This is a genomic window from Paenibacillus baekrokdamisoli, assembly GCF_003945345.1.
GTDB lineage: Bacteria > Bacillota > Bacilli > Paenibacillales > Paenibacillaceae > Paenibacillus_Z > Paenibacillus_Z baekrokdamisoli.
Map to the genome: position 1 here is coordinate 288,358 of NZ_AP019308.1, position 57,671 is coordinate 346,028.

Annotated in this window: 55 protein-coding genes, 2 tRNA genes and 1 pseudogene (2 of these 58 only partly in view); 45 read left to right on the top strand and 13 right to left on the bottom strand. The window is 46.2% G+C overall.

Going from position 1 to position 57,671, the window contains the following annotated elements:
* Window positions 1-141, bottom strand: partial view of a GGDEF domain-containing protein gene (locus tag EKN16_RS01130; protein WP_125653323.1) — the 5' portion only. The gene continues 1,041 nt to the left of window position 1, outside the view; the window shows 141 of its 1,182 coding nt (coding positions 1-141); the start codon lies at window positions 139-141; the stop codon falls past the left edge of the window.
* Between the two features lie 471 nt (window positions 142-612).
* The gene (locus tag EKN16_RS01135) at window positions 613-1,173 is read right to left on the bottom strand and encodes a DEAD/DEAH box helicase family protein (protein ID WP_125653324.1); all 561 of its coding nucleotides are present in this window, start codon (window positions 1,171-1,173) and stop codon (window positions 613-615) included.
* A 251-nt stretch (window positions 1,174-1,424) separates the two neighbouring features.
* Here EKN16_RS01135 and EKN16_RS01140 point away from each other — a divergent pair, with 251 nt between their 5' ends.
* Complete coding sequence (locus EKN16_RS01140) at window positions 1,425-2,873, top strand: serine hydrolase domain-containing protein (RefSeq protein ID WP_125653325.1); 1,449 nt, start codon at window positions 1,425-1,427, stop codon at window positions 2,871-2,873.
* A gap of 36 nt (window positions 2,874-2,909) precedes the next feature.
* Here the strand turns inward: EKN16_RS01140 and kduD are convergent, their stop codons facing one another.
* The 4 genes from kduD to EKN16_RS01160 all read right to left on the bottom strand — a co-directional run bounded on the left by kduD (window position 2,910) and on the right by EKN16_RS01160 (window position 6,195).
* Window positions 2,910-3,659 carry a 2-dehydro-3-deoxy-D-gluconate 5-dehydrogenase KduD gene (gene kduD, locus EKN16_RS01145; RefSeq protein WP_125653326.1) on the bottom strand — a complete coding sequence of 250 codons (750 nt, stop codon included), beginning with the start codon at window positions 3,657-3,659 and terminating at the stop codon, window positions 2,910-2,912.
* Between the two features lie 89 nt (window positions 3,660-3,748).
* Entirely contained in the window at window positions 3,749-4,513 is a 765-nt protein-coding gene (locus EKN16_RS01150) for a DeoR/GlpR family DNA-binding transcription regulator (protein ID WP_125665716.1), read from the bottom strand.
* A gap of 30 nt (window positions 4,514-4,543) precedes the next feature.
* Complete coding sequence (gene kduI / locus EKN16_RS01155) at window positions 4,544-5,377, bottom strand: 5-dehydro-4-deoxy-D-glucuronate isomerase (RefSeq protein ID WP_125653327.1); 834 nt, start codon at window positions 5,375-5,377, stop codon at window positions 4,544-4,546.
* A 56-nt stretch (window positions 5,378-5,433) separates the two neighbouring features.
* A complete protein-coding gene (locus EKN16_RS01160; RefSeq protein WP_125653328.1) occupies window positions 5,434-6,195 on the bottom strand; it encodes an AraC family transcriptional regulator in 762 nt (253 codons plus the stop codon).
* Window positions 6,196-6,355: 160 nt separating this feature from the next.
* Between EKN16_RS01160 and EKN16_RS01165 the strand changes: the two genes are divergently transcribed.
* From EKN16_RS01165 to EKN16_RS01260, 19 genes and pseudogenes are all read left to right on the top strand, one after another.
* Window positions 6,356-7,273, top strand: a complete 918-nt coding sequence (locus tag EKN16_RS01165) for a nucleoside hydrolase (RefSeq protein ID WP_125653329.1) — start codon at window positions 6,356-6,358, stop codon at window positions 7,271-7,273.
* A gap of 277 nt (window positions 7,274-7,550) precedes the next feature.
* Entirely contained in the window at window positions 7,551-8,123 is a 573-nt protein-coding gene (locus EKN16_RS01170) for a TlpA family protein disulfide reductase (protein ID WP_125653330.1), read from the top strand.
* Window positions 8,124-8,427: 304 nt separating this feature from the next.
* Window positions 8,428-9,207 (top strand): RNA ligase family protein, encoded by a 780-nt coding sequence (locus EKN16_RS01175; RefSeq protein ID WP_331852364.1) that lies wholly within the window; start codon window positions 8,428-8,430, stop codon window positions 9,205-9,207.
* Window positions 9,208-9,259: 52 nt separating this feature from the next.
* A complete protein-coding gene (locus EKN16_RS01180; protein WP_125653331.1) occupies window positions 9,260-9,526 on the top strand; it encodes a hypothetical protein in 267 nt (88 codons plus the stop codon).
* Between the two features lie 3 nt (window positions 9,527-9,529).
* Window positions 9,530-9,940: a hypothetical protein gene (locus EKN16_RS01185; protein WP_125653332.1), complete on the top strand. Its 411-nt coding sequence runs from the start codon at window positions 9,530-9,532 to the stop codon at window positions 9,938-9,940.
* Window positions 9,894-10,616, top strand: coding sequence for a transposase (locus EKN16_RS33385; protein WP_221226645.1), 723 nt, complete (start codon window positions 9,894-9,896; stop codon window positions 10,614-10,616). Before EKN16_RS01185 ends, EKN16_RS33385 begins: the two co-directional genes overlap by 47 nt.
* Window positions 10,617-10,630: 14 nt before the next feature.
* Window positions 10,631-11,080, top strand: a complete 450-nt coding sequence (locus tag EKN16_RS33390) for a transposase (protein ID WP_269462741.1) — start codon at window positions 10,631-10,633, stop codon at window positions 11,078-11,080.
* A 97-nt stretch (window positions 11,081-11,177) separates the two neighbouring features.
* Entirely contained in the window at window positions 11,178-11,369 is a 192-nt protein-coding gene (locus tag EKN16_RS01200) for a hypothetical protein (protein WP_125653335.1), read from the top strand.
* Between the two features lie 273 nt (window positions 11,370-11,642).
* Window positions 11,643-12,233: a TetR/AcrR family transcriptional regulator gene (locus EKN16_RS01205; protein ID WP_125653336.1), complete on the top strand. Its 591-nt coding sequence runs from the start codon at window positions 11,643-11,645 to the stop codon at window positions 12,231-12,233.
* 78 nt (window positions 12,234-12,311) lie between these two features.
* A pseudogene (locus EKN16_RS01210) lies at window positions 12,312-13,131 on the top strand (SDR family NAD(P)-dependent oxidoreductase).
* A 265-nt stretch (window positions 13,132-13,396) separates the two neighbouring features.
* Window positions 13,397-13,810, top strand: coding sequence for a GNAT family N-acetyltransferase (locus EKN16_RS01220; protein WP_164522628.1), 414 nt, complete (start codon window positions 13,397-13,399; stop codon window positions 13,808-13,810).
* 101 nt (window positions 13,811-13,911) lie between these two features.
* A tRNA-Ala gene (locus EKN16_RS01225) sits at window positions 13,912-13,987 on the top strand.
* A gap of 70 nt (window positions 13,988-14,057) precedes the next feature.
* Window positions 14,058-14,567, top strand: coding sequence for a HEAT repeat domain-containing protein (locus tag EKN16_RS01230; RefSeq protein WP_125653339.1), 510 nt, complete (start codon window positions 14,058-14,060; stop codon window positions 14,565-14,567).
* Window positions 14,568-15,896: 1,329 nt separating this feature from the next.
* Window positions 15,897-20,639 (top strand): IPT/TIG domain-containing protein, encoded by a 4,743-nt coding sequence (locus EKN16_RS01240; RefSeq protein WP_232016147.1) that lies wholly within the window; start codon window positions 15,897-15,899, stop codon window positions 20,637-20,639.
* A 55-nt stretch (window positions 20,640-20,694) separates the two neighbouring features.
* Window positions 20,695-21,342 carry an S-layer homology domain-containing protein gene (locus EKN16_RS01245; protein ID WP_125653342.1) on the top strand — a complete coding sequence of 216 codons (648 nt, stop codon included), beginning with the start codon at window positions 20,695-20,697 and terminating at the stop codon, window positions 21,340-21,342.
* Window positions 21,343-21,418: 76 nt separating this feature from the next.
* Window positions 21,419-21,496: transfer RNA gene (locus tag EKN16_RS31985), tRNA-Ala, on the top strand.
* 328 nt (window positions 21,497-21,824) lie between these two features.
* Complete coding sequence (locus EKN16_RS32770) at window positions 21,825-26,273, top strand: beta strand repeat-containing protein (RefSeq protein ID WP_232016148.1); 4,449 nt, start codon at window positions 21,825-21,827, stop codon at window positions 26,271-26,273.
* An 11-nt stretch (window positions 26,274-26,284) separates the two neighbouring features.
* On the top strand, window positions 26,285-27,322 hold the full coding sequence (locus tag EKN16_RS01255; RefSeq protein ID WP_125653343.1) for an S-layer homology domain-containing protein: 1,038 nt from the start codon (window positions 26,285-26,287) through the stop codon (window positions 27,320-27,322).
* 378 nt (window positions 27,323-27,700) lie between these two features.
* Entirely contained in the window at window positions 27,701-28,150 is a 450-nt protein-coding gene (locus EKN16_RS01260; RefSeq protein WP_125653344.1) for a hypothetical protein, read from the top strand.
* A gap of 280 nt (window positions 28,151-28,430) precedes the next feature.
* Here EKN16_RS01260 and EKN16_RS01265 read toward each other — a convergent pair whose 3' ends face one another.
* Complete coding sequence (locus EKN16_RS01265) at window positions 28,431-29,318, bottom strand: fructose bisphosphate aldolase (protein WP_125653345.1); 888 nt, start codon at window positions 29,316-29,318, stop codon at window positions 28,431-28,433.
* A 324-nt stretch (window positions 29,319-29,642) separates the two neighbouring features.
* On the opposite strand from EKN16_RS01265, the gene EKN16_RS01270 reads away from it, so the two are divergent.
* From EKN16_RS01270 to EKN16_RS01320, 11 genes are all read left to right on the top strand, one after another.
* Window positions 29,643-30,857 carry a hypothetical protein gene (locus EKN16_RS01270; RefSeq protein WP_125653346.1) on the top strand — a complete coding sequence of 405 codons (1,215 nt, stop codon included), beginning with the start codon at window positions 29,643-29,645 and terminating at the stop codon, window positions 30,855-30,857.
* A 112-nt stretch (window positions 30,858-30,969) separates the two neighbouring features.
* On the top strand, window positions 30,970-31,398 hold the full coding sequence (locus EKN16_RS01275; protein WP_125653347.1) for a PH domain-containing protein: 429 nt from the start codon (window positions 30,970-30,972) through the stop codon (window positions 31,396-31,398).
* Between the two features lie 222 nt (window positions 31,399-31,620).
* Complete coding sequence (locus EKN16_RS01280) at window positions 31,621-33,690, top strand: bifunctional aldolase/short-chain dehydrogenase (RefSeq protein WP_125653348.1); 2,070 nt, start codon at window positions 31,621-31,623, stop codon at window positions 33,688-33,690.
* A 4-nt stretch (window positions 33,691-33,694) separates the two neighbouring features.
* Window positions 33,695-34,066 carry a sensory rhodopsin transducer gene (locus EKN16_RS01285; protein ID WP_125653349.1) on the top strand — a complete coding sequence of 124 codons (372 nt, stop codon included), beginning with the start codon at window positions 33,695-33,697 and terminating at the stop codon, window positions 34,064-34,066.
* Between the two features lie 20 nt (window positions 34,067-34,086).
* Window positions 34,087-35,349: an L-rhamnose isomerase gene (gene rhaA / locus EKN16_RS01290; RefSeq protein WP_125653350.1), complete on the top strand. Its 1,263-nt coding sequence runs from the start codon at window positions 34,087-34,089 to the stop codon at window positions 35,347-35,349.
* Between the two features lie 21 nt (window positions 35,350-35,370).
* Window positions 35,371-36,843 (top strand): rhamnulokinase, encoded by a 1,473-nt coding sequence (locus EKN16_RS01295; RefSeq protein WP_125653351.1) that lies wholly within the window; start codon window positions 35,371-35,373, stop codon window positions 36,841-36,843.
* An 83-nt stretch (window positions 36,844-36,926) separates the two neighbouring features.
* Window positions 36,927-37,691, top strand: a complete 765-nt coding sequence (locus EKN16_RS01300) for a DeoR/GlpR family DNA-binding transcription regulator (RefSeq protein WP_125665722.1) — start codon at window positions 36,927-36,929, stop codon at window positions 37,689-37,691.
* Window positions 37,692-38,160: 469 nt separating this feature from the next.
* Window positions 38,161-38,889: a (Fe-S)-binding protein gene (locus EKN16_RS01305; RefSeq protein WP_125665724.1), complete on the top strand. Its 729-nt coding sequence runs from the start codon at window positions 38,161-38,163 to the stop codon at window positions 38,887-38,889.
* Window positions 38,886-40,403 (top strand): LutB/LldF family L-lactate oxidation iron-sulfur protein, encoded by a 1,518-nt coding sequence (locus tag EKN16_RS01310; protein ID WP_125653352.1) that lies wholly within the window; start codon window positions 38,886-38,888, stop codon window positions 40,401-40,403. Before EKN16_RS01305 ends, EKN16_RS01310 begins: the two co-directional genes overlap by 4 nt.
* Entirely contained in the window at window positions 40,396-41,121 is a 726-nt protein-coding gene (locus tag EKN16_RS01315; protein WP_125653353.1) for a LutC/YkgG family protein, read from the top strand. Before EKN16_RS01310 ends, EKN16_RS01315 begins: the two co-directional genes overlap by 8 nt.
* 5 nt (window positions 41,122-41,126) lie before the next feature.
* Window positions 41,127-41,834 carry a FadR/GntR family transcriptional regulator gene (locus EKN16_RS01320; protein WP_125653354.1) on the top strand — a complete coding sequence of 236 codons (708 nt, stop codon included), beginning with the start codon at window positions 41,127-41,129 and terminating at the stop codon, window positions 41,832-41,834.
* A gap of 120 nt (window positions 41,835-41,954) precedes the next feature.
* On the opposite strand, the gene EKN16_RS01325 is transcribed toward EKN16_RS01320, so the two are convergent.
* Window positions 41,955-42,389, bottom strand: a complete 435-nt coding sequence (locus EKN16_RS01325) for an AAA family ATPase (RefSeq protein WP_125653355.1) — start codon at window positions 42,387-42,389, stop codon at window positions 41,955-41,957.
* A 2-nt stretch (window positions 42,390-42,391) separates the two neighbouring features.
* Window positions 42,392-43,129 (bottom strand): tRNA(His) guanylyltransferase Thg1 family protein, encoded by a 738-nt coding sequence (locus EKN16_RS01330; RefSeq protein WP_125653356.1) that lies wholly within the window; start codon window positions 43,127-43,129, stop codon window positions 42,392-42,394.
* Between the two features lie 171 nt (window positions 43,130-43,300).
* Here EKN16_RS01330 and EKN16_RS01335 point away from each other — a divergent pair, with 171 nt between their 5' ends.
* Complete coding sequence (locus EKN16_RS01335; RefSeq protein WP_375782097.1) at window positions 43,301-43,936, top strand: GTP pyrophosphokinase; 636 nt, start codon at window positions 43,301-43,303, stop codon at window positions 43,934-43,936.
* Between the two features lie 309 nt (window positions 43,937-44,245).
* Here EKN16_RS01335 and EKN16_RS01340 read toward each other — a convergent pair whose 3' ends face one another.
* Both EKN16_RS01340 and EKN16_RS01345 read right to left on the bottom strand, forming a co-directional pair.
* Complete coding sequence (locus tag EKN16_RS01340) at window positions 44,246-44,965, bottom strand: DUF1361 domain-containing protein (RefSeq protein ID WP_164522629.1); 720 nt, start codon at window positions 44,963-44,965, stop codon at window positions 44,246-44,248.
* A 98-nt stretch (window positions 44,966-45,063) separates the two neighbouring features.
* A complete protein-coding gene (locus EKN16_RS01345) occupies window positions 45,064-45,954 on the bottom strand; it encodes an AraC family transcriptional regulator (RefSeq protein WP_125653358.1) in 891 nt (296 codons plus the stop codon).
* Window positions 45,955-46,078: 124 nt separating this feature from the next.
* Here EKN16_RS01345 and EKN16_RS01350 point away from each other — a divergent pair, with 124 nt between their 5' ends.
* The 3 genes from EKN16_RS01350 to EKN16_RS01355 all read left to right on the top strand — a co-directional run bounded on the left by EKN16_RS01350 (window position 46,079) and on the right by EKN16_RS01355 (window position 47,921).
* The gene (locus EKN16_RS01350) at window positions 46,079-46,861 is read left to right on the top strand and encodes a phytanoyl-CoA dioxygenase family protein (protein WP_125653359.1); all 783 of its coding nucleotides are present in this window, start codon (window positions 46,079-46,081) and stop codon (window positions 46,859-46,861) included.
* Between the two features lie 107 nt (window positions 46,862-46,968).
* Complete coding sequence (locus tag EKN16_RS31990; protein ID WP_164522630.1) at window positions 46,969-47,106, top strand: hypothetical protein; 138 nt, start codon at window positions 46,969-46,971, stop codon at window positions 47,104-47,106.
* Window positions 47,107-47,129: 23 nt separating this feature from the next.
* A complete protein-coding gene (locus EKN16_RS01355; protein ID WP_125653360.1) occupies window positions 47,130-47,921 on the top strand; it encodes an arylamine N-acetyltransferase family protein in 792 nt (263 codons plus the stop codon).
* On the opposite strand, the gene EKN16_RS01360 is transcribed toward EKN16_RS01355, so the two are convergent.
* The gene (locus EKN16_RS01360) at window positions 47,918-48,520 is read right to left on the bottom strand and encodes a DedA family protein (RefSeq protein ID WP_125653361.1); all 603 of its coding nucleotides are present in this window, start codon (window positions 48,518-48,520) and stop codon (window positions 47,918-47,920) included. The genes EKN16_RS01355 and EKN16_RS01360 overlap by 4 nt on opposite strands.
* Before the next feature lie 174 nt (window positions 48,521-48,694).
* Here EKN16_RS01360 and EKN16_RS01365 point away from each other — a divergent pair, with 174 nt between their 5' ends.
* The 7 genes from EKN16_RS01365 to EKN16_RS01395 all read left to right on the top strand — a co-directional run bounded on the left by EKN16_RS01365 (window position 48,695) and on the right by EKN16_RS01395 (window position 54,096).
* The gene (locus EKN16_RS01365) at window positions 48,695-49,681 is read left to right on the top strand and encodes a Gfo/Idh/MocA family protein (protein WP_125653362.1); all 987 of its coding nucleotides are present in this window, start codon (window positions 48,695-48,697) and stop codon (window positions 49,679-49,681) included.
* Between the two features lie 22 nt (window positions 49,682-49,703).
* A complete protein-coding gene (locus EKN16_RS01370) occupies window positions 49,704-50,636 on the top strand; it encodes an aldo/keto reductase (RefSeq protein ID WP_125653363.1) in 933 nt (310 codons plus the stop codon).
* A complete protein-coding gene (locus tag EKN16_RS01375; protein ID WP_125653364.1) occupies window positions 50,612-51,415 on the top strand; it encodes an alpha/beta hydrolase in 804 nt (267 codons plus the stop codon). The genes EKN16_RS01370 and EKN16_RS01375 overlap by 25 nt, the downstream gene beginning before the upstream one ends.
* An 18-nt stretch (window positions 51,416-51,433) precedes the next feature.
* Window positions 51,434-52,426 (top strand): aldose 1-epimerase, encoded by a 993-nt coding sequence (locus EKN16_RS01380; RefSeq protein WP_125653365.1) that lies wholly within the window; start codon window positions 51,434-51,436, stop codon window positions 52,424-52,426.
* 205 nt (window positions 52,427-52,631) lie between these two features.
* Window positions 52,632-53,111, top strand: coding sequence for a transcription elongation factor GreA (gene greA / locus EKN16_RS01385; protein WP_125653366.1), 480 nt, complete (start codon window positions 52,632-52,634; stop codon window positions 53,109-53,111).
* 187 nt (window positions 53,112-53,298) lie between these two features.
* Entirely contained in the window at window positions 53,299-53,649 is a 351-nt protein-coding gene (locus EKN16_RS01390; RefSeq protein WP_125653367.1) for an ASCH domain-containing protein, read from the top strand.
* A 6-nt stretch (window positions 53,650-53,655) separates the two neighbouring features.
* On the top strand, window positions 53,656-54,096 hold the full coding sequence (locus EKN16_RS01395) for a hypothetical protein (RefSeq protein WP_125653368.1): 441 nt from the start codon (window positions 53,656-53,658) through the stop codon (window positions 54,094-54,096).
* Window positions 54,097-54,489: 393 nt separating this feature from the next.
* Here the strand turns inward: EKN16_RS01395 and EKN16_RS01400 are convergent, their stop codons facing one another.
* Complete coding sequence (locus tag EKN16_RS01400; protein WP_125653369.1) at window positions 54,490-55,347, bottom strand: helix-turn-helix domain-containing protein; 858 nt, start codon at window positions 55,345-55,347, stop codon at window positions 54,490-54,492.
* A 188-nt stretch (window positions 55,348-55,535) separates the two neighbouring features.
* Between EKN16_RS01400 and EKN16_RS01405 the strand changes: the two genes are divergently transcribed.
* From EKN16_RS01405 to EKN16_RS01415, 3 genes are all read left to right on the top strand, one after another.
* Entirely contained in the window at window positions 55,536-56,423 is an 888-nt protein-coding gene (locus EKN16_RS01405) for a sugar phosphate isomerase/epimerase family protein (protein WP_125653370.1), read from the top strand.
* Between the two features lie 26 nt (window positions 56,424-56,449).
* Window positions 56,450-57,463, top strand: a complete 1,014-nt coding sequence (locus EKN16_RS01410; protein ID WP_221226877.1) for a Gfo/Idh/MocA family protein — start codon at window positions 56,450-56,452, stop codon at window positions 57,461-57,463.
* 181 nt (window positions 57,464-57,644) lie between these two features.
* On the top strand, window positions 57,645-57,671 hold the start of the coding sequence (locus EKN16_RS01415) for an IclR family transcriptional regulator (RefSeq protein ID WP_125653372.1). Its footprint extends 732 nt past the window's final position; only the first 27 of its 759 coding nucleotides appear in the window; the start codon lies at window positions 57,645-57,647; the stop codon falls past the right edge of the window.

The window sequence follows — 57,671 nt, forward strand, 5'->3', positions numbered from 1 at the left end:
CACACATTTTGCAGCAAAAAACGTATTCACTATGTGATCCTTCGGATATTGACTCCGATACGCGCTAATTAGAATGACGGTAAAGAGATGACCAACCACAAGCGTGATCAATATCGTTTTCATATCCAATAATAAGTTCATGATCTGCCACCATCTTATAGTTAGAGTTACATCTCATTATATAATCAATACTTCTCTTGTAAAATGATTTTACTCGTAATAATTTGGTAAACTATTCTAATCGTTCATAGATCATTCCTTGAATGATGATGAATATTCCGGAAAACGGATCAATACTAATTAGAAGCCCTGTGCGTAGAAGCCCGCTGCGCGGACGGATCATTCTTACGATCGCTGTTGTCTCCCTATTTCCATATTCTATCCCTTAGGGGTAGAAATAAGGAGACAAAGGTGAACGCTATCACTTCTTCAGAACGATTCCGTCCGCTTCGCTAGGTTAGTAGTGGTTGCAAGCACTGATTATGGTTTAGAGCCATTATTCCTTGTGGTTATTGCGATTTCTAACAGAAAAAAGAGGTTAACCAGATTTAGTCGGTCAACCTCTTCCTATGAATCTGCCATATAGACTCTAACATTGTGTTCTGAGGGAGACTACTTTAAATCAAACTTTTCTTTAATGATTGCAGCAACTTCTTCCGATCTCAAATTTGTATTCGTTATTTTAATATAATTCTTCCTTGTGATTTCTCCCTCTATGGAGTTTAATCTGTATGTTTCCATGGTCCTTTTTAAATCAGATTCGGACCGTTCAATATCTCTTTTGGTAGGCTTATGTTCAAGTCTATGGGGAGTTTTGTTGCGTTTAAGTCTTTCTTCTAAATCCGCTTCTAGCTCTACAAAGTAAACTTGTCCACCTTTTGATTCGAAAATATTACAAATTTTCTCTATAAAATCGCAGTCTGCTTGCTGATCAAATGCCCATACATAAGTGAAGATCAATCCATATAAATTGCTTTTGGACACTGCCTCAAATATATCTACGCGAAATTGATCGGTTAATCTCCATAATTCAGAACCAAAACCGAAAATAGGATAAAGCATTTCAATGGTCATGTGGTTATGAAAAAGCTTCAATTCTGTTATCTTTTCTAATTCATGTCCAACGGTCATTTTACCGACTGCTTGTGGTCCAAAGATCAAAATGAAATTCATAGATATCCCCCTTAAAAGAAGTTTGGAGAATTATAACTAAAGACCATGAAAATGGCAATCATTTATTGCGTAAGCAGGCAAAGGCGAACGCTATCGCTTCTTCAGAACGATTCCATCCGCTTCGCATTTGTTTCGTGATGGTAAGCACCGATTATGGTTTTGAGCTCTTAATGGAGTGAAAATTGCTTGTTTATCCGCTATGAATCATCTATTCTTGTATCGTTAGAGTTACAGGAATCGGAGGGAATGGAATGTCTGAATCTCAACAATTACCGCGCAGTACTCCTGAAGAACAAGGTGTTTCACCTGCTGTTATAACTGCACTCCTACATGCTTGGGAGCGCACTGGACAAGAAATTCACAGCTTCATACTAGTTCGCCATGGGAAAGTAATTGCGGAGGGAGGATGGAAGCCTTATTCGCCAGATTTGCCTAGATTTCTTAACTCCGTTACGAAGAGCTTCACATCAGCAGCGGTTGGCTTCGCTGTATCCGAAGGAAGATTATCTGTGGAGGATACGGTTCTGTCGTTCTTCCCGGAGAAAGCGCCAGCGTATATAAGTGAGCACTTGTCTTCCATGCGAGTGAAGCATCTGCTGGCAATGGCTACAGGTCATACGGAAGATACAACCCCACACCTCCGCAGGGGAGAAGAGAGGGATTGGGTTCGGGCATTTCTGGGATTCCCTGTTAACGAAGAGCCAGGTACAAGATTTATATATAACGGCGGGGCAAGTCATATGCTCTCCGCGATCTTACAGAAGCTGACAGGAGAGACAGTTCATCAATACTTGCAGCAGCGCCTATTCGAACCTCTTGGAATCGAAGATACCAAATGGGATACTTGTCCAAGCGGAATTAGTACAGGTGGCTGGGGCCTGACGATTACGACAGAGGATATTGCCAAGTTTGGTCAGCTCTATTTGAACAAAGGTGAATGGGAGGGCAGGCAGCTGCTATCCGAGGAATGGATCACGGAATCGGTACAAAGTCACATTTCGAACGGTGATGACCCTAATAGTGATTGGGGGCAAGGCTATGGGTATCAGTTCTGGCGGAATCAGCATGGCGGATATCGAGCGGACGGGGCATTTGGCCAAGCTGCATTGGTGATGCCTGAGCAGGATGCGGTATTAGCGCTAACCGCGGCAGTAACCGACTTCGGCGCCGTACTCGATCAGGTATGGCGCGTACTTCTTCCTGCATTGGATGCCAGCAGGAGCCCGCTCCCAAGCGATGATGCAGCAAGAGAAGAGCTTGCTGACAAGCTCTCTTCACTTTCGATAGAACCGCCTAGGCACGAGGATCACTCTATCAAGGAAGATGATTATTCCGGCAAAAGATTCGTTAGAAACGAACAGGGATCTGTCGCTGACTTCGACTGCATATCGTTTGATTTTGAAGATGAACAGGTTGTGATGACATGGAGTTGGAAGGATAAGAAGGAGACACAATCAATCTTGTGCGGACTTGGCGTATGGCAAGAGAATCAATTGCGGCAAGAGGATGACATTGTACGTGCGGTAGCAAGTGGAACATGGCAGGATGAGACGACCTTCGTTGTCTCTCTACGAATCTTGGAAACGGCCTATCAGGATACTTATCAATGTCGATTCGAGGGAAACCAGCTTCATGCAGTCTATTCTCGCGCATTTAATGTATATCCTGATAAAGCTTGGGCGGCTAGCTTTGAGTCCTAAGACGATCGCAAAAAGGTAATCAGCTGATGAATGGGCCTATCTCGCCAACCATCCGCCATCTACGCATAACACATGCCCATTCATGTAATCGGATGCTTTGGAGGCCAGGAATACGGCAGGACCAACTAAGTCTTCGGGGGTTCCCCAGCGACCAGCGGGAATACGCTCAGTAATTGAAGTGTAACGCTTCTCGTCCCGAATGATGGGAGCTGTGTTATTGGTCTCCATGTAACCTGGCGCAATCGCGTTAACCTGCAGTCCTTTACCAGCCCATTCATTCGCTAATGCTTTGGTAAGCCCAGCAACCGCATGCTTACTGGCGGTATAGCCTGGCACATTGACGCCACCCTGGAAGGAAAGCATCGAAGCGATATTAATGATTTTGCCGCTGCCTCGCTCTATCATATGTGTACCAGCCAGCTGGCAGAGGAAGAAGACGGAATTCAAGTTAAGATCAATCACATCATACCAGTCCTGCTGAGAGTGGAGAGCGGCTGGCGTACGGCGAATGATACCAGCATTGTTAATTAAAATATCGATCTGACCGAAGAAACCAACTGACTTGGCAAAAACTTCATTCAACCCTTCTGCATCGCTTAGATCGGCAGATATTTGTTCGATCTGACCACCGTTGGCTCGGATAAGCTCGACTGTGTGATCACTATTAGAGGAAGAAATAGCGACGATATTTGCGCCCGCTTGTGCAAGTCCCACAGCCATTGCTTGTCCAAGGCCGCCGGAGGTACCGGTTATTAGTGCAGTTTTGCCCGTTAAGTCGAATAACATCGAATGCCTCATTCCTTTCGCAACAATTAAGTATTTGTACTAGGACGTTCATTAGCATGTTGCTCCTATGAATCATGATCTCATGTCGCTTATATCTTAGCGCTGCATTCCAATCGAACCCCAGCCTGACGGAATTGTTCGGCGGTTTCGGAGGATAATCCGTTGTCGGTCAGAATGGCTTCAACCTCAGATAAGCCGGCAAAAGTAAGCAAGGCAATTTGCCCGAATTTATGATGATCGACCACCGCATAAGCGGTATGCGCGGAGGCCAGGAGCGCTTGCTTGAAATCGATCAGATCACCTGTATAGATGGTGAAGCCGTATTCTGGATGAACGGCCGTTGCCGATAAGAAGGCCTTCTGGATATTAAGCTTCTTAATATAAGCGGTGGCTTCAGGTCCAGCGAGCATGTTGCGCACGCGATAACCGCCAGGCACGACTAAGCGGATCTCACTCTTGCGAGCAAGCTCTCCAATAATGAACACATCATTCGTAACGACCGTCAACGGCTGATTCTCCAGCCGCTTGGCGATTTCAAGTGTCGTGCTGCCGCCATCCAGCGCAATAATGTCGTTAGGTTCAATAAGCCGTATCGCAAGCTCGGCGATTTCTTCTTTGGCAGAGGCGTTCTTAATAAGAGGTTCCTTCTGCGAAAGAATACCCAGCTGATCGCTTTGGGCAAGGACCGCCCCTCCATGAACCCTAAGGAGAAGCCCCTTCTCCTCCAGCTTGGCAAGGTCTTCACGGATCGTCTTGCCGGTAACCTGAAGCGTTTCGCTCAGATCAGCGACGGTGACTTCCTTTTGCGCTAATAATACTTCCATAATTTTTTCGTAACGACGTAAGGAGCTCATTGCATTCATCCGTTCTTCGTAGGTTACCTCTTATAATATCTCTTTCATGGCTACCGGGTCCATATCGTTGAAAATTTGATTTTCTCCAGCCATTCCCCAAATAAACGTATAATTGCTCGTTCCTACACCACTATGAATCGACCAGCTTGGAGAGATAACCGCTTGTTCGTTGCGAACGACCAGATGGCGTGTTTCTTGAGGCTCACCCATAAGGTGGAAGACAACCCCATCCTCAGGCATATCAAAATAGAAATAAACCTCGGAGCGTCGGTTATGCGTATGACAGGGCATCGTATTCCACATGTTACCGGGCTTCAGCAACGTCATGCCCATAACCAGTTGGCAGCTTTGAATGCCTTCGGTATGGATATATTTGTAGATGGTCCGCTCGTTTGAGTTCGTGATGCTGCCGAGATGGTTAGGTGCCGCTTCACTGATTGCAGCCTTCACAGTCGGATACGTTTGATGTGCAGGCGTAGAGTTCAAATAATATTTGGCAGGAGACGCCGCGTCATCACTCTCGAACAAAACCTCTTGAGCGCCTAGCCCAACATAGAGGCAATCCTTCGGCTCCATGACGTAAACCTCTCCATCAACAGTTATTTGACCGCGTCCCCCCGTGTTAATAATTCCAATTTCTCTACGTTCCAGAAAGGTATCCGCACCGATTGTTTGGACATCTGCTTCCAGCTTCACAATGCTGCCAGCAGGAACGGCGCCCCCTACAATGAACCGATCCACATGTGAATACACCAACGTAAGCTCGCCCGGAACGAATAAAGATTCAATATGAAATTCCTTACGCAGTCGGGAGGTATCGTACGCTTTGACTTCATTGGGGTGAGACGCATAACGGATTTCCATGATTGCATTCTCCTCTTAGGTTCTTATAAGTTCATTTTAGTTCTTATATGTTCATATTAAGGGATGCTGTGGGCAAAAGCAAGCCGGAACTTGCGTGGGGAATGTCCGGTTTCTCGTTTGAATAGGGAGCAAAACTGGGCATCGTTAGAAAAACCAGCTTCCAGCGCGATATGCGATACGGGAAGTTCGGTTTGCAGAAGAAGAGTACGGGCATGCTCGATTCTTTTGCGGAGTAGATAGGCTTGAGGGGAATGCCCGGTTATTTCCTTGAATAGATGCCGGAATCGATCATAGCTGTAGCCTGCAAGAGCAGCTAGGTGGGCGATATCTGTCTTTTGCTGAAAGTTTTCATTCATATAATTACGGACGTAGAGCAGCTTCTCTGTCGTTGGGTTATGTATCAGGGCAGGCTGGTGGGATCGCAGAAAATCAATAACAAGCTCACCCATAAGTAAATCCAGCTTATCTGCGTATAGCGATTGCTTGTCTGTAAACTCTTGCTTCATACGGAGCAGCTGCTCCAGTATGGAATGCAGCGCGTCATCATGAAATAAACCGCAGCTTAATGAATGCTCCGGTGGAATATGAAAGCCGATGAAGATGACATTCGAGGTTATACTGTGTTTCTCATCGTGAAGAGTGGAGGGAGGAATGATCGTGAAAGTATGGGGCTGGAAGGAATAAGACTGCCCATTTATCGTAGTTGTGCCCTGTCCGTCCAAATAATAGACGAGCTCATAGCAGGCATGCTGATGCATATGCATATACCAGTCTTTTTCTCGTACTGCCGCACAAAATATGGTCAATTTGGTCTTCATCGCTCGTCAAATCCTTTACTTAGAAGATAGCCAATTCCTATAAAAAAGCAGCCAGATCCAGATAAATAAGTAGGAGATAAATTGATATTGTGAATAGAGAAAGAAAAGCTAGGCGCTTTCATCATAGCCGAATTATATAACTTATTAGGAGGGCATGCGAATGAAATTTCCACAGCTGACAATGGAAGAAAGAATACGGAGACTAGAACCACCGAAGGGGAAAATAAGAGCGGTGCTCGATACAGACACCTACAACGAAATAGATGATCAATTTGCCGTTGTCTATTCGCTCTTATCACCGGAACGAATGCAGATGGAAGCCTTCTACGCGGCACCGTTCTTTAATGATTTATCGACGGGACCGAAGGACGGGATGGAGAAAAGCTATCTGGAGCTGAAGAAGATCCTAGCTCTTATGAAGAGCGATATTCCAGCTTATGAAGGGTCAACGATGTATTTGCCAGATACGCATACACCGGTTGAGAGTGCTGCAGCCCGTAATTTAGTCGAGCGTGCGATGGCCTCAACAGAGGAGGATCCGCTTTATGTAGTTTCAATTGGAGCGATAACGAACGTAGCTTCTGCCATACTCATGCAGCCTGAGATTATTCGCAGAATCGTCGTCGTGTGGCTGGGAGGTCATTCTTTTCAATGGAAGGATACGCGTGAATTCAATTTGTTCCAGGATCTGCATGCATCCCGGACGATTGTAAACAGCGGCGTTCCGCTTGTGCTCATTCCTTGTATGGGAGTAACCTCGCATCTGCTGACGACACTTTCTGAAATTCGGGACTATGTAAAAGGGCAGGGAGAAATCGGGGATTATTTGTATGAAACGTACTTGAACTGCGTCGATGATCATTTTGGCAGATCGCGGGTCATCTGGGATATCTCAACGATTGCCTATTTGAATAATGAACAGTTCACACCAAGCGTGCTGCTGCCCAGCCCGTACCTTTCAGAGGAGTTCCGCTGGAGCTTTGATGCATCCAGACATTTGATCCGTTATGTGAATCACATTCATCGAGATGAGGTGTTCCAGGATTTCTTTAGGAAACTGCAGCAAACCAACCAGTGATCAGGGTATGTGATTGCGTGGTAAGGATATACCGTGAGGATTAGAGCTTTATATACTCTTTACTGAGTGGAGTTAATTAGAAAATAAAGTAGAGAACTTCCTTTGAAAGGGGAGGTTCTTTTTTTACACATTTTCACTCGTTGATATACTACTTTGGTGAATGTTGGTATTATAATTATATTGATATAACTTACCGAACATGAAGTGCATTATTCCAAAAATCGATGATTTTATTATTTTAGAAAGCAGCTATTAACTTACAGTGAGGAAGTATAACTTGAAAATAATAAGAAGAATCGTTAGTTTAGTTGGTTTCCTTTTGATATTATGTACACTCGTGGTAGTTGTTACAAACAACCTACAAAATAAAGACAAAAAAACAGAGGTCATTTTGAAGGATGTGAATGGTGTTGTAAATACAATGGTATCTAATGGGAAGCCATCGGTATTACTATTTTTTACATCGTGGTGTCCATATTGTAATGAAGATGCTCCAAAAATTGTTTCTATGTATGAAAAGTATAAAAATGATATTAACATATATGGGATTAACCTTATTCATAGAGATGATGTCGATGAAGTGAAGAACTACATCAAAAAATATAAAATTGAATATCCAGTATTGTTTGATGATGATGGGAAATTATATGACAATTATGGATCTCCAGGCTTCCCAACATTAATTTTTCTTGATGAAAATGAGCAGGTGACTGAAAGGATAGTTGGTTCTACTGAGATTGGCCTTTTTAAGGCAATGTCCCGTTTGAACGATAATGCTAAAAGATGTGTAATAGCAATACCAATTGAGTTTAAGCGAGGCTTTCAACAAAGGATGGATAACATACAATAATTTATGAAGAGACTATTAATTAGTTTCCCTGAATTTAGGGTTTGGTTTTAGTGTTATATCGTTTATTCCAGCATTTCTTACATCTGGTCTAGGAGTTATGATTACTATCGCATTGGGAATCATAGGAATCGTTTTGGGAAAAAATCGCTAAAAGAAACGAAAACTCACAGTTTAGCCCTTGCAGGAATTATTCTTTCAATAATCTCATTATCAATTTCTGCATTGATAATTTTAATGATTACCATATTAATATTTGCAGTAAACAGATAGACAATAAAACAACAATTTATACAGGAGTTGAGTGATGATGGATTTCAAAAAAATTAATACGATAACTAAATATCCAAGTATTCTTACATATCACCAATTAGGAGAAAGAGGACGATTAACCGAAGCATTATCTGAAGATAAGGGGTTCCAAGATTCTGATGATGTTTTTGTCTATGAGAAGGTTGATGGTGAAAATTCAAGAATTATTTTATTTAAAAATCTTTATGGTGAAATCGATTATTTAATTGGCTCAAGAGAAGAATTGCTCTATGCAAAAGGAGATAGAATTGGTAATCCGTATGGTAACATTGCCGAATTTTTAAAACCATTAGCTAACAAATTTATTGAAAATAATTTCACAAGCAATGATTGGGCTTTAACAGTTATCTATCAAGAATCATATGGTGGAAAGACCAAAGCATCCAAGAATTATACGAACAATAAAATTCAAGGTTATAGAGTTTTTGATGTTTTTGATTTGAATCAGATTGAATTAAACGAACTCTTAGCTTTACCAGTAGAGAAAATAGCAGAGTGGCGCGATCATGGCAATCAGCCTTTTTATAATGAAGCCGAGAAACTAAAGTTTGTAGCAAAAAATGATCTAGAATATGCCCCACTACTTGCAGAAATTAATGGTTCAGAGTTTCCCGAGACACTTGAAGACACATTTAAATTATTAAAGAATTTTGAGAAAACCAAAGTTGGTATTGATTCTACAGGAAAATCCGAAGGGGTAATTGTTCGTTCGTTCGATAGAAAACAGATTAGAAAAATTCGATTTGAAGACTATGAAAGAACCTTTAGGAAATAATTGATTGCTTTTATTCTCATTAGATCTGACTTTTAGTGATGAGGTGACAATAATGGGACTTAAAAATAAGATGCCAGTAATGATCTCTGAACTCATGTGTTTATCTTGTGGCAGTTATTTTCCTATTCCAAGACCGCTACATCAACTTAGAGAAGAGAATCATATTAAAACTATCTGGTGTCCTCATTGCAAAGAAGAGACACAACATGTTGAGAAGTTAAAAGATAGAATTGATTTACGGAACCCTAGAAGCGCTTTAGATAAAGAAGAGTTTATTGACGAGGACACAGACTGGGAGAGTTTGTTCGGTTTGAAGTAGTTTATGAAACAAATTGGAGCCATTGGCGTTCTTGGTGGTTCACTTTTAACGACTTCAACTGTCGTTATTACAAACAGTTTTACATATAGAAAGGAAGTGAAAAAAGCGGAAAGAGAGAGGGCATGGCTACTTGAAGATAAAGCTAGAGAAACCAACAAAAAGAAGGAAATTAAAGAATTCAAAGTTTACAACGAAGCATTAAAAATTGACGGAGAATTCCAGTTTGTACACTTCAACGATGATAATGGCATGAAAGAGTTTTCAATTGCCCAGTACAAAGAAAAAATGAGACCAATACTTTTTATTGATTTTCATTTACTTAATCCTGAGGTTAGAAATTTAATCAGAAAACTTGATGATTATGCATATGCAGATATACATTATGGCACTTGGGTGGACCCCAATAAGCAATAAAGATAACCTGATTGCGGATATGTTTAGAATAGCGTTAGCGCTTGAAGATCCTTGGAAACTGACGCATATTGAATATGATGATAAGGATGAAGCTTGGCATCTATTCCTAGACTTTGAACGTGGATCCCTGTTTGCTTGTCCGTCGTGTGGTGCATCGTGCAAAGCTTATGACGCTGAGAAGAAAGACTGGCGTCATCTGGACTTTTGGAACTGGAAAACCTACATTCATGCCCGTGTGCCAAGAACGGACTGCACAAACTGTAAGAAAGTGACCCTTGTGCCTGTGAAATGGTCCCGTCCGATGTCGCACTTCACGTTGCAGTTTGATGCCTGGGCGATGCGGCTTATGGCTGAAATGCCAGTTAATGCTGCAGCTAGAGAACTCCGGGAGCATGACACATGCATGTGGCGAATCTTTCATCACTATGTGAATCAAGCGATGGAGCAATTGGATTTGACTGCGGTCAAACGAATCGCCGTAGACGAAACGTCCTCGCGCCGCGGACATCGTTATATTACATTATTCGTTGATGTGGACACCAAGATTGTCTTGTTTGCAACAGAAGGGAAAAGCAAAGATACCCTGGCTAAATTCAAGCAACATATGATCAGCAAAGGCGCAGAAGCCCTACAAATTCAAGAAATATGCAGTGATATGTCTCCGGCCTTCATTTGAGGCATTGAAGATCAATTTCCAAAAGCGGAGATCACTTTGATAAATTCCACGTCATGAAGCTGGTCAATGAAGCGGTGGACGAGGTTCGCAAAGAGGAGCAAAAGCAAGCACCTGAGCTTAAACGAACCAAATATCTCTGGTTGAAAAATGAAACAACTTTAAAGAACGAACAGAAAGAAGAGTTGAACCTGCATCTGAAGGATAGTCATCTGAAAACAGGCAAAGCGTATCGGTTGAAGCTGGCGTTACAGGATCTCTGGAGCAAGCCTCATCTATTAGCGGATGTCTATTTACGGGAGTGGATGGCCTGGGCTAGACGCTCTCAACTCGAGCCGATGGTGGAGTTAGCCAAGACCATCAAGCGACATGAAGAAGGAATTCTTCGCTGGTTTCACAGTAGAATGACCAACGGGTTGCTGGAAGGTATTAATGGGTTTCCCTTCTCCTTTATACCAGATTTTTAGGAAACTCTTAAAACCAACGAAACTATTTCTCTATTCAGACTGGAATTACCCATCCGGTAGAGCGAAGAGCCTTTTTTTACACATGAGGAAGTATAACTTGAAAATAATAAGAAGAATCGGTAGTTTAGTTGGTTTCCTTTTGATAGTATGTACACTCGTAGTAGTTGTTACAAACAACCTACAAAATAAAGACAAAAAAACAGAGGTCATTTTGAAAGATTTGAATGGTGTTGTAAATACAATGGTATCTAACGGAAAGCCATATGGAATTAAGGCCGCATTTACCTAAAATATATTGGAGAGAGCTCAAGCTGGAACATTGCTTGGGCGTTCTTCTTGCTATAAAACCAATATTCAACTTTTACTTGAGTAAGATAGCTTGAAAAAAGCTGAGGATAAAGATCAGCATATGTAAATTACTTTGCTCATAACCATATCATAGGTAGTAGTGAATTTGAATACAATTATGGAAAGTTTGTGAGAAATCGTAAATTATGTTGTATTTGAAGTTCCTTTAAATTATTATTAATTAGAACGATCGTTCAGTAAATAAGGATGGCAGATTATGAAACGACACTACGATAGTGATCTAACACGGAAGATCATTGCGGAGAAAGCGGCGCGACTTTTTTCGCAAAAAGGTTTCGCTGGAACATCGGTTTCCGATATATCCAAGGAAGCGGGCTTTAGCAAAGGGCACGTATATTATCATTTCGAGAACAAGGAAAAGCTGTTCGTCTATTTGGCTCAGGAAGGTATGCGGGAATGGGGCGAAAAATGGACCGCCCTCTCGCCGAACTATCCGTCTGCTACAGAAAAGTTGTATGCGATGGCGAAGTTTGTTTTAAACAACTATAAAACGCCGCTGCTCAAGGTTGGTCAAGAACTGGCGGTCAATCCTTCCACGAATCCGGAAACTGTGAAACAATTGTACGGACTTGCAATAATACCGATGCAAGCGTATGCGGCAATTTTTCAGCTAGGAATGGATACTTGCGAATTTAAGATTGATGATTTGGAATCGACTACATTTCTGTTTGGAACTTGGCTTGGGGCGTTATGTCAGCACATATTTACAATGGATTATGATAAGCTGCTCCTCATGTTCCACCAAAGCGTGACAATTTTTCTAGGCGGTATCCTTAAAAATTAAGGATATGGCTCACCTAATTAGAACGATCGTACTAATTGTTCTAATTGCACTATAATAAGCGAAAAGGATGTGGGTATATTGAGTACATCGAATCAAGTTGCTATAGTAACTGGTGGCGCTTCGGGCATTGGTAGAGCAATTAGCATCGAGTTGGCGAGCAAACAAGTATTTGTCGTTATTACCGATATAGACGAGGTGGGTGGTGAACAGACAGTCAGAGAAATTGAAATTAAGGGAGGTAGAGCAAAATTTGTCAAACTGGATGTAACGGATGCCTCTCAGGTAGAGAATGTGATTCATAACGTGCATCAGGAGCATGGGAAGTTAGACTATATGTTCAACAATGTGGGGGATCGCGATGTATGGTGAGTTGTACGATATGTCACACGAACATTGGGAGAGAATCATCAACGTGAACCTTTGGGGCGTAATTCATGGTACGCAGGCTGCGTATACGTTAATGAAAAAGCAAGGGTTCGGCCACATTGCAAATACTGCATCCGCAACAGGACTTGGTCCGTCACCAACAGCTGCTGCGTATGCGACAACCAAACACGCTATCGTTGGGCTTACTACATCTCTTCATTATGAGGCGGAAGCGTTCGGAGTTAAGGTAAGCGCACTATGCCCAGCGTTTGTGAATACACCAATATTCTTAAAAGGTGAAGCAATCAACATGGACAAAGAGAAAATAAATGAACAAATAATGAAGCAGAAATTGATGAGCCCTGAGCAATTCGCGCGTATCGCGTTAAAGGGCATTGTCCGAAATGAACCGATCATTTGCCCAATGCCTCTGCGACGGACGATGGACATTTTCTTTACCCTGTTTCCATCCGTTCACCGAAAGTTGATGAGACTCGTCTGTAATGTGGCTCGTAAAGCAAGCATTAACTGAATGCACCATTATGCCGACAGTGATATGATGTTTGCAGGAGTTGTTGTTGGTAATAATCCCGGTGAAGTGTGGGTAGATAACAATTTGAATCCGTCATCCGCATTAGTATGGTCTAGTGGATTGGGGGCTTTCCATTTCATGGGAAGTGCTAGAAACAATTGCTTTAATCAATCAATCGAAATGCTCATTGAGAATGAAATTATTCCTTTGTTGAGAAGTAAAGATAGAAACGATTTTGAGTTTTCAATATGTCTATAAATCTAATTTGAAAACAAATGAATCTCTCTGCTCAGATATTTTAGAGCCCTTTAGGGCTGTGGAGATTGACGAAACATTCATATTTGAACTTCATAAAGGTGAAATGAAAAATGCGGATTTTATGATAAATTACATCGAACAATATTTGGGTACCTTAAATATCTTTTTAGGAAAGGGCTATGGTTACGTTGCACTCACTAAGTTTAATTCCACACACGCAATTGGAGTAGAAACGCTTGAAGATTACAAAAGACAAGGATTGTCTAGTTCACTTGTGAATTTATTATTAAAGAAATTCAATGAAAAAAATATTGCTTCTTGGTGGGATTGTATCGAGAGTAATATTGCTTCTCAAAAAACAGCTGAAAAGGCAGGTTTAATAAAAGCAAATCATTATAAAATAAATGGGTTCAATTTTTAATATAACCATCAGTTAGGGCAAATGCCATACCACAGTTTTAAGTTATTCTCCCTGCCACCTCATCACCATAAGAATGAACGACCAGCAGTAAGAATGATCGTGGGGGCTTAGCTCAACTGGGAGAGCGCTTGCATGGCATGCAAGAGGTCAGCGGTTCGATCCCGCTAGTCTCCACCAATACCTTCAACTTAACGGCAGAGATGTCGTTTTTTTTTCTTTTCGGAGCTAAATGAAGGGGGAATGTTAAATGGTTCTAGACGAATTGTTGAAAAGAAAAGATCTAAAGCCAAAAGAAAAAACAGAAGTTATGGCAGATGCAATTATAAGCGGTGAACTAGCTATTATTGACATTATTAATGTAGCTTCTACCGCTAAAGACCCGGCAAAGGCGACTTGCATGGAGGCGTTCGAATATGCCACAAATAAAAAACCAGTGATTGCAAATATGGAGCTTTTCAGGTTCGCGCAAAATAATCTGTGTGCTAAAGCACCACGTCTAAAATGGGAGTCTGCTAAAGTAATTGGCAATATTGCTCATCTTTATTCTGAACACCTAGAAGAGGCGATTGCTAGTTTATTAGAAAATACGAAAGACGACGGCACTGTGGTTCGCTGGAGCGCAGCCTATGCTCTTACCCAAATATTCGATCTACCCAATTATTCGAACGATGATTTTCGTACCACTCTTCAGGATATTTGTGAATTCGAGGAAAAAAACAGCATCAAGAAAATATACTTAAAAGTATTAAAGAGGTAACTGAGTTATCACAGACGGAATTTGAAACCTAATTTTTAAATACAAGATTTATCGTGGGACCTTAGCTCGGCTGGGAGAGCGCATCGCTGGCAGCGATGAGGTCAGGGGTTCGCCCGCGCGGACGTAATGAAGCGAGATAGCTTCCAAGCAATCTCGTCTAATGCAGGAGCACGGCGTCTGAATCTACCGCTAAAAGTCCTCGCCCGAGTAAGCTTCGTCAGCTATATAATCAAAGATTCATACATCCCATATGGAAAGACGAGTTTGTGCAAGTCATATCCCGCTAGTCTCCACCAACCTAAAATTCAAACGGTAGAGATGCCGTTTTTTTGTCCGAAAAAAGGTTGTTGGTTGACAGGGGCATGATGCCCTTATACAGAACACCTCGCAATGTTGTGTGCAGATCCCATAGCCTTGTTGCTTGTCGGAGGACTATGGCTGATTAGATTTATTAGTCTGGAAGTAGTTTCTGTTCAATCCAAGGAGGGGATGCGTATGAAAACAGAGCTCTTTATTTCATCATTATTAGAGACAGTGTGGGCTATGGTTGTCAGCTCAACTGCGGGAACTGTCCTGTCCCTGTGAGCCAATAAATTCATTAGAAAGCCCAAGTGGTATCCCACTTGGGCTTTAATTTTCTTAAGCGACTTACTTGCCATAACCATCTACCTAAGGTAACATGCAACAAACTTGTTCCTTGGGAGGTATTCCATTTGACCTTTTCGAATAGCTGTAATGTTGTACTCGAATCCCACCGCAGTTCGCTAGTCGGTCTTGAACTGGACGAAACACAAACGCAGATGCTCCTATCCATTACTCGAAAGCACTGCAAGCTTACTCTCGAGCACAGCCAAGCGAGTACATCTCTGGAGCGGCGGTGGGAGGTCATTGAAGAAATCCAGAGTTTACGAACATCAAGGGAGGCTTTCATCGGAATTCTGATATTTTTTTCAAGGCTATAGCCACGAACGAATCAGGTTATAACTTATGAAGATCTTGTGAACCTCTTGATATTTTGTTATCTAGATATTGGTACTATAACCGATAGGATGTAAATTTTTGCTAGACACTGTCTGGCCCAGCTAATACAATTCACTAGTATACTTGTCGAAATATAGGAGTTGAGGCTTGTGTAAACCATTTGTGGTTTCGGCAGATCGATTCAAATAGAATGTTTTGGAGGTGGGGTAACAATTGCATAAGGCGATTCCAATGAAACAGATGCGAGTTTCCTCAGAATTGGTTGACCCGGACGAATCTGCGCTCTTCATAATATAAAATACATTCTCGGCAAGAGAGGTTGATTTCAAAATGAAAGAGAAACAGAATATGAAAAGGATATCTACGATACTGATGAGTTTCTTGTTGTTGTTCCTTCCTGTGATACAGCTAGCTGTAGGCGAGAGTGCGGCCTTTGCGGCAACTGCGCCAGCGATTTCAAGCATTTCGCCGACGTCGGGTCCGACGTCCGGAGGCACGACCGTCACGCTGACCGGTTCGAATCTGTTCGGTACAATGGCGGTGACGTTTGATGCAACGGAGGCGACGTCCTTTACCGTGGACTCGGCGACACAAATTACGGCCATCGCCCCGCCAGGTAGTGCAGGAACTGTAGACGTAAGGGTAACGACGCTGGGCGGCACATCAGCGACATCGGCGGCGGACCAGTATACGTTCATAGCCGCGCCGACGATCACAAGCATTTCGCCGACGGCGGGTCCGACGTCCGGAGTCACGACCGTCATTTTGACCGGTACGAATCTGACTGGTGCAACAGCGGTGACGTTTGGTGCAACGGCGGCGACGGGCTTTACAGTAAATTCAGCAACGCAAATCACAGCAACGGCTCCGGCGGGCACGGGAACCGTAGACGTAAGGGTAACGACGACGGGCGGCACATCAGCGACATCGGCGGCGGACCAGTATACGTTCATAGCCGCGCCGACGATCACAAGCATTTCGCCGACGGCGGGTCCGACGTCCGGAGGCACGACCGTCACGTTGACCGGTACGAATCTGTCCGGTGCAACGGCGGTGACGTTTGGTGCAACGGCGGCGACGGGCTTTAGCGTAAATTCGGCAACGCAAATCACAGCAACGGCACCGGCGGGCTCGGGAACCGTAGACGTAAGGGTAACGACGACGGGCGGCACATCCACGACATCGGCGGCGGACCAGTATACGTTCATAGCTGCGCCGACGATTACGGGCATTTCGCCGACGTCGGGACCGATGTCCGGAGGCACGAGCGTCACGTTGTTCGGTACGAATCTGTCCGGTGCAACGGCGGTGACGTTTGGTGCAACGGCGGCGACGGGCTTTACCGTAAATTCAGCAACGCAAATCACAGCAACGGCTCCGGCGGGCTCGGGAACCGTAGACGTAAGGGTAACGACGACGGGCGGCACATCCGCGACATCGGCGGCGGACCAGTATACGTTCATAGCTGCGCCGACGATTACGAGCATTTCGCCGACGTCGGGTCCGACATCCGGAGGCACGACCGTCACGTTGACCGGTACGAATCTGTCCGGTGCAACGGCGGTGACGTTTGGTGCAACGGCGGCGACGGGCTTTACCGTAAATTCGGCAACGCAAATCACAGCAACGGCTCCGGCGGGTAGTGCGGGAACCGTAGACGTAAGGGTAACGACGACGGGCGGCACATCAGCGACATCGGCGGCGGACCAGTATACGTTCATAGCTGCGCCGACGATTACGAGCATTTCGCCGACGTCGGGTCCGACATCCGGAGGCACGAGCGTCACGTTGACCGGTACGAATCTGTCCGGTGCAACGGCGGTGACGTTTGGTGCAACGGCGGCGACGTCCTTTACCGTAAATTCAGCAACGCAAATCACAGCAACGGCTCCGGTGGGCTCGGGAACCGTAGACGTACGGGTAACGACGCCTGGCGGCACATCCGCGACATCGGCGGCAGACCAGTATACGTTCACAGCTGCTCCGACGATTACGAGCATTTCGCCGACGTCGGGTCCGACATCCGGAGGCACGAGCGTCACGTTGACCGGTACGAATCTGTCCGGTGCAACGGCGGTGACGTTTGGTGCGACGGCAGCGACGTCCTTTACAGTAGACTCGGCGACACAGATCACGGCTATCGCTCCGGCGGGCTCGGGAACCGTAGACGTAAGGGTAACGACGACGGGCGGCACATCAGCGACATCGGCGGCGGACCAGTATACGTTCATAGCTGCGCCGACGATTACGAGCATTTCGCCGACGTCGGGTCCGACGTCCGGAGGCACGACCGTCACGTTGATCGGTACGAATCTGTCCGGTGCAACGGCGGTGACGTTTGGTGCAACGGCGGCGACGTCCTTTACCGTAAATTCAGCAACGCAAATCACAGCAACGGCTCCGGTGGGCTCGGGAACCGTAGACGTACGGGTAACGACGCCTGGCGGCACATCCGCGACATCGGCGGCAGACCAGTATACGTTCACAGCTGCTCCGACGATTACGAGCATTTCGCCGACGTCGGGTCCGACGTCCGGAGGCACGACCGTCACGTTGATCGGTACGAATCTGTCCGGTGCAACGGCGGTGACGTTTGGTGCAACGGCGGCGACGGGCTTTACCGTAAATTCGGCAACGCAAATCACAGCAACGGCTCCGGCTGGTAGTGCGGGAACCGTAGACGTAAGGGTAACGACGACGGGCGGCACATCCACGACATCGGCGGCGGACCAGTTTACGTACATAGCCGCGCCGACGATTACAAGCATTTCGCCGTCGTCGGGTCCGACGTCCGGAGGCACGAGCGTCACGTTGACCGGTACGAATCTGTCCGGTGCAACGGCGGTGACGTTTGGTGCAACGGCGGCGACGTCCTTTACAGTAGACTCGGCGACACAGATCACAGCAACGGCTCCGGCGGGCTCGGGAACCGTAGACGTAAAGGTAACGACGACGGGCGGCATATCCGCGACATCGGCGGCGGACCAGTATACGTTCATAGCTGCGCCGACGATTACGAGCATTTCGCCGACGTCGGGTCCGACGTCCGGAGGCACGACCGTCACGTTGATCGGTACGAATCTGTCCGGTGCAACGGCGGTGACGTTTGGTGCAACGGCGGCGACGTCCTTTACCGTAAATTCAGCAACGCAAATCACAGCAACGGCTCCGGTGGGCTCGGGAACCGTAGACGTAAGGGTAACGACGACGGGCGGCACATCAGCGACATCGGCGGCGGACCAGTATACGTACATAGCTGCGCCGACGATTACGAGCATTTCGCCGACGTCGGGTCCGACATCCGGAGGCACGAGCGTCACGTTGACCGGTTCGAATCTGTCTGGTGCAACCGCGGTGACGTTTGGTGCAACGGCGGCGACGTCCTTTACAGTAGACTCGGCAACACAGATCACGGCTATCGCTCCGGCGGGCTCGGGAACCGTAGACGTAAGGGTAACGACGACGGGCGGCACATCCGCGACATCGGCGGCGGACCAGTATACGTATGTTGTTCTGACGTATACGATCAGCCCGTTGTCGGATGAGACGCTTAATGCGCAGACAGCGGACTATGCATCGGGGACGCAGGAAACGAAAACGGTGACGGTGACGAGAACGGGAACCGGCGACTTGGCGAACTTGGTGACAACGCTAGGCGGAACGAACGCAAGCAGCTTTACGATTACGCAGCCAACGGCGACAACGCTTAATAGCGGGACGCTGTCCACGACCTTTACAGTAAAAGCGAATGACGGACTCGCCGCAGGGACGTATACAGCTACGGTAACGGTGTCGGCCGTTGGCATTACGCCGGTAACCTTTACGGTAACGCAGGTTGTTAATAGTAGGAATAGTGGCGGGACTGGTGGTAGTCCAACTTCTCCGGATGCTCTAAAACATTTGGATATCGACCAAAACGGCATTATGATTGACTCGGATACAATTGACACCCGTAAGCCGTCCGTCGCTCTTGAAGTTACACCAAAAGACGGCGTTGCCTATATCAAATTACCGGTAAGCCTATTAACCGAGTTTGTGGAGAAAAACGCCACTTTTTTCATCGAGATTAAGACGCCTTACAGCAGCTACAAGATTCCCGCCAATCTGGCATCGCTCATTCCGGGGCTGCAGGATTTGCTTAAGAAGAATGGGCTCAAAGCCGAGGATATCAGCTTCAAGATCACTTTGACCGATAAGTCTGGTGACAAGGACATTCAAGCGGCGGTTGCAAGCGGGTTGCCAAAGGGCCAAGTATTGGGCGCGATTGTGGATTTCAGCATCTCGATCATTAACACCAAGACAGGACAGGTGATCGGAACAGCGGACAAGTTCAGCAGTGCGCTGACGCGAATCATCCCGATGCCAAAGAACATGAAAGATATGCCGGAGCAATGGGGTGTGTTTCGTTATAACGATACGACAAGGAAGTTTGAGTTTGTATCCGCGAAGAAAGTGTTGATCGATGGCGCATGGTACGTGTCGATCAACTCTTATTCCAATAGCGTGTACGTCGTGGCACAAAATCCGGTGAGTTTTGCCGATACGTTTAAACATTGGAGCAAAGCATTCGTAGAGCTGGCTGCAGCGAAAGGACTCGTTGAAGGAGTTGGCGACGGGAAATATAACCCTGACAAAGCCATAACGAGAGCGGAATTTACCGTCATGATAGTCCGAACCTTGGGACGCAGCGGATCTGTCGGCAATGCAGCACCATATGTAGATGTAAAGCAAGGCGCATGGTACTTCGATGAGGTAGCCAAAGCGAAGGAGCTTGGACTGCTCGGCTTCACGACTGGTACGAGCTTCAAGCCTGATCAACCGCTAACCCGCGAGGAAATGGCGAGCATTTTGGCGGCCGTGATTAATCTTGAAAAGTCGTCGATTGCAAAGGGTTCTGTTAACCTGAACGGCTACAAAGATATCGGAAGCGTGGACGCGGCTTATTTGGAGGATGTTCGCACAATGGTTACCCTTCAAATTATGAACGGTACAAGCGCGAATACGTTCGATCCGAAGGGCGAGACGACACGCGCACAAGCGGCGGTTGTGTTCATCAGAATGCTGCAAACGCTAGGTTCAATCGATAGATAAGATTCATGCACAAACCCGCTTGAGCAGAGATAAATCTGTTTAGGCGGGTTTATCCATGTCAATGGTAGTGAAACCGATCACTGCGGTAGAGCGCTTGCATGGCATGCAAGAGGTCAGCGGTTCGAACATTCCATACGGAACAACTTTAGCCGCATTGAAGACAGCGATCACGCAAGCAACGAATGCAACGTTTGAAATCTACGAAGCAGACGGAACAACCGTAGCTACAGTATTAGCGTCGGGTAAGAAAGTCATTGTTACAGCACAAGATGGATTAACGAAGGTAACGTATACTGTGAGTGTGAATGCAGCACCATCAAATGGTGGAAGCGGTGACGGTTCAGCAACACCAATAGTACCGATACCAACAGTAGTTCCAACTCCAACACCTTTAAAAGCAAGTGGCATTATTTACGGTTACTTGGATGGAACGTTCAAACCGAATCAGACGATCTCCAGAGCGGAAATAGTGGCTATGCTTTCAAAAGTAATCAACACTACTTTTGTAAAAAGTGCTAAGTTCAATGATGTTGCGGGTCACTGGGCAGAAGCTGAGATTGATACGTTATCCGATATGGGTATTGTAAAAGGTGCAGCGGATGGTTCATTCAAACCAAATGCTAGTGCTACGAGATTCGAGTCGTTACTCATGGTCTTACGAATGCTAAATATCAGTCTTGGTCTTTCGTTAGACATAGAGTAGTCGTTCCAAGTTACTTAAATACGGTAGGTACTGGTAATAAAGTATCTGCCGTATTTTATATTTACCAATATTTATGGGGTAGTGAAACCAACCAAGGTGGGAGAGCGCTTCGCTGGCGGCGAAGAGGTCAGCAGTTCGATCCTGCTAGGGCCCCCAATAAAAAGCAACCCCTTGGGGCTGCTTTTTATTGGGATGCAAATCGAAACAAACTGGAGTGCTAAGGTTGTCATCTTAGAGCAACCGAACTACACTACTTTAATTGTTTGAGTGTTTATATTGGAAATTTTTTTCATTTATCGGATGAAAATATAAAGGTATATGTAGGGAAATGTCGAATAGATCCCAGATCCGCATAAACTTAGTTCTTAGATCACAAAAGAATAATGAAAATGAGCACTACTTAACTACTATTTTTACATATTCAAAGTCGCCATTTTTAAAATTGCGCCTGAATATTATTCGATTTTATGGAGGGCAATAATGTGCGGAAAGAAATTAACAAATCTATCGCTTTTTTTCTATTTTTATTTGTAATCGTTTTTAGTGTGAACCCAGGCATTGTATACGCCTTACCCGGCGGTAGCGGCACAGGGGATGGTACCTATGATTTCGCTGGATCTTTAGGGGCTACGGACAGTAATGGACCGGGATTTAGAACTTTGGGCAATAAGTGGGGGGTTAGTAATGCAGTAGCGCTTTCCGGAACGCAACTCTATAGTACGAATTCGACTCTTGGAGGTTCCGTAACTACCATATTGAGAGCAGAAGGAGGCGCAGTAAACAAAACCTTTACTTTTAAAGACTTAGGAATTAGCGCTTATAATTCTACTCGTACTCTTGCTGTTTTTACTGTTGTTTTGAAAGATATAACGGATACACAGATTGGGACAGCAAAAACGTTGTCTTCCAATTACGCCCTCACTACTTCAATTACACAAATGAGTACTATTCTAAATGGCGGCACTCCATACAATATTGATAACGTAGCTTCAATTACAATTACGGCGCAATATTTAACTTCAGCACAAACGGACTTAAATTTCGAAAATATCACTGTTGCCAATATTAGTGCTCTCGACATCACGGCGCCGACGTTGTCCGGCGTCGGGACGAGCGTATTGACGCCGAACACGTTAGCAGCGACAAGTAACGAGAACGGCACGCTGTATTTGGTCTTGAAATCGGCAACGATCACGAACAAAGCGAGCTTAGACGCGGAAGTTTCCAGCAGCCGAGGCACCAGCGTAGCGGCGACGGCCGCAAGCGCCGCGGCGATCCCGACCACGGGATTAACGGCTGGAACCTATGTAGTCTATGCGGTCGATGCAGCAGGAAATGTCTCTACGAAATCAGTAGACGTAACCCTGACCAATCCGGACATCACCGCCCCAACGTTGTCGGGTGTAGGAACGAGCGTATTGACGCCGAACACGTTGGCAGCGACAAGCAATGAAAACGGCACGCTGTATTTGGTCCTGAAATCGGCAACGATCACGAACAAAGCGAGCTTAGACGCGGAAGTTTCCAGCAGCCGAGGCACCAGCGTAGCGGCGACGGCCGCAAGCGCCGCGGCGATCCCGACCACGGGATTAACGGCTGGAACCTATGTAGTCTATGCGGTCGATGCAGCAGGAAACGTCTCTACGAAATCAGCAGACGTAACCCTGACCAATCCGGACATCACCGCCCCAACGTTGTCGGGTGTAGAAACGAGCGTCGTAACGCCAAACACGTTGGCAGCGACAAGCAATGAAAACGGCACGCTGTATTTGGTCTTGAAATCGGCAACGATCACGAACAAAGCGAGCTTAGATGCGGAAGTTTCCAGCAGCCGAGGCACCAGCGTCGCAGCGACAGCCGCAAGCGCCGCGGCGATCCCGACCACGGGATTAACGGCTGGAACCTATGTAGTCTATGCGGTCGATGCGTCAGGTAACGTATCCGCGGCGACCGCGGACATAACCCTGACCAATCCGGACATCACCGCCCCAACTTTGTCGGGTGTAGGAACGAGCGTATTGACGCCGAACACGTTGGCAGCGACAAGCAATGAAAACGGCACGCTGTATTTGGTCCTGAAATCGGCAACGATCACGAACAAAGCGAGCTTAGACGCGGAAGTTTCCAGCAGCCGAGGCACCAGCGTAGCGGCGACGGCCGCAAGCGCCGCGGCGATCCCGACCACGGGATTAACGGCTGGAACCTATGTAGTCTATGCGGTCGATGCAGCAGGAAACGTCTCTACGAAATCAGCAGACGTAACCCTGACCAATCCGGACATCACCGCCCCAACGTTGTCGGGTGTAGAAACGAGCGTCGTAACGCCAAACACGTTGGCAGCGACAAGCAATGAAAACGGCACGCTGTATTTGGTCTTGAAATCGGCAACGATCACGAACAAAGCGAGCTTAGATGCGGAAGTTTCCAGCAGCCGAGGCACCAGCGTCGCAGCGACAGCCGCAAGCGCCGCGGCGATCCCGACCACGGGATTAACGGCTGGAACCTATGTAGTCTATGCGGTCGATGCGTCAGGTAACGTATCCGCGGCGACCGCGGACATAACCCTGACCAATCCGGACATCACCGCCCCAACTTTGTCGGGTGTAGAAACGAGCGTCGTAACGCCAAACACGTTGGCAGCGACAAGCAACGAGAACGGCACGCTGTATTTGGTCCTGAAATCGGCAACGATCACGAATCAAGCGAGCTTAGACGCGGAAGTTTCCGGCAGCCGAGGCACCAGCGTCGCAGCGACAGCCGCAAGCGCCGCGGCGATCCCGACCACGGGATTAACGGCTGGAACCTATGTAGTCTATGCGGTCGATGCGTCAGGCAACGTATCCGCGGCGTCCGCGGACGTAACCCTGACCAATCCAGACATCACCGCCCCAACGTTGTCGGGTGTAGAAACGAGCGTCGTAACGCCAAACACGTTGGCAGCGACAAGTAACGAGAACGGCACGCTGTATTTGGTCTTGAAATCGGCAACGATCACGAATCAAGCGAGTTTAGATGCGGAAGTTTCCGGCAGCCGAGGCACCAGCGTCGCAGCGACAGCCGCAAGCGCCGCGGCGATCCCGACCACGGGATTAACGGCTGGAACCTATGTAGTCTATGCGGTCGATGCGTCAGGCAACGTATCCGCGGCGACCGCGGACATAACCCTGACCAATCCGGACATCACCGCCCCAACTTTGTCGGGTGTAGAAACGAGCGTCGTAACGCCAAACACGTTGGCAGCGACAAGCAACGAGAACGGCACGCTGTATTTGGTCTTGAAATCGGCAACGATCACGAATCAAGCGAGTTTAGATGCGGAAGTTTCCGGCAGCCGAGGCACCAGCGTCGCAGCGACAGCCGCAAGCGCCGCGGCGATCCCGACCACGGGATTAACGGCTGGAACCTATGTAGTCTATGCGGTCGATGCGTCAGGCAACGTATCCGCGGCGACCGCGGACGTAACCCTGACCAATCCAGACATCACCGCCCCAACGTTGTCGGGCGTGGGAACGAGCGTATTGACGCCGAACACGTTGGCAGCGACAAGCAATGAAAACGGCACGCTGTATTTGGTCTTGAAATCGGCAACGATCACGAACAAAGCGAGCTTAGACGCGGAAGTTTCCAGCAGCCGAGGCACCAGCGTAGCTGCGACGGCCGCAAGCGCCGCGGCGATCCCGACCACGGGATTAACGGCTGGAACCTATGTAGTCTATGCGGTCGATGCAGCAGGAAACGTCTCTACGAAATCAGCAGACGTAACCCTGACCAATCCGGACATCACCGCCCCAACGTTGTCGGGTGTAGGAACGAACGTATTGACGCCGAACACGTTAGCGGCGACAAGCAACGAGAACGGCACGCTGTATTTGGTCTTGAAATCGGCAACGATCACGAACAAAGCGAGCTTAGACGCGGAAGTTTCCAGCAGCCGAGGCACCAGCGTAGCTGCGACGGCCGCAAGCGCCGCGGCGATCCCGACCACGGGATTAACGGCTGGAACCTATGTAGTCTATGCGGTCGATGCAGCAGGAAACGTCTCTACGAAATCAGCAGACGTAACCCTGACCAATCCGGACATCACCGCCCCAACGTTGTCGGGTGTGGGAACGAGCGTATTGACGCCGAACACGTTGGCAGCGACAAGCAATGAAAACGGCACGCTGTATTTGGTCCTGAAATCGGCAACGATCACGAACAAAGCGAGTTTAGACGCAGAAGTTTCCAGCAGCCGAGGCACCAGCGTAGCTGCGACGGCCGCAAGCGCCGCGGAGATCCCGACCACGGGATTAACGGCTGGAACCTATGTAGTCTATGCGGTCGATGCAGCAGGAAACGTCTCTACGAAATCAGCAGACGTAACCCTGACCAATCCGGACATCACCGCCCCAACGTTAATCTTAACCAGTGCAAGTGCAACGGCCAACTCCACGACAACATTAAACTTTGTTTCGGATGAGACAGGAACCTACTACTTCGTAGTCTATGCAGCGGCAGACGCAGCACCGAATGCCGCTACGATTGCAGCACAAGGGATTGCCATAGCCAAAGGAACAGGGGCAGCAGCTGCAGCAGCGAACATGGCAAGCGTAACAGGCTTGTCGGCATCCACGCACTATAAGGCATATGTCATCATTAAAGACGCGGCGGGTAATGCTTCGGGTGTAGCGACTATTTCCTTAACAACGACAGCAACGCCAAGTAACGGCAGTACTCCGCTACCAGACACCGAGACTGAAATACTCATCAATGGTAAGGCTGAGAAAGCAGGAACTACAACAACAACCCAAGTGAATGGCCAAACGGTAACGACAGTTGTGATCAATTCGAAAAAGCTGGAGGAGAAGATCGCATCGGAAGGTGAACATGCCGCGATTACGATTTCCGTGAATACAAAATCCGATGTCGTGACCGTAGAGTTTGATGGCTGATAGTTAAAAACATGGAACAAAGGCAGGCGGTCATTGCCATCAAAGCGGAGAATGCGACCTATACTTTGCCTGTACGGCAGATCAACATTGGTTCTATATTGAATCAACTCGGCAAGAGCCTGTTGCCTCAAGATATAAAAATACAGATCGAAATTTCTAAACCGACCGCGGACACAATGAAGCTCGTGGAAAACTCGGCAGTCAGAGGGGGGTTCACCCTTGTCGTCCCGCCACTGAACTTTACGGTAAAAGCCAAATACGGGGATACGACTATTGAAGTAACCAAGTTCAGCGCCTATGTGGAAAAAACGATTGCAATTCCTGTTGGTGTAGACCCTAACAAGATCACGACCGGGATTGTTATTGAGCCGGACGGAACTGTTCGTCATGTGCCGACCAAGGTTGTTGTCATCGATGGCAAGTATTATGCTAAAGTGAACAGCTTAACGAACAGTACGTATGCCATCGTATGGCATCCCAAAGAGTTCAAAGATGTGGCGCAGCACTGGGCGAAAAATGCGGTCAACGACATGGGCTCGCGGATGGTCATCGGCGGAATCGGAAATGAACTGTACAATCCCGATCAAGATATTACTCGCGCAGAGTTTGTAGCGATTATCGTTCGGGGATTGGGGCTAAAGCTGGAAAACGGTACAAGTCCATTTAAAGATATTACGTCGACTGACTGGTATAGTAGAGCGATCCAGACCGCTTACGCATACAAATTAATCAGCGGATTGGAAGATGGTAGCTTCCACCCAGGGGACAAGATCACTCGAGAACAAGCGATGACGATAATCTCGAAAGCGATGAAAATAACCGGTCTCGAAGTGAGCCGAGATGATATCAAGGTATCGGGAGAATTGCTAAGTCCCTTCGCAGATGCGAGCAACGTCTCCAAGTGGGCGGAGAGCAGTATTGTCGACTGCTTGCAAGCAGAAATCATTGCCGGGAGAAGCAGCACGCAACTTTCGCCAAAAGCGTACATTTCCAGAGCTGAGGTCGCAACTCTCGTGCAGAAATTGCTGCAAAAGTCAGGACTCATTTAAAACAAAGGTAAGAATTTCAGGTTATCTCTCAGGTCAAACTAATCGCGTGAGAGATAACACTTCTTCCTACTGACTGTTGCTACACGCGAATCTGATAAGTGGCTCAAGCAAGGTGAACAAATCTATCATACAGCGATTAAAGTATCTCAAAGCGCAACTGAATATTCTTTTTTAGGTGTGTAATATCCCTGCGCGGGAGAGCGCTTGCATGGCATGCAAGAGGTCGGCGGTTCGATCCCGCTAGTCTCCACCAATACCTTAAACATAACGGCAGAGATGTCGTTTTTTTTGGAAATAATTGAAGGAGGGAATGTTAAATGGTTCTAGATGAATTGTTGAAAAGAAAAGATCTAAAGCCAAAAGAAAAAAACAGAAGTTATGGCAGATGCAATTATAAGCGGTGAACTAGCTATTATTGACATTATTAATGTAGCTTCTACCGCTAAAGACCCGGCAAAGGCGACTTGCATGGAGGCGTTCGAATATGCTACAAATAAAAAACCAGTGATTGCAAATATGGAGCTTTTCAGGTTCGCGCAAAATAATCTGTGTGCTAAAGCAACACGTCTAAAATGGGAGTCTGCTAAAGTAGTTGGCAATATTGCTCATCTTTATTCTGAACACCTAGAAGAGACGATTGCTAGTTTATTAGAAAATACAAAAAACGACGGCACTGTGGTTCGCTGGAGCGCAGCCTATGCTCTTACCCAAATATTCCATCTACCCAATTATTCGAACGATGATTTTCGTACCACTCTTCAGGATATTTGTGAATTCGAGGAAAAAAACAGCATCAAGAAAATATACTTAAAAGTATTAAAGAGGTAAATGAGTTATCACAGACGGAATTTGAACCCCAATTATTACCAGATTAGATTATCTTGGGGTCTTAGCTCAGCAGGGAGAGCGCTTCGCTGGTAGCGAAGAGGCCAGGGGTTCGTCCCGCGCGGACGGACCGAATGAATAACATCGAAGAATAAAATCGAGTGGAAGAGCACGGCGTCTGAATCTACCTATGGGGTCTACATCGGCGATCGGACTTCATTAGCAAACAAGAAACGACCCCGAGCTTATGAAAAGTTCGGAGTCGTTATTTCATTTGTTGGATTTATTTGATGGAGGCTTCATAAATGTCCTGAATGGATTTGGATATCATCGCGTTGAATTCATCGTCTGTCTGCCCGGCGGTTAGTCCCTCCGACAAGGCACGTGAGAAACTTGCGATCAATCCATGATTATGTGCCAGCTTTTCATTTGCTTCCGCTTGCGTGTAACCGCCTGACAAAGCCACAACCCGTACAACATGTGGATCCTCCATTAAATCGCTGTAGAAATTGTCTTTCGTCGGTATGGCGAGTTTAAGCATGACTTTTACGTCTTTGCCGAGGGAGGATAATTGATCGAAAAGTTCATCTTTTAATAGTTTTTCCGATGCTTCCTTATCCGCGCTGTGGATATCAACTTCCGGTTCGATAATTGGAACCAGCCCCATCTGAGCGATTTGGTTACCGATAGCAAACTGTTGTTCAACGACTTTTTTGATTCCGGCAGGATTGGCTTCCTTAATAACCGAGCGCATTTTCGTCCCGAAGATGTTTCGTTGGGCTGCTCGCTTCAGAAGGTCGTCTAAACCTGAAATGGGCTTCATGAGCTGAACCCCGTGTTCAAGGTCGGCGAGCCCTTTATCGACTTTTAGAAAAGGCACGATGCCTTTCTTCTCCCAGAGATAATCAGCGGTAAATTGCCCGTCAATGGAACGATCCATCGTGTTCTCAAATAAGATCGCGCCCAAAATGTACTGGGAATCAAACGCGGAACTCTTAATAATACGCGTTCTCATCTCGTGCACCATTGCATACATCTCTTCTTCATTGGAATAGCTGTTTTCCTTAATGCCATACTGCAGCAGAGCCTTAGGAGTACTTCCGCCGCTTTGATCCAAGGCCGCAATAAAGCCCTTTCCCGTACGGATTCGATCCAATTGCTTTGTATTCATGGATGTTTCACCTTCCCTTTCGTGAACTGATTGGCGTTTTATGTCTTATTAAGTATAGCACTTCTACTTGCAGGAATACATTCTAGGCACGCATGAGAAGCAGGAATGAAAGGGTCGGAACGCAGTCGATAGGGATAATACGGATTATAGTTGAAAGCTTGAAGGTTCATCCTTCAGGCTTTTTTTTGTCTGCACATGAGCGTATTTGGCTTCTCGCAACATTGCTTTGGAAAATCCCGTCGAGTAGATGTAAGGCTGAAATTATTCCAAATATAGCAGGGCCGGATCGGATAAAGAATCTTTTGTGGAAAGGATCGTGAAGATATGAAACGAAGACAACCGACTAGAGCAGGTAGTCTCATATGCATTTTACTTGTTTTTATAATGGGAGCGGGAGGCTGTTCGAGAACCTCCTCGGCTGTAAATTCTGTAACCATTAAAGACATGCAGGAACCACCGGGTTTAACGGGTTTGGTCGATAATCAGAAGGTTTCGTTCATTCTAGGCTCTTATCAATGGCATAATTCGATTGCAGATGCGCCTGACCCTTCGAGCTTGGTAAGGGATCAAGCTGCTGCAGCTGTAGTTCCGCCAAACAAGGAAATGTCGCTAACATTTGCTAGCAAGGAACAACCAGAGCAGATACTGGCTATGAATTGGGAAGAGGGGCAGATCCCGATTGCGGTAAACGGGAATAAAATCATTTTGCCATCGAAGCCTGGGAGGTATGTAATTTCCATAAGTGGGAAGTGGTCGGATGATCGTGGATCTTATGCCGCAGCTATTGAAATAAGAGAACCGGAGCAAACAGGTTTAGAAGCTTCGGGTGACTTACAAATACCTGCGATCAAGCTGCCTGAAGCAACCAATGCTGCAGCCGATATGATTGGATTGATTGTATATAATGATCAAATTTACACGCAGACGGCCACAAAAATGGATAGCGCACATGCTAAGGAAGTACGAGGGGAGAAGCTAGGGACTACGAAGGCCAACATTGACGAATGGAGTAAGCAGGATGAATTCTCCACCCAATTTGCTTCGTCCATAGGGGTCACGGATGTGTATATGGTGAAAGGATACGATAAGGATTTTCGAATCATGGCCTACTCTGAACAAGACGGTATAGTATATTCAGAGTTATATGAATGTCTGAATGGTATAACGATACATGATGGTAAAGACATCTTTGGTCAGCTTAAGCTGAGCGGTCAAGTGACTGCCGCCAAAGTAAGAAGCTTCAGCGATTGGAATAATGGCGTTGATAGAAGTACACCTTTAGCGAAAGTAGAGCTAGTGGAATCTTTTGTAGAGGAGTTGAATAATACGATCCCTCTCACAAGCAAAAGTGCGGGGCAGACGCTGGGAGATTATCAGAATGATGAGCAATTTAAGGAACTGACCCTTGAGCTCAAGGATGGTTCCCGAACGAGCTTGATATTAATTAAAACGGGATATATTCGATATGGATATACAGACGTATATTTCAAAATGGATAACGAGATATTCACGTCATTGTGGGAGCAAATATCAAATTAGGTCAGTTCGCTGCAGAATGACTCCGGGGAGAATATTTCTTTTCCGCATATCGCCAAAAAAGGATGTGTATAGTTAAGGTATGAAATGATGTTAAAAGGGAGCTGGTTGTTTAATGGCTGGAATTTTAAACGGATTATTTGGTAACTATTCGGAGCTCTCCATACAAGAACTATCACGTCAGTACAGTGCCTACCTCATGCCTAACGAGCAGATACAGACGGGTTTTAGATTAATTCGTGACACTTTCATTGTTACGGATAGCCGAATCGTATTGATCGATCATCAAGGTGTGACTGGGAAAAAGACAAGAGTTGCATCCATAGACCTGGACTCGATCTACGAAGTTACTATGGAAACGGCGGGTACTGGTTTTGATGATAGTGAACTCACCATCCATTACATCACTTCGCCTTATTACAAAAGCAATGACGTAAAAACAAGGTCGTACAAATTTGAGTTCGGCAAAAAATTCAATCTCCAGCCATTTTACGTTGCGATACTTTCGATTGCCCACCAGAACCTTAAACGACTGAACGCTTAGACATGATGACAATCACAACCCCCGCCAGCCACTTCACGAGGCCAGCGGGGGTTGTTTTCGTGTTGTAAATGATAAAATATTTCTATTAATTATCGTGATAGTGAGAAGAGCACTTCGATTCAATGAATCTTTGTTTTTCTTTGAAATATAGGTATTCAAAAACAAACAAACATGATAGACTAGGTTCAAACAAACATTATCACATATAAACGGAGGTCTATCATGGTACAAAGTTTATGGGACAACACGAAAGCACCTGATCAGCAAAGCGGACTGAATGAGCTTGTTTATCGTTCTAATATTATCGGTACGGATCGTCGAGTTTGCAACTGGGGCGGAGGCAATACGTCAAGCAAGACAACGGTTAAGGATTTCCGCGGTCGTGATGTTGAAGTGATGTATGTCAAAGGAAGCGGTTCTGATCTAGCTTCGATGAAAGCTAGCAATTTCACTGGTCTTCGCATGGAGGATATCCGTCCATTGTTCGAGAAGGACGAAATGCCGGATGAAGAGATGGTTGCTTATTTGGTCAACTGTATGATCGATAGCAAGCACCCGCGTGCTTCCATCGAGACTTTGCTGCATGCTTTCTTGCCTTTCAAGCATGTGGATCATACGCATCCTGATTCCATCATCAGCCTATGCTGCGCAGATAACGGTAAGCAGCTTGCAGAAGAGATCTTTGGCAACCGCTTCGTATGGGTTCCTTATATTCGTCCAGGCTTTACTCTCTCCAAAATGATCGCGCAAGGCGTACTCGACAATCCGAATGCAGAGCTCGTTCTAATGGAGAAGCATGGTCTTGTTACATGGGGCGAAACGTCCGAGGCGTGTTATGCACAAACGATCAAAATCATCAGCGAAGCAGAAGCATTCATTGAATCCCGCGTGAATGAAGCAAAGCTGTTCGGCGGCGTGAAGCATGAAGCGCTTGCGGCAGATGTGCGTAGAAGCATTGCCTCACAAGTGATGCCAACGATTCGCGGAGCAGTAAGCGATGTGAAGAAAATGCTGCTTACTTTCGACGACGAAGCCGATGTGCTGCAATTCGTTGGCGGAGCAAATTCCGCTACGCTATCCCAAGTTGGAGCGGCTTGCCCGGATCACCTTGTGCATACGAAGGTTGTTCCATTATTCGTACAATGGACACCGGATGCTAGTGACATCGAAGGTCTTAAAGCCATACTTAAAGAAAGCATTGCTGCTTATAAGAAGCAGTACGAAGCTTACTTCGAGCTCAACAAGCATGAAGGCGACGTAATGTTCGAGGCGGCTCCACGCGTTATCCTTATTCCAGGTGTTGGTATGATCAACACAGGCAAGAGTTGGGCAGCATCGAAAGTTAGCGGAGCCCTTTACCATCGTGCAATTGCCGTTATGCGCGGAGCAACAGCACTTGGTGAATTCGTTTCATTAAGCGAGAATGAATCCTACAATGTTGAATATTGGCCGCTTGAGCTTTACAAATTGTCGCTTGCTCCAGCTGAGACTGAGTTCTCGCGTAAGGTTGCTTTCATCACTGGCGGCGCGGGCGGTATCGGCAGCGAAACAGCACGTAGACTCGTTTCTGAAGGCGCACATGTCGTGCTTGCTGATTTGAATTTGGAAGGCGCCTTGAAGGTCGCTGGAGAAATTAATGATAAATACGGCGAGAACCGTGCGATTGCAGTTAAAATGGACGTAACAAGCGAAGAAGCGGTCATTGCAGCTTATGCAGAGACAGCTCTTGCATACGGCGGCGTTGATATCATCGTCAACAATGCGGGACTAGCGACTTCAAGTCCTTTTGACGAAACGACCTTGAAAGAATGGAATCTGAACATGAATGTGCTCGGCACAGGCTATTTCCTAGTTGCGCGCGAAGCATTCAAACTTATGAAATCACAGAGCATCGGCGGTAACATGGTGTTCGTCGGTTCGAAAAACTCCGTATATGCAGGCAAGAGCGCCTCTGCTTACAGCTCGGTCAAAGCACTTGAAGCGCATTTGGCACGTTGTATCGCAGCTGAGGGCGGAGAGTTTGGTATCCGCGTTAACACGATTTTACCGGATGCCATTCTGCAAGGATCGGCGATTTGGAACGGCAGCTGGCGTACAGAGCGGGCAGCCGCTTATGGTATTGAGCCGGATCAATTGGAAGAGCACTACCGTAAACGCACAACGCTGCTCGTTAACATTTATCCACGGGACATTGCTGAAGGTATCGCTTTCTTCGCTTCCTCCAAATCGGATAAAACGACTGGCTGTATGCTGACAATTGATGGCGGCGTTCCTGCTGCTTTCACTCGTTAAGCCTATGTTCAGACCCAAAGGGGAAAAACATTGGATCATCCCTGACGCCTATATTCCTCCTACGAGCGCAGGTTCACTGGTCAGCCATGAATCGATTTGCGTGTTGAACTGCTCGTCAGAGGAAGCACTGCTTCGAATAACGATCTTTTTTGAAGATCGTGAACCAATTGAAGATATCCTATACGTCGTTCCGCCAAGACGCACGAAGCATATCCGTACCAGCACACTCAATAGTAAAGGAATGTCGATTCCAGCCGACGTTCCTTACGCTATTGAAGTATGCAGCGATATTGCGGTTATCGTTCAATACAGTCGCCTAGATGCAACACAAGCAGAGAATGCTCTTATGTCAGTTATCGCTTATCCAATAAAGTAATGAGCAGAGGAGAATCTAATATGGATCAGAAGGTTGTTAACAATTACGAAGCGGCCAAGGAGCTGTATGCTCAGCATGGCATCGACGTGGATCAAGTACTGGACCGATTGAATACAATCAAAATTTCGATGCATTGCTGGCAAGGTGATGACGTTCGAGGTTTCTTGAATAAGGATCAAGCACTTACGGGCGGTATCTCCGTGACCGGTAATTACCCTGGAGCGGCTACGACGCCAGCGGAATTACGTGCAGATTTGGAGAAAGCGTTCTCTTTAATTCCTGGCAAACACAAAGTGAATCTTCATGCGATTTATGCGGATACCGATGAAGTAGTGGAACTGGATAAAATCGAGCCGAAGCATTATCAGAAGTGGGTGGATTGGTCGAAAGAACAGGGTCTGGGTTTAGATTTCAACCCAACTTGTTTCTCTCATGAGAAATCCAAGGATGGATTCACTTTAAGCCATCCCGATCCGGAAATTCGTCAATTCTGGATCGACCACTGCAAAGCATCAAGGAAAATTGGCGCTTATTTCGGTGAGCAGCTTGGTCAGACTTGTGTCACGAATGTTTGGGTTCCAGACGGCTTCAAGGATGTGCCGGCAGATCGTATGGCACCTAGACAACGTCTTAAGGATGCGCTTGATCAAGTATTCGCAGAAGAGATCAACCCTGCGCATAACCTTGATGCCATTGAGAGCAAGCTGTTCGGAATTGGCTCAGAGGCGTACGTCGTTGGCTCTCATGAATTTTATATGGGCTACGGCATTCGGAATAATAAGCTGATTTGTCTGGATGCAGGCCATTTCCATCCAACAGAAGTGATTTCTAATAAATTGTCTTCCCTTGCTCTATTCACAGATGGCATTCTATTGCATGTAAGCCGTCCAATGAGATGGGACAGCGATCATGTTGTAACTCTAGATGATGAATTAATCGATATCGGCAGAGAGCTCGTTCGTGGTGATCTACTGGACAAAACACATATCGGTCTTGATTTCTTCGATGCCAGCATCAATCGTGTAGCGGCATGGGTTATTGGAACACGCAATACGATCAAAGCCCTTCTTCGCGGTATGCTTGATCCGATTGAAGCATTGAAAGCAGCGGAACTCGAAGGCGATTATACAACTCGTCTTGCTCTGACTGAAGAGTTCAAATCGTATCCTTTTGGAGCGGTATGGGATTATTATTGTGCGCAGCAAGGTGTTCCAGTGCGTGAAGATTGGTTGGCTGTAGTAAAAGACTATGAGAAAAATGTTTTGCTGCAGCGGGGCGTATAACAACGAATAAGGGTGATGCACATGTCGAGCATTCTGGCGTATGATTTGGGTGCGAGCAGCGGTAGAGCGCTGCTCGGACGATTGACAGATCGCAAGATCGAAGTGGAAGAGCTTCACCGTTTCGGCAATGATCCCGTGCAGGTGGGCGACCGCCTGCAGTGGGATATTCTCCGTTTGTTCCATGAGCTCAAGCAGGGCTTGCTCAAAGCCAAGCATCAAGGCATCAAGCTTCAGAGTCTGGCCATTGATTCATGGGCGGTCGATTACGGTTTTATAGGCAAGAACGGAGAGCTGCTTGGCAATCCCTATCATTACCGCGATCATCATACCGATGGCGTGATGGAACGCGTACTTGGGCACATACCAGCTACCGAAATATTCGGACGGACTGGCATTCAGTTTCTGCCTTTCAATACGATTTATCAGCTGGCTGCCTTGAAGGAAGCTGATTCTCCCTTGCTTCGTGAAGCGGATCGGTTTCTAATGATACCGGACTTATTGCGTTATTTCCTTACTGGCGAGATGCATAATGAATTCTCGAATGCGACTTCGACGCAGCTATATAATCCGCTAGAGAGTCGTTGGGATCCTGAATTGCTTCGTTTGCTTGGCCTTTCGTCTTCTTGGTTTGGCGATGTTGTTCAGCCTGGAACGAAAGTGGGTCAGCTGCGCTCGTCTGTCACGGATGAGCTTGGAATCTCATCGGTTCCGGTTTACGCTGTAGCTGAGCATGATACGGGTTCTGCTGTTGTAGCGGTACCAGCTTTGGATCGATCCTTCGCTTACTTAAGCTGCGGCACCTGGTCGCTTATGGGTACTGAGGTTGATCAGCCTGTCATTAATGAGTTAGCACAGGAGCTGAATTTCACTAATGAAGGTGGAGCTTACGGAACCTATCGCCTGCTCAAGAATATCATGGGCTTATGGATTCTGCAGGAGAGCCGCCGGGAATGGGAAAGAGCGGGAATGACCTATTCCTTCCCAGAATTAGTGAAATTAGCGGAGCAAGCGAGTTCTTTCTCAGCCTTTATTGATCCGGATGATCCGCTGTTCTTGCATCCAGGTGATATGCCTGCCAAGGTTCAACAGTACTGCCGACTAAGTGGTCAGCAGGTTCCGGATTCACCGGGTGCGATCGCGCGATGCATCTTGGAGAGCTTGGCACTGAAGTACCGCTTTGTGTTGGAATTGACCGAACGTCTTTCCGGTAAGCAGTTTAACGGCCTGCATATGGTGGGCGGCGGCATTCATAATACGCTGCTCTGCCAATGGTCTTCCAATGCAATTGGCAAGCCCGTCTGGGCAGGACCGGCGGAGGGAAGCGCGATAGGAAATCTCGTCGTGCAATGGATTGCTCAAGGTGAGCTAAGTGATATATGGGAAGCGAGAAAGGTGATATCCGACTCTTTCCCTGTAACCATCTATGAGCCAGAGCAGTTCGAAGCTTGGGAAGATGCTTATGGAACATTCCGAAGAGTTACGGGATTAGCTTAATTCATGGTACACTCTTAGTAGAGATGCAGGTTGGAAGTGTAAGTAAGGAAGTACGTTATCACGGTTTTGAAAAGAGGGTCTTCATGCTGGTTGCAGAGCGGTACGAGAAAATTGTTCAGCAAGTAAATGAAAGAGGAAGCATTCGGGTTTCTGAGCTGAGTGAGCTATGTCAGGTTACAGAAGAGACGATCCGTCGGGATTTGGATCGTCTGGAGCAGGCTGGTCGGCTTCGTCGTTCCCATGGTGGAGCGGTTAGTGTCAAGGATCAGCAGCAGCAGCCCGAAACACCTTATACGGAGCGGGAAATCATCCACGCGGAAGAGAAGAAGCGGATTGCGGAGGAAGCCATCAAATGGATTCAGCCGAAGGATCGCATTCTTCTTGATGCGAGTACAACTGCTTGGTATATGGCGTCGATGCTTCCCGACTTTCAGCTTACAGTGCTGACCAATTCCATCAGGGTCGCGACCGAGCTTAGCAGCAGGGAAAAGGTTGAGGTGATCTCTACTGGTGGACTGCTTGCGCAGAGATCCTTATCATTTGTGGGTCCTCTCGCTGAGCGCTCGCTGGATGCCTACCACGTGGATAAACTTTTCTTCTCATGCAAAGGGGTTCACCTCGAGCGAGGAATTAGCGAGTCTAATGAGCTCCAATCGCGGATCAAGCAAAAGATGGCTGGCATAGCAGATCAGGTAATCCTGCTTGCAGATTCCAGCAAATTCGGCATTCAAGCATTTACACATGTTGTTGATTTGCAGCAAGTGGATGCCATCATCACAGATCGCCGCATCGCACCAGATGTGCTGAACCAGCTAACCGAGAGAAACATTCCGATCACAACCGTATAAGCATACAATCTGCCTTCCTTCATCCCAGAGGGAAGGCAAATTGTAAATTACCCATATTCAACTTGTCTGATAACCTGATATAATATGAATGATTGGTTTGCTCAAAACCTATGGTTAGAGCAGCATTCATTCAAGAATGATTGGTTTGCTCAAACCTATGGTTAGAGCAGCATTCATTCAAAGTGATTGGTTTGATTGAACCTATGGTTAGATCAGCATTCATTCAACTGGTTCTAAATTGATCTATGTAAGTTGAACGAAAAAAACAAATAGCAGTTAGCGGAGCGAGCAGAATCGTTCTGGAGAAACGACAGTGTTCGCCTTTGCAGCCGGATTCTAACCCTATAAGGGTTAATACAATCAAAGAATCTGGCTGCAACAGCGATCGGAAGAATGATCTGCTCGCGCAGCGAAACTCCGCTTAGTTTAATTTTCAAACCACTATTTTAATAAGAAGAGAGGTTCCATGATGAAGGTCTCTTTATTCATTACCTGTTTAAGCGATGCGCTCTACCCGCGGGTAGGAGAAGCAATGGTTCGTTTACTGGCTAAATACGGGATTACGCTTGAATTCCCAACGGTTCAGACCTGCTGCGGACAGCCAGCTTTCAATAGTGGTTACTGGAAGGAAGCAAGGGAAACAGCGACGACGATTCTAGAAGCGTTCGAGGATTGCGATTTCGTCATTTCCCCCTCTGGTTCCTGTACAGGAATGATCCATCATTATCCGAAGCTGTTCGAGAATGATCCGGTTATGCTGGATAAAGCGATTCAGCTGCAAAGCAAGTCGTATGAGTTTAGCCAATTTCTCGTTCAGGTATTAGGCGTTACGGATGTTGGAGCAACTTTTCCACATAAGGTCACCTATCACCCATCCTGTCACGGAAGCCGTCTATTAGGTGTGAAGGATGAACCTATTGCGCTGATGAACAGTGTGAGGGGGATGGAGCTGGTGCCGCTTCCTTTTGCTAATGATTGCTGTGGCTTCGGCGGAACGTTCGCGGTGAAGATGGCTGATATCTCCGGCGCTATGGTTACAGAGAAGACTGATCATGTGCTGGAGACCGAGGCCGAGGTACTAGTTGGTCTTGATATGGCTTGTCTTATGAATATTGCGGGTAATCTGCGTTACCGGGATCAACCGGTCCGAGTTATGCATCTAGCAGAACTCTTATATGAAGGAGTGAAGGGAGCATGAGTACAGCGGCAAAAGGCAAATCTACCGTAAAAGAACGCGCGGATCTCGCGCTTAATAATGATTTTCTGCGCAAAGCGGTTCGGTTCACAACAGAGCGGCTTCGGGGAGGTAAAGAGAAAGCGGCAGCAGATCATGGCAACTGGGATGATTGGCGGGAGAGAGGCAGACAAATTCGCCTGCATACGATCGCACACCTGGATTATTATTTGAACCTATTTGCAGATAATGCCCGTGCCAATGGCGTTCATGTTCATTTTGCCGAGAACGATGTGGATGCTGTGAAGATTTCTCTCGCCATTGCGGAGCGTAATCAAGCCAAATCGGTCGTGAAATCCAAATCGATGGTCACGGAAGAACTTCATCTCAATCATGCACTGGAATCGATCGGCATTGAAGCAATTGAAACCGACTTGGGTGAATATATTATCCAGCTTGCTGGTGAAACGCCGTCCCATATTATTATTCCAGCCATACACAAGAATCGCTATCAAATCGCCGAGCTGCTATCCGCTGATGCTGGAGAAACGTTAGCTCCCGATACAACGATTCTTGCTGGATTCGTTCGTCGTAAGCTCAGACAAAAGTTTCTTGAAGCCGATATTGGCATGACTGGATGCAACTTTGCAATTGCGGAGACGGGCTCCATGGTGCTCTTCGAGAATGAAGGCAATGCACGTATGGTCACTACTGTTCCTAAGACACAGATTACACTAATGGGAATGGAGCGTATTATTCCATCATGGGCGGATCTCGAGGTTATGGCCACGCTGCTGCCCCGTTCCGCTACGGGACAGAAATTGACTGTCTACATGTCCGGTATTACTGGACCTCGTAGAGATGTTGATGCAGACGGACCGGACGAAATGCATATCATTATTGTTGATAATGGCCGTTCTTTACAATTAGGTGATCCTGAATTCCAAGAATTACTCAACTGTATCCGCTGCGGCGCGTGCTTGAATGCTTGCCCAGTGTATCGCCATATTGGCGGCCATGCTTATGGCGGCACGTACAGCGGTCCGATTGGTGCCGTTCTTACACCAGCACTCAACAAGAATACCGAGCAGTGGGATGATATCGCGAATGCTTCGAGTCTTTGCGGTGCTTGTTACGAAGCCTGTCCGGTGAAGATTCCTCTTCATGAAATGCTTATCTACTTGCGCAGACGCAAGCTGGAGAGCGGTCGAGGAGATAAGCTAGAAGCGCTGGGTATGAAGGGCTTCGCGGCAGTGATGTCAAATTCGAAACGCTTCAAAGCTGTATTGAAAATCGGTAAGCTCGGGCAAAAGCTCGTCGTTCGCGATGGCGGCATCCGGCTGAAGGTTGGACCGCTTAAGGGCTGGAATAGCTACCGAGTGGCACCAAGCTTACCGAAGGAATCTTTCCGTGACATCTGGGGAACGATGGAAGCAGAGATACGCCATGGCTTGCAGGAAATGGACCCTGCAATGAAGAGCCGAATGGAAGCAATCGTTAAGGATCGTACAGAAGGAGGGGGTCATGGTCATGGCTGAGTCACATCAACAATGGCTGGATGAGCTTACTGCGCAGTCCAAAGCGAAGCAAGCGACGTTCATGAACGATATCGCACGAAAGCTGAAGCGCCCGAGAGTTTTGGAGAAACCGGCGCATCCTTTCCGCGGCGCACCTGACTTCTGGCAGGAATTCGAATGGCCACTTGAGGATCGAATTGAGCGTTTCACGGAGAACTTCAAGAGCGCAGGGGGGCATGTCGCTCGGCTTGCCTCGATGGATGACGTTAGGCAGTTCATTCAAGAGAAGGCAGTGGAGATGAGCGCGAAGTACGTTATCCGCCAGAATCAACTGGAGCTGGATGAGCTGAATTTGGAAGCTGCCCTTCCAGATGCCAAGGTATCCGTATGGAACAAAGGCTCCGAGGAGCATTGGAGAGCGCGGGCAGCAGAGGCGGACTTTGGCGTCGTTATCGCCGACTATGCCGCTGCCTATACAGGATCGATAACCGTTCTATCCTCCAAGGATAAGGGCAGATCTGTCAGTCTACTTCCTACTGTCCTTATGGCGATCATACCCGTCGATCGATTAAAGACAAGACTGGGCGAAATTATGGTGAACTTCGATCAAGCGGGTCAAGGTAACCTGCCAGCGGGTATTCACTTCATCTCTGGACCGAGCCGTTCGGCTGATATTGAGAATGATCTCACCATAGGTGTTCATGGACCGGGCGTTGTCTATGCGCTCTTCGTAGGCTGATGGGGATGGAAGTTACTCGATTAACGAAGCGAAATCACTATGAAGAAATTGCTGAGCAGATCAAGCTGCTTATTACAGATGGTAAGCTCAAGGTTGGAGATAAGCTGCCATCCACTAAGGAAATGTCCGAGCAATTCGGCGTTGGACGATCCACAACCCGTGAGGCGCTTAGTGCGCTCAAGGCGATGGGCTGGATTGAAATTCGCCAAGGCGGAGGGTGCCGTGTGATTAGCAGTGCTCCTGTTGATATTGCTCTTCCAGAGCTTCAAGCGCTCCGCTCTAATCGCGAAACGCTGCTGGAGCTGCTAGAGGTTAGGCAATCACTTGAGGTGTCCAATGTAGCGATAGCGGCTGAGAAACGGACGGAAGCAGATGTTGCTGCCTTGAATGCTCTCATTCTTGAGATGGAACGATCGATCGGCGATGATCTGGAGGGGGAGCGGACAGATTTGCTTTTTCATCTGACGCTCGCCAAAGCTACCCATAACAGTATTATGGTGCGATTGTTTGAGTCTATAACGAGTCAGATGGAAATGGCCATTAGAGAAATCCGCCGCGCGGAGCTCTATGCGAATCGATCAGTTTCGGAGCAGCTGTATGAGGAACATTCAGCTATTTTTCAAGCGATTGTGAACCAAGATGCAAGCCTTGCTTCAGACAAAATGAAGCAGCATTTGCAGCATGTGGAGAGCATTCTGATGAAATATGTATAGCGGATTAGACTGAAACAAGGTAGTCTGAGTATCGTAAATAGAGGATAGTTCGTTCATTAGATGAGCGAGCTATCCTCTATTTTTGTTGAAGTTATCATTAAAAACTGGGAGGAGCGCTGCTCAATAATCTCGCACATGAAATTTTCCATCCATTAATTCCACACCATACAGTTCATCAAATCCTTCTTCGATTAATGGTCTTTGAAGTCTGCTGATTGTACTCTTTATCGCAACATCAGGTACTTTTTCTTTCCCTTGTCGCATTTCGTTTCTTATAACCGCTTCGTCAAAATTAGGTTCAAAATAGTAACCAATAACTTTAAATCTCCACTGCTTCACTGCTTCAATATATTTAGCTCGTTCTTCTCTTGTTGGATTTGTATTGTCGACTACAAACGATTGCTTACTTTGAATACAAGCCATCACTAAAGATTTTTCCCTATGCCTAGTTTTCAACATATCCATATTAATCCTTATATGAGTATTGAAGAACTTTTCTTTATAAAAGGTTGATTTACCTGAAGCCTGAATGCCAACAAAAATTACACACTCCACATTTACTCATCCTTATCGAGATACACATACTGATTAATGTAATCTCTATTTTGTGAAAAAATTGGTGTTTCATGATCGACATCCCACTTACTTCTTTGTGTTTCGCCTTTTAAATAATTTTGCTTAGTGATACATACGCCGCGTCTTTGCCAAACAGGAAGGTCGTTCCAGTTGATTCCTTTTTCTAACAATAACTTATCTTGAAGTTGTTTTCCATCGAGCCCTTGCAATTGTTGATGAGGAAAATTTGCCTGTGATACCATCGAGATACTGTTCTTTGTGGCATCTTGTTGTCTCCAAAGGAAATAGTTTGTCACTTCATCATATGGAAGTACCCATGCTCTACTATCAAAAGTCGCTAGTGGTTTATCAGGGTAGTCCGATTTAATGACCTCATTAAATTTAGCTGTTGCCATTGAAGCAGAAACTGAAACCATCTTTTGGATATTATTTTCAAACCACGATTGTGTAGTCAGCTTATCATAATTCGTAATCAAAATTGATATTTCATCACTTTGATGGTATACGATTTTACAACCCATTATATTCTGAGCAAGGTATTTGCAGGTTTCCCATAGTGCATTAGTTAGAGTCTCATCAAATGGTTTTTTCATTCCTCGTGTAAATGTATGAAAATGACAACCATCTATTCTTAAAATCACTGGGAGTCTTCGCGGTAAACGATGTCTAAAAGCATTTTCATATTCCTTCATTCTATTACCAAAATCATCTTTTTTCATTTTTTTATGTACCTTCCTTTCTGAATAAAATGCTAGTCGGGATACTCAGCAAAAATAATGGAACCTTTGGGGGAAAGGAGGAGTATTACTTACAATAGTATTACTTAAACTAACCATAATAAATGTACTTATTTTATTCAGAAGGATACTCAGGCAGGAGTGATTCAAATTTTGGACAAGCAGATGGTTTTCGAATGGGCAGCAATGTTGATGAGTTATAAATTTGCATTAGATGAAATGAGCACGAAACTAACTATTTTGAATGAGGAGCTTCAATTCGTTCAAGATTACAATCCTATAGAGCATGTTAAGACAAGAATTAAGTCGCCAGAAAGTATTGTAGAGAAGCTGAAGCGCAAAGGTCTTGAAGTGTCGAAGGAGAATGCGGCGGCTCATATTCGTGACATTGCCGGTGTTCGGGTGATCTGTTCCTTCTCTACTGATGTGTATAGTGTCTATGAGATGATTCGCAGACAAGGCGATGTCAAGGTGCTGGAAATGAAGGATTATATTAAGAATCCGAAGCCAAATGGTTATCAAAGTCTACATTTAATTATCGAGATTCCTATCTTCTTATCGGAACGGATCGAGCATGTGAATGTAGAAATTCAGATCCGAACGATTGCTATGGATTTCTGGGCCAGTCTGGAGCATAAAATTTATTATCAATTCCATGAGGATATGCCGGAATCGATCCGCGATGAGCTGAAGGAAACAGCAGATATGATTGCTATGCTCGATAAACGGATGCTGGGCCTCAAGGATGAGGTTCAACGATTCGGCACCCCACAACCAACTTTAATGTAAGCCGAGCAAAAGCTTTATCAGCGAGTGGAAATTAGTAAACTCCACTTTCGTTGATAAAGCTTTTTTATCCTACATCCATAGCTATAGTCGAGATTTTGCGGCTTGATCCTCAGCGCAATGCTGGATAGATTCGAAGTATGGTGCATACAAACCCGCTGCGCGGACGGATCATTCTTACGATCGCTGATGTCTCCCTATTTCTTGATTCTATCCCTTAGGGGGTAGAAATAGGAGACAAAGGCGAACGCTATCGCTTCTTCAGAACGATTCCGTCCGCTTCGCTATGTTAGTCGTGATGGCAAGCACTGATTATAGCCTCTTTAAATAAGTAAAACCATAAACGAACGAATAGCCCAGCAGGGAAACGGCAAAGATCAGCGCTGTGAAAGGCAGCAAAAGATGTAATTGAGCCGTATCGGTTAAAATAGAATGAAGATCCCTCACTATAGCTTTTGGCTTCATGATTACATCCCAGCTGTTCCAGCGGATAAACCTTCCAATATAGATACCAAAGCTGCTAAGCGCAAGCACGCACACCGCGAATAGCCAGCTCATTAATCGGCCAAAGGATTGTCTGACCAGCTCCTGTACGGAATATAACGAATAGATGCTAAGGAATAAGCCAATTAATGCAGCAGTGAAGAATAGGATCAGATGATACCAGAATTCGAGATCAAGTATAAATGAGCCATTCGCATTGGACCGATAATGGATGAAAGGATGCAGCATATCTGTAATCAAATACGCAGCATTTGGATAGAAAAATAACCACATCAGTCCTAAAGGTAGGAGTAAGAGGGTTCTCACTAAGCGGTACTTCTTTATGTAAACAAACACGAAGTCAATAAGTAAAGAGAAGAATGCGGGCACCCATGCCAGGAAGACATCCCAATTCAGAAACAGATAGATAGGTCGACTCGTATAATGCCTCACGTACACGCCCAATGACAAGCAGCCCAGCGTTGCGGCTAGAAGAATAACTAAGAGAATACTTTTACTCTGCAGGTTTATTTCTTGTAACCCTTTCACCGGCTCTCCTCCATAATCATGATAACCTATAGACGTTTGAGTGAGAAAAAGGTTTCCTGTAAAGAAAATTAGACGTAGGCTTTCGAGCTATCGACAACTTAATCAGAAGAATTGTACAACCGATATTCACGTGGCGTAACGCCTGTATGCTTACGGAACATTTTATTGAAGAAACTGAGATCATTGAAGCCAGTTTCTAGGGCGATCTGAAGTATTTTTTTATTGGCATCGGTTCTTAGCATCTCAGACGCATGGCGGATTTGGATGGCATGCTTGAAATCGAGCAGACTCATCCCTGTCGCTCCTTTGAACTTTGCAGTGAACGAAGACACGCTCATTCCACAAAGGCGGCTAAGCTGCTTCAATGTAAGAGGCTGTTGATAGTGCTGTTCAACGAAATGACGGATCGATTCCATCCACGCCTGATCACTTACCTCTTCCTGCTTGCCATTGCGATTCTCCTGCTGATAACGGCTTAACCAGACCAAGCATTCGATGAAGCGAGTCTTAATGAGCAGCTGATAACCCTCACGTTTAGTCTGAAACTCCTCGTTGATGATTTGTAAATGATGCTGGATGTGCAGCTTTTGTCCGGCTTGCAGAGGGTGATAAGGAACGAAGGATTGGGCTTTCCTCAGGAAGGGCGAGAGATAAAAGAAGTGAATAAATGATGGCAGCTGCTGTAGCACCTCGAGCTCTTTCTGTAGGAAAGCCGCATCAAAGAGCACATTGAAGACGACCGTATCCTCATCCGAAGAAGCGGTATAGCTATGATAAACGTTAGGCTCCAATACAAAAACATCCCCCGCGGTGAGTTTGTAGTGATGACCGGACATCTCGTGGTCTGCGCTCCCCTCCACCACAAATACGAGCTCCACGAAATCATGCGTATGTGATGGAACATGCTCCTGTTTCCGTATCGTGCACAGATCGATAAAGAAGGGGAATCGCTCATCTTGAAAATAAGAATCGCTCGTATAGGTCGTCATCTCGAAATCTCCTCATTTGGCAGATCAACTTAGTATTTTCGCTAATCGTCCGAGAACACATTTTCATTTTAAACTATTTTAGAGAGGAGGGAAATCATAGTGAAGTGAAGGGAGAGACTGACCTATGCTGAGAGGTATGAAGGAAATATCGGAAGAACAGATACACTATTATCGGGAGAATGGATTTGTGCAAATTGATCAGATGTTGAATACAGAGGAAGTGGAGGAGCTTCGCGAGTATTTGAATGAAGTGATGAGGAGTACCACGGGCCATTCGACTCAAACAGCGGAGCAAGGTAACGCCTATTATAAGGTCCTGAATCAAAGAGTGAATACGTGGAGAGACCATGGCGGGATGGCAAGATTCGTTTTGTCGGAGCGATTGGCTGATGCAGCGAAGCAGCTTACGGGGTTTGAAGGCATACGTTTATTTCATGATCATGCTTTATATAAAATGCCTCAGGATTCCAAGCCTACACCCTGGCATCAGGATTGGCCCTATTGGCCGATGAAGGAACAGAACGCGCTCTCCATCTGGATCGCTCTTGATGATGTAGATGAACACAATGGGTGTATGATGTTCGTACCCAAATCACAAAAGATCAAAAATTTGAAGTCGATTGATCTAGTAGAGCCACAAGATATTTTTGAGGAAGTAGGCGCATCTGATATTGATCGCAACAAGGCGGCTATCGTCCGGATGAAAGAGGGAAGCTGCACGTTTCACCATGGCTTAACCTTTCATTATGCACATGCGAACCTCACGGATCAGCCTCGTCGGGCTTTAGCTATCATCTATATGGAAGATGGAACGACCTTCAGCGGTGCTGGCCATCTCTGTACAGATGCTCAGAACTTTCAAGTAGGCGATCTGATCCGCGGTGGATTATTTCCTAGGCTGGCGTAGAGATTTGGATTCGTGATGGGGAATGAAGACAGGTCTTTAAAGAGATCTGTCTCTTTTTATATATAAATGTTGTTATATGTTGAAAGGATTAAATAGTGTAACTCTAAGTGGTCTATTGGTATACTTCTTATAAGAAAGTTGCTCAAGATCAGGAAGGAACCCATCAGCAGCTGCTTGAGCTGCATGGCTATTATGAACAGCTTTACCTTCATTCGCAGGGTAACGTAAGAATTGAAGCGGGATAAATAGTGAGGAGCTGAACCTTTTTATGACGAATAACCTTAAGGATGTATCACCGGAAATCGAAGCTTACTTAAAGCGTATTGGATTTGAAGGGAAGCTGGATGGCAGCGCGGCTGCATTAGCAGCATTACAGGAGCGTCATCTCCATGCGATACCTTATGAAAATTTAGATATTTACCATGGCATTCCACTTTCCCTTGAAATCGAAGCTCTTTATGAGAAAATCGTACTTCGCCGCCGCGGTGGTTATTGCTTTGAGCTCAATGCCTTATTCGGCTGGCTGCTGCGTGAGCTCGGATATGAAGTGACCGACTATGTAGCCCGTTTCTGGAGAGATGAGACGAATACGCCACCCAAACGGCGGCATCATGTCCTTAAGGTACAAGCAGGAGAGAAGGTTTTCTTATGCGATGTAGGCGTGGGAGGCATTGTGCCTCGCAGACCCATTGAAATGGCGGCACTGCTGGAGCAGCCCCAAGGGGATGAGTGCTACCGTTTGGAGAGGGATGCTTCCTTTGGCTGGTTCTTGTGCGAGCGGAAGAAAGGCCAGTGGACTCGAATCTATTCCTTCACAGAGGAGCCTCAATTAGCGAAGGATTATACGATGGCCTCATTCTGGTGCGAGCATGCGCCTGACTCCATATTCAAGCAAGACATCATGCTTGCGATACGCACGCAAGAAGGCCGCAATACGGCTGCGGGCAGGGAATTTCGGATATTCACTTCTGAGGGTGTGCGCTCCTTCGTTCCAGAGACGACAGAGGCGTACAACGAAGCATTATATACTTACTTTGGTATCCAGATGGATCTTACTTAAGCCTTGACCTTCTTCATAAAGAGCTGACGATACACGACGATAATCAGTGCAGCGAGGGCTGCATAAAACAGCAGAGTAAATCCGTAATGATGGACATAATACTTCACCATTACCCATTGATTGCCCAGCATGTAGCCGACATAAATGAACAAGCAGCTCCAGACAAGAGCGCCTGAATAGGCGTAGATCATGAAGGTGCGAAGCTGAAGACGAGACATACCAGCCAAATAAGCGGTCAAATGGCGAAGTCCCGGTACAAAAAAACCAATAAACAAAAGGATATTGCCATATTTATTCATCCACCTTTGGGCGGATTCAATTTTACGATGTGAAATGTGAATCTTGGGACCGTATTTGAGTAGAAAAGGAAGTCCCCATCTTGCCCCAATACCGTAGCTGGCCGTAATTCCAATAGTAGCACCGATAAAGGCGCTAAGGATGACGAGCGGGAGGATAAGATTACCTTTGGATGTGAGATAACCTGCGTAAGTTAGCAGGGTTTCATCCGGAACAGGGATACCGACGATCCCAAGCGCAAGTGAGAGCGATAAACCGATATAACCGTAGCGAGAAATTAGGAGATGTAGTACATGTTCCAAGAGAGTTAGCCCCGTTTCTGGATCTTTTGAGATGATTTGAATATATACCAATGATAGCCTGAAAACAAGGAAGCGCCATGCAGGATTGTTATATCTCTTGTATATGTTTTATATTTCATATGAATTGAATATGGACTATACTAGGGGCAAATCCAATTCAAAGGTGGTTTATGCATGACACGCAAATTACGTTGGGGTGTAATTGGTTGTGCTGGAATAGCAGTAGGCGCGGTTATTCCTGGCATTCAACAATCCGAGACAGGTGAAGTTGTTGCGATCGCGAGCCGTGAAATTAGCAAAGCAGAAGAAACAGCAGCGAAGCTTAATATTCCCAAAGCCTATGGCAGCTATGAAGAAATATTATTGGACAAAGATATTGATGCGATCTATATTCCATTGCCAAACCATTTGCATATGGAATGGTCGATACGAGCGATAGAAGCAGGCAAGCATGTATTATGCGAGAAGCCCATTGCGCTTAATGCTGAACAGGCACAGCGTATGGTTGATGCAAGCCGCGCAGCCGGCGTTCATTTGGCAGAAGCATTCATGTATCGCAATCATCCCCGCTATGAACGGGTTAAAGAGATCATTGCTTCTGGTGAAATTGGTGAAGTTCGCGGTATGCATAGTGTATTTACATTTAACAATGCAGGAGATTCATCCAACGTGCGTTATCGCAAAGAGTGGGGCGGAGGTTCCATTTATGATGTCGGCGTTTATCCAATCAGTGCAGCACGCATGATCCTCGGCTCTGAACCGGAAGCGGTTACCGTTCATGCGCTTATCTCTCCGGAGCATGATAACGTGGACATGATGGCTTCAGGGATCTTAGAATTCCCCGGAAATATAGCGCTTACTTTTGACTGCGGCATGTGGGCAGCTTTCCGCAACACGATTGAAGTGCTAGGTACGGAAGGTCGCATTGAGATACCGGAAGCTTTCGTGGGCAATCCTGATTTCTTGGTTTATACAAACGATGGCAAACGAGAAGAGAAGCAGCCTACTCTAAATCAATATTCCCTGCAAGCGGACGAGTTTGCCCTTACAGTATGGGGAGAGACTTCAGGGAAATTTGCTCCTGAGGATGCAATTGCAAACATGAAGGTTGTCGATGCATGCCTGACATCAGCCTACTCACGTACTCGTGTACTTTTATAATAGAAGGGAGCCGTTCTAAATAATGAAAAAGATAGACCTACCTGGATTAAAGCAAGGCGTTTCTCAGCTCATTATGGGCTCGGATTATTTTGCACCTGAAGTCTTCGAGCTCGTAGCTACGAATCTCGATGCGTATACCGCAATCGGGGGGAATACGATCGATTCTGCTTATATCTATTACGGCGGCAAAAGCGAGCAAGCAATTGGGATGTGGCTTGAGGAGCGCAAGAACCGAGATTCCATCAACGTATGGACAAAAGGCGGACACCCGGATGAACAGGGTCCGCGAGTAAATAAATCGGCTATCTATAACGAACTGATGACCAGCCTAGAAAGATTGCGTACCGATTACATTGATTTGTACGCGCTTCATCGCGATGATATTAATGTACCTGTAGGCGAAATTTTGGAGATTCTTAACGAGCATGTAGAAGAAGGACGCATCCTTGCTTTTGGAGGCTCGAACTGGACAGCTGCAAGGCTGGAAGAGGCGAATCATTATGCCGCAACGCATGGTTTGCGAGGCTTTGATTTCAGCAGTCCTAACCTCAGCTTGGGTAAGGCCAAAGAGCCTTACTGGACGGATTGCATTAGCGTGGATGATGAAACTCTAGCTTGGCATGAACGGGCGGAGCTTCCATTATTCTCTTGGTCGGCGCAAGCACGCGGCTTCTTCACCGGTCGCTTTACGCCTGAGGATCGCTCCGATGAGGATTTGGTTCGTGTATTCTATAATGATGCGAACTGGGAACGGTACTACCGTGCAGAGAAGCTTGGTAAGGAGAAAGGCGTTTCTACGATTCAGATCGCGCTAGCTTACGTTCTGAACCAATCGTTCCCGACTGCTGCTATTATCGGACCGCGTAACGAAGCGGAAATGAAATCCTGTTTAGAAGCAACGAATATTGAATTAACACAGGAGGAGATCAAATGGCTGGATTTGCGGATCAAATAATTGAGCTGTGGCCGGAAGGCGCACCTCTTGCAGCTGGGAATTCGGATGAAGACCGTCCAGCTATTACTCCTTATTTGATTGAAGGCAGTAATGGCGCGGTCATCGTCTGTCCGGGCGGCGGATATGGCATGCGTGCGGATCATGAAGGAGAGCCGATTGCGCTATGGCTCAACTCGATTGGTATTTCTGCATTTGTCCTGCGGTATCGGGTAGCTCCTTATCAATATCCATGTGCATTAAACGACGTGCAGCGGGCAATCCGCCATGTGCGATTACATGCGGAGGAATGGGGACTTGATAGCGGGAAAATCGGCGTCCTCGGCTTCTCGGCAGGCGGCCATTTGGTCGCCTCCGCCGGTACGCTGTATGATTCCGGACATCCAAATGCTGCTGATCCTGTAGATCGTCAGTCAAGCAGACCGGATTTTATCATCCTATGCTATCCTGTGATTACGATGGAGAAGCCTTATACGCATGAAGGTTCACTGCACAATCTACTTGGGACGGAGCCTGATGAATTACTAGTGAGCCGTCTAAGTGGCGAGCGCCAAGTAACATCCGATACACCGCCAACATTCTTATGGCATACTTCAGATGATGGCGCGGTGCCCATTGAGAACAGCTTAGCCTTTGCGGCTGCATTAAGTCACGCGGGTGTTCCCTTCGACCTGCATGTCTATGAGAAGGGTCCACATGGGCTTGGACTAGCCAAGGAAGACGAGCATGTTGCCACATGGACAACGGTATGTGCGCTATGGCTGAAGCGATATGGATTGTAATAAGGAGCGAAATAATCAATGACGATTCGTAAAGCATATGAAGGTACCTATCAAGGCGAGAAAGCCGTTTGGATTCAATTCGGTCGTTATGAAGCAGCTATTCTTCCGGAAGTTGGCGGTAACCTCATTGCCTTTCGCGATAATGAGAATAAGTTTCATTTTCTTCATGAACCTACGTTGGACGAGATGGAATCGTTCAAAGCGAGACCGTTCATTCACGGTATCCCGGTGCTGTTCCCGCCGAATCGTTTCGAGGATGGCAAATTTCTGTGGAATGGTCGTACCTATCAATTCCCTGTGAATGAGCCGGCGAATGGGAACCATCTGCATGGCTTTGTGCACAGTGAGACATGGGAATTAGTAGACTTCGGGCAATCTGCTGCAGAGAGCTTCGTTATCGTTTCATTAACAGTGGACGAGCAGCATGCTGTATATGAGTTTTTGCCTCATAAATTCACGATAAAATTGCGTTACTCTCTTAGTGAGGATGGTTTATCCCAACAAATCCTCGTTCGCAACGAAGGAGAGGATGTTATGCCATGCTTGTTTGCATTCCATACCTCAGTGAATACGCCCTTCGCTCCGGGAAGCACAGCGAAAGATTACCTTGTGAAGCTGACGATTGGCGAGCGCTGGAAGATGAGCGACCGCATGCTTCCTACAGGTGGCTATCAAGCGCTAACTGCTGACGAGGAGCTTCTGAAGGGAGATGGTGTCTATCCATTCTTTGACGCGATGGATAACCATTATACCGTATTGGCTCAGAACGGTCGCAATCGGATGGAGCTGACGGATACACGGATTGGAGCTACTCTTGTTTATGATGTAGGCACCTCATACAAGCAGTGGATGATCTGGAACAATAACGCAACAGAAGGCTTCTTTTGTCCAGAGCCGCAGGTCAGCCTAGTGAATGCACCGCATGTTGACAAACCTGCAGATGAAATCGGCTTATTCAGCCTGGCACCAGGTGAAATCTGGGAAGAAACAGCCCGTCTTTATGTGAAATAGCAGTCGACTACTAGGGTGATAATAAAGGGAAGTCCGCAAGCAGAAGGTTGAGAGCTAGCACAATTCGTGTCGGCTCCCTTTTGAAGGCGGACTTTCTCTTGTTAGGTGGAAGTATTTCGTTTCCCATGATCACGCCGGATAGTGTACAATTAAGGAAAGGTAAAGAACGTTTAAAAAATCGGTTATTGAATTAGGAGTTGTCATCATGGCACAAAATGCAAATGAAGTTATCTTAACCCCTGAGGGCTTGGCCAAATTGGAGCAAGAACTAGATGAGCTTAAAACAGTCAAACGCAGGGAGTTGGCCGCTCGTATTAAACTGGCGATTAGCTACGGCGATCTGAAGGAAAATAGTGAATATCACTCAGCCAAGAATGATCAAGCGTTCATGGAAACGAGAATTCTCATTATCGATAAAATGTTGAAAAATGCTCGCGTTGTGGAGAGTATGGATACTTCAACGGTTCATGTGGGTTCGATCGTTATCCTAAATGACGTGGAATTCTCCGAGAAGATTGAATATCGTATCGTAAGTCCTTCCGAAGCGGATGTTCTCGAGAACCGAATTTCTTATGAAAGTCCTCTCGGAAATGCCCTTATTGGTAAAGCTGTAGGCGATATTGTTAGTGTCAACGCACCTGTGGGAATCATTAAATATGAGCTGCTCGAAATAAGAGCGATGTAGAGAAAAGTAAAATGGCTTAGGCCTGTTATCAAAGTCAAGGCTGGATTCAAAGGTGATCATATACCCTTGAACCCAGCCTTTTATTCTATCTGCTGTTGGTACCTTAATAAGGTAGAAGAACGGCAAAGGTGCAATTAGTTGGCTATATGTGTTAAAGTGATGAAATGAAAAGGGAGGCTTACAATTAATGACGGATCAAACTGAAATTAACGCTTTACCTGATAAGACCTGTTCCATTGAACGATTAATTACCATGAAGTCAGATGTAGAGAAAGTAATTGCTGGACAAAAAACAGCTACCAGGCGCAATGGTCGATATGCTGACGTTGGTGAAGTAATGACACTTGAAGGCCATAAGTATGTGGTAGAAAAGGTTTATTCGCAAGCACTTGGCGATTTAACGGACGAGCATGCCAATCAAGAGGGGTTTTTGAATGTGGAGGCCTACAAGGAATCCATTCTCTCGTATCACCCTGGAATGCCATGGCTTCCACATATGCGTGTCTGGGTTCATGAATTTCGTCCCGTCCAGGAATAGTGCTCCATGAGTATCTGGTATAAGCTGCTGCTTTATTTGCATGTTCTGAGTGCTATTATATCGATTGGCCCGTTCTTTGCGCTAATCCCCTTAGTCAAGAAGCTAAGGGGAGCAGAGATCTTGGAGCAAAATGCTTATGTGGTTACCTTTAGGTATGCGATCCGATTAGCCAAGCATGCGGGGCATGTATTGGTCGGAACAGGAATATTGCTTGTCATTATCGGGTCTTGGTCTTGGCAATCATCATGGATTGTCATCACGATTCTTATCTTGATCAGCTCGCTCTATTTCTTAGCTCGTGCATTCTCTCCGAAGCTGCGTAAGCTCAATGAGCCCGATCAAGATAAAGGGAAGATCATTGGGCTGCTCAGTCGCTCGGTCTGGATTTATCTTATCCTCTTGATGATCATGTTATGGTTTATGGTAACGAAACCGAACTTTTGGTAGTCCGAATAGTTGTTCAAAGAAAATCGCCCTTCATTTAGCCCATTATGGCTAGTGAAGGGCGATTTCTTGATAAATTCGAAGTATTGCGCCGTCCTCCGGCAGAGCCGCAAGTTTCTTCCACAAAAATATCAGAAAAGGGGCTCTAAACTATAATCAGTACTTGCCATCACGAAGAACATAGCGAAGCGGACGGAATCGTTCTGAAGAAGCGATAGCGTTCGCCTTTGTCTCCTTATTTCTACCCCTAAGGGATAGAATCAAGAAATAGGGAGACAACAGCGATCGTAAGAATGATCCGTCCGCGTAGCGGGCTTCTACGCACGTCTTTCTTCCTTTACGATGGGAAAATGAATAAATGAAATGAGGTTATAGGGATTTTGAGTGCAGATCAAGTTATGGAGAAGGGATGCGCCTTCGAATATCAGAGGGCGTAACATTCTTGATCTTCTTAAACACCCGGCCAAAATAGGTCATATTCGAAAATCCCACAAGATCGCCAATTTCCGTTATCGGAATATCCGTTTCAATGAGCAGTTGCTCGGCCTCCTGCACCCTTATGATGTGGATATATTCGACGAATGTTTTCCCCGTAACTTGTTTGAATATGCGGCAAAAATGATTTGGACTTAAGCTTACCATTCGTGCTGCCTCGTTGATGCTAATGGATTCAGAGTATCGCTCGCGCAGCATATGCAGCAGACGGGTAAGATCATGAGCCTTCTGTAACCGAGGTGGAGCAAGCGCCGCATCCTTCTGGGCATAACGAAAATAAAGTCCGAATATACGCAGCAGCTCCGCTTTGATTAGCAGTTCGAAACCGGCGTCCTTTCGAATGAATTCATGGATTAGTCGGGAGAAAGCATCATTCATTTCCTCGATATAGGGATCGGATTGTCTCATTAAACTTGGCCACTTCATGGGCTGCTGCAGATAGGGCATGAAATAATGAAGCTCTGTAATATCGAGCCCACTTCCACGCACTAATGCCTCATTAAAAACAATACAAATAAGCTCCGTATCTGGCGTTAACTGAACGGCGCTATGAAGCTGCTTGGTGTTAACGAAAGCCAATTCCCCTTTATGCAGCTGCTCGTAAGCAGCATCAATCTGAATACGAACTTTGCCTTCCTTTACATAAATCCATTCAATATGATCATGCCAATGCAAATGGATTCCGGTAACTGTAAATACGTTAATTGGGAATGACTGATCCGGAATCGGCGTGTCTTCTTTATACGGACTAACCGTCAATGTAAGGTCCTCCTTACCTAGTCAATAGCAACATACGATTTACTCAATTTACTCTTGAAAAATTAGAATGTCAACGCTTAACCGACACAATAATCATAAGATCGTATGAGTATTGCATAACTTCGTTGATAGTCGCTTGATGACTCTTTGGTTAAGATAGGTTTAGACAAACCGAGGAGCTGACGAGCATGAATAATATTCGTATAGGAACATTGGTCGGTGGTAATGATGCTGTACGTGTGCTTCCGCAAATTATTCCATATGGCTTTGAATCATTTGAACTAACGTTCTGGCAAACAACGGGTCAGGCAGATCTTCCTGAGCTTGCTAAACAAGTGAAGGAGATCGTGGCAGAGAAGGATATCGTCATCTCTACCCTAGGTATATTCGGTAACCCACTCACCGGAACAGGGGATAATGGGGATACACTGGCAAGCTGGGAACGATTGATCGATCATGCAGAGGCTTTCGGTGCCAAGCTGGTTACAGGATTTACGGGACGTATGCCAGGAACGATTGATGAATCCCTTTCGAGATTCGGTGAGGTATTTGGTGAACTGACGAAGCGTGCAGAAAGTCGCGGTGTGAAGCTTGCCTTTGAGAACTGTGATATGGGCGGTAATTGGGAGAATGGAGATTGGAATATTGCGCATAACCCGACAGCATGGGAACTGATGTTTAACGCCGTTCAGTCCGATAGCATCGGGCTGCAGTGGGAGCCTTGCCACCAGATGGTAAGCTTGATCGATCCGATTCCGCAGCTTAGGAAATGGGCGCATACAGGCAAAATTTTCAATGTGCATGGTAAAGATGCAACAATCGCATGGGATGTTGTTCGCGAGTACGGCATACACGGTCCCAAACCATTCGTATGGCACCGCACGCCAGGCTTTGGCGATACGAATTGGACGGATATTATTACGATTTTGCGCCAAGCTGGTTATGAAGGAAGCATTGATATTGAAGGCTGGCATGATCCAGTTTACAAGGATGAACTGGAGATGACGGGACAAGTCCATGCACTTAACTATCTGAAACGCTGTCGTGGCGGCGATTTCATACCAAACCCTGAATAGACCAAGGCTGAGGAGGCTAACGAATCATGAAACATAAAATCATAGTTGCTGGCTGCGGCGGGATGTCCAACGCTTGGCTTGATTACGCTACAGAAAGAGAAAACGCGGAAATTGTCGGCTTAGTCGATATTTATGAGGAAAGCGCGAAAGCCATGGCTGCCAAACGAGGGCTAACTGTACCAACCTTTACCGATCTGTCTGAAGCATTGAAGGAAACGGATGCGAATCTTGTATTCGATGTGACGATTCCTTCGAGCCATAAGGTAATTGTAACCACAGCAATGCAGGCTGGCTGCAACGTCCTCGGTGAGAAACCGATGGCTGAGTCCTATACAGATGCAGAAGAGATCGTAGCGACGAGCAAGCAGATGGGTAGAAGGTATTCCGTTATGCAGAACCGTCGTTATTTCAAGCAAATTCGAGCGTATCGTGATGTAATCAGCAAGGGGTTGATCGGAAAGTTGGGTACCCTCAATGCAGATTTCTATATTGGTGCGCATTTTGGCGGCTTCCGTGATGTGATGGATAGCCCGCTTATTGTTGATATGGCTATTCATACGTTTGACCAAGCACGCTTCTTAACGGGTGCTGACCCTGTATCTGTTTATTGTCATGAGTTCAATCCACCAGGATCGTGGTATAAAGGCAATGCATCTGCGATCTGTATCTTTGAGATGAGTGATGGTTCTGTCTTTACCTACCGCGGTTCGTGGTGTGCAGAAGGCATGAGCACATCTTGGGAATCGGATTGGAGAGCAATCGGCAGTAAAGGTACGGTTAGATGGAATGGCTCTGATATGCCGACTGCTGAAGTCGTAGATGAATCTATCCCGCATGAGTTCCACAGTACGATGAAGAAGATCGACATTTCTAGCGAATGGGAAGGCAAGGAAGGACATCACGGCTGCTTCGACGAAATGTTCGCAGCACTTGAGGAAGGACGTCCGGCAGAGACGGATTGTCTGGATAATATCAAGAGCGTTGCGATGGTATTCGGAGCTGTAGAGAGTGCGCGGACAGGTAAGAAAGTCATGTTGTAAAAGCTATGACATTAGGACTAGGCGGCTGATTCGTCGTATGGCTTATTTCCCCGGAAATATGTCATACGATTTTTTTATATTGAAAAGGTTAACGGATTTGGTTATATTAAAGCTACAAGGTTTATTATATGGAAGTTGGTTTATTATAGAAAACCTTCTGTTTGAATGATGGGGCGATGATATGGCAGAAGATCGTAAGTATTGGGTA

Excerpts from the sequence above, each read along its gene's own strand:
- EKN16_RS01310 (WP_125653352.1), top strand. The coding sequence starts at position 38,886 with ATGAGTACAGCGGCAAAAGGCAAATCTACCGTAAAAGAACGCGCGGAT.
- EKN16_RS01135 (WP_125653324.1), bottom strand. The coding sequence starts at position 1,173 with ATGAATTTCATTTTGATCTTTGGACCACAAGCAGTCGGTAAAATGACC.
- EKN16_RS01280 (WP_125653348.1), top strand. The coding sequence starts at position 31,621 with ATGGTACAAAGTTTATGGGACAACACGAAAGCACCTGATCAGCAAAGC.
- EKN16_RS01330 (WP_125653356.1), bottom strand. The coding sequence starts at position 43,129 with ATGAAAAAAGATGATTTTGGTAATAGAATGAAGGAATATGAAAATGCT.
- EKN16_RS01295 (WP_125653351.1), top strand. The coding sequence starts at position 35,371 with ATGTCGAGCATTCTGGCGTATGATTTGGGTGCGAGCAGCGGTAGAGCG.
- EKN16_RS01245 (WP_125653342.1), top strand. The coding sequence starts at position 20,695 with ATGTCAATGGTAGTGAAACCGATCACTGCGGTAGAGCGCTTGCATGGC.
- EKN16_RS01320 (WP_125653354.1), top strand. The coding sequence starts at position 41,127 with ATGGAAGTTACTCGATTAACGAAGCGAAATCACTATGAAGAAATTGCT.
- EKN16_RS01160 (WP_125653328.1), bottom strand. The coding sequence starts at position 6,195 with ATGAAGACCAAATTGACCATATTTTGTGCGGCAGTACGAGAAAAAGAC.
- EKN16_RS01240 (WP_232016147.1), top strand. The coding sequence starts at position 15,897 with ATGAAAAGGATATCTACGATACTGATGAGTTTCTTGTTGTTGTTCCTT.
- EKN16_RS01255 (WP_125653343.1), top strand. The coding sequence starts at position 26,285 with ATGGAACAAAGGCAGGCGGTCATTGCCATCAAAGCGGAGAATGCGACC.
- EKN16_RS01270 (WP_125653346.1), top strand. The coding sequence starts at position 29,643 with ATGAAACGAAGACAACCGACTAGAGCAGGTAGTCTCATATGCATTTTA.
- EKN16_RS01365 (WP_125653362.1), top strand. The coding sequence starts at position 48,695 with ATGACACGCAAATTACGTTGGGGTGTAATTGGTTGTGCTGGAATAGCA.
- EKN16_RS01275 (WP_125653347.1), top strand. The coding sequence starts at position 30,970 with ATGGCTGGAATTTTAAACGGATTATTTGGTAACTATTCGGAGCTCTCC.
- EKN16_RS01180 (WP_125653331.1), top strand. The coding sequence starts at position 9,260 with ATGGGACTTAAAAATAAGATGCCAGTAATGATCTCTGAACTCATGTGT.
- EKN16_RS01350 (WP_125653359.1), top strand. The coding sequence starts at position 46,079 with ATGCTGAGAGGTATGAAGGAAATATCGGAAGAACAGATACACTATTAT.
- EKN16_RS01315 (WP_125653353.1), top strand. The coding sequence starts at position 40,396 with ATGGCTGAGTCACATCAACAATGGCTGGATGAGCTTACTGCGCAGTCC.
- EKN16_RS01150 (WP_125665716.1), bottom strand. The coding sequence starts at position 4,513 with ATGAGCTCCTTACGTCGTTACGAAAAAATTATGGAAGTATTATTAGCG.
- EKN16_RS01300 (WP_125665722.1), top strand. The coding sequence starts at position 36,927 with ATGCTGGTTGCAGAGCGGTACGAGAAAATTGTTCAGCAAGTAAATGAA.
- EKN16_RS01260 (WP_125653344.1), top strand. The coding sequence starts at position 27,701 with ATGGCAGATGCAATTATAAGCGGTGAACTAGCTATTATTGACATTATT.
- EKN16_RS01305 (WP_125665724.1), top strand. The coding sequence starts at position 38,161 with ATGAAGGTCTCTTTATTCATTACCTGTTTAAGCGATGCGCTCTACCCG.
- EKN16_RS01380 (WP_125653365.1), top strand. The coding sequence starts at position 51,434 with ATGACGATTCGTAAAGCATATGAAGGTACCTATCAAGGCGAGAAAGCC.
- kduI (WP_125653327.1), bottom strand. The coding sequence starts at position 5,377 with ATGGAAATCCGTTATGCGTCTCACCCCAATGAAGTCAAAGCGTACGAT.
- EKN16_RS01285 (WP_125653349.1), top strand. The coding sequence starts at position 33,695 with ATGTTCAGACCCAAAGGGGAAAAACATTGGATCATCCCTGACGCCTAT.
- rhaA (WP_125653350.1), top strand. The coding sequence starts at position 34,087 with ATGGATCAGAAGGTTGTTAACAATTACGAAGCGGCCAAGGAGCTGTAT.
- EKN16_RS01175 (WP_331852364.1), top strand. The coding sequence starts at position 8,428 with ATGATGGATTTCAAAAAAATTAATACGATAACTAAATATCCAAGTATT.
- EKN16_RS01265 (WP_125653345.1), bottom strand. The coding sequence starts at position 29,318 with ATGAATACAAAGCAATTGGATCGAATCCGTACGGGAAAGGGCTTTATT.
- EKN16_RS01370 (WP_125653363.1), top strand. The coding sequence starts at position 49,704 with ATGAAAAAGATAGACCTACCTGGATTAAAGCAAGGCGTTTCTCAGCTC.
- EKN16_RS01345 (WP_125653358.1), bottom strand. The coding sequence starts at position 45,954 with ATGACGACCTATACGAGCGATTCTTATTTTCAAGATGAGCGATTCCCC.
- EKN16_RS01140 (WP_125653325.1), top strand. The coding sequence starts at position 1,425 with ATGTCTGAATCTCAACAATTACCGCGCAGTACTCCTGAAGAACAAGGT.
- EKN16_RS01165 (WP_125653329.1), top strand. The coding sequence starts at position 6,356 with ATGAAATTTCCACAGCTGACAATGGAAGAAAGAATACGGAGACTAGAA.
- EKN16_RS01410 (WP_221226877.1), top strand. The coding sequence starts at position 56,450 with ATGAAACATAAAATCATAGTTGCTGGCTGCGGCGGGATGTCCAACGCT.
- EKN16_RS01185 (WP_125653332.1), top strand. The coding sequence starts at position 9,530 with ATGAAACAAATTGGAGCCATTGGCGTTCTTGGTGGTTCACTTTTAACG.
- EKN16_RS01395 (WP_125653368.1), top strand. The coding sequence starts at position 53,656 with ATGAGTATCTGGTATAAGCTGCTGCTTTATTTGCATGTTCTGAGTGCT.
- EKN16_RS01390 (WP_125653367.1), top strand. The coding sequence starts at position 53,299 with ATGACGGATCAAACTGAAATTAACGCTTTACCTGATAAGACCTGTTCC.
- EKN16_RS01405 (WP_125653370.1), top strand. The coding sequence starts at position 55,536 with ATGAATAATATTCGTATAGGAACATTGGTCGGTGGTAATGATGCTGTA.
- greA (WP_125653366.1), top strand. The coding sequence starts at position 52,632 with ATGGCACAAAATGCAAATGAAGTTATCTTAACCCCTGAGGGCTTGGCC.
- EKN16_RS01230 (WP_125653339.1), top strand. The coding sequence starts at position 14,058 with ATGGTTCTAGACGAATTGTTGAAAAGAAAAGATCTAAAGCCAAAAGAA.
- EKN16_RS01375 (WP_125653364.1), top strand. The coding sequence starts at position 50,612 with ATGGCTGGATTTGCGGATCAAATAATTGAGCTGTGGCCGGAAGGCGCA.
- EKN16_RS33385 (WP_221226645.1), top strand. The coding sequence starts at position 9,894 with ATGCAGATATACATTATGGCACTTGGGTGGACCCCAATAAGCAATAAA.
- EKN16_RS01355 (WP_125653360.1), top strand. The coding sequence starts at position 47,130 with ATGACGAATAACCTTAAGGATGTATCACCGGAAATCGAAGCTTACTTA.
- kduD (WP_125653326.1), bottom strand. The coding sequence starts at position 3,659 with ATGTTATTCGACTTAACGGGCAAAACTGCACTAATAACCGGTACCTCC.